Origin of the sequence: Vibrio hangzhouensis (assembly GCF_900107935.1) — a bacterium.
Taxonomy (GTDB): Bacteria; Pseudomonadota; Gammaproteobacteria; order Enterobacterales; family Vibrionaceae; genus Vibrio; species Vibrio hangzhouensis.
The window spans coordinates 1-42601 of sequence record NZ_FNVG01000034.1 but is presented as its reverse complement, the minus strand read 5'-3'; the positions used below and the strand labels follow the sequence as shown (position 1 = coordinate 42601).

The following is a 42601-nucleotide window of genomic DNA, read 5'->3' as shown; positions in this document are numbered from 1 at the left end:
TTCGATGGCGGTTTTGTCTGCCGGCTTTCCGACCAGACCACTTTTGGCCGATGCAATACCCGCAGAGGCGATGGTTTTGTTCGGCAGCATTTTCGCCAGCATGTATTCACCGATTGGAGAGCGGCAGATGTTACCCACGCAGACGACTAAGATTTTGTTAAACATGTTTAAAAGCGGTCCTTGGTGAAAAATGGTTCTATGGTTCTATGGTTCTATGGTTCTATGGAAAAGCGGTCCTGTGGTTCTGTGGTTCTGTGGTTCTGTGGTTCTGTGGTTCTGTGGTTCTGTGGTTCTGTGGTTCACAAAAACAAATAAAACACTATTAATCAACAAGTTAATGCCAAGTGTAATTCATCACACCCCATAGGGCCACAGGGCCATAGGACCGGTCTTTCCCAAACCATAGGGCCACAGGACCATAGTACCGCTCTTCCCGAGGACCGCTCTTCCCGAGAACCGCTCTTTCCCAAGCCATAGTACCGCTCTTCAACCCTTAATCACCCCAACCTCGATACGAGTTACCTGCATCACCGATGTTTTTAAGACCCGTCAACGTTGGCAGTAGCTGCGTCATCAGGCGGTTCCAGCGTGCGAGTGGGGTGGCGGTGACGTAGACGACATCATACGGTTCGAGTTCGAATTCGGTGCCCAGGAACAGGGCGGTGGCATCTTGCATATTGAGTTGGTAGATACTGGCGATCTTGTCGCTGTCATTGCCCTGGGTCGGGCGAATGACGAAGATACCGGTGGCTGCTGCTGCGACTTCATTAATGCCGCCAACAGAGCTGAGCGCTTCTGTCAGGCTCATGCCGTTGCGTTCCATTTTAAGAGTTTGTGGCTCACCGACTTCACCCATTACAAAGATCTTCTGCGCATCGTTGCGTGGTACGTGGATGATGTCGCCCGGTTGCATCAGGCGGTTTTGTTTCAGATCGCCTTTTTGCATCAGCGCGTAGAGCGAAATGCGCTCTTCTTCACCATTGCGTGTCAGGGTGACGTTACGCCAGTCCGCGTCCGCCTTGAGTCCGCCCGCCTGGTTCACCGCATCGAGCACTGTCATCGGGATATTGGTGACGGGCCTTTGTCCCGGTGCGGCGACCTCGCCAGTCACGTAGACCTTTTTTGAACGAAAAGCGGCCACGTTGACATCCACTTGCGGGCTCTCGATGTATTTTTCCAGACGCGTGGTCATTTCGATACGAATTTCACGCACGGTTTTGCCTTCGACTTCAACCAGACCAATGTAGGGATAAAAGATAGTGCCATCGGCATTGACCCAGTTACCCGCTTCTGCCGAGCTACGGTACGAACCGGCTGGAATGGTCAGCTCCGGGTGATCCCAGATGGTGACATTAAGAATGTCGCCCGGTCCAACCCGATACTGGTATCTGGCAATGTCTACGTCGAGGGAAGGGTTAGCCTGCGCTGTAGGCTCAGGGGTTTTAAACGAGGCAACGCGTTCAGGAGTTAAAGGAAAGACATCGACTAAACTGGATAGATCCGTTGTTTCACCTTCAGCCTGGACGACATTTTTGTCGCTGGTTGAGATATGACCGCCAGGGAGCGTACATCCCGCTAGCAAAAGTGGCAACAGCGCGGTAACGGATAGTTTTTTAAAGTGGTTCATGAATTCCTTGGTCCTGCATTCTGAGACGTCGCCTCAGTCGGTTTTCCTCGGTGTATTTTTCTGAGAAAGACTATGGGGGTCAAGCTTTTACAGGCAATCAATCTATATTATGAGTGGTAAATCATATCTTCTGGGCATGCTACCGCCCATCGATGAATTACGCCTAATCGCACTGCGTTTGCTTTGTATGATGTATTCATGTTTCAAGGGATATTCCATTGAGACAATGACCATGCCGGGGCAGCAAAATACATCCTTCAGAATATCTTTATTGAAGATATGAAATGTAAGCCGTTGGAAGGTGCGCGAGTATTATTATGATTGCGCTAGCCTAGCCAGTAATGTTGCATATAAAAACAGGCAAATCGCCAAACAATCGCCCACCCATGATATGCAACACAGGGGATTGCACAATTATCCATACTGGTCTCAAAGACACAACAACTAACAGCATGTTTTATAGGCAATCTGATTAAAAACATTGCTCAACAAGCAAAGAGCAAGGCCTACCTGAATCGCCGCAACGATTTCCGGTAAAGTTTGCCCCTGCTCTTATTGCTTATTGCTTATTGCTTATAAGCTCAGTTCATTGTGATTTCGGGCAATGTCACCAATAAATGGTTAGTTACCGCTACCACCACCGGAACCGCCAGTGCCACCTGAGCCACCTGTACCGCCAGTGCCGCCGGTACCAGGAGGTGTCGGTTCAGTTGGGTCTTCTGGTTCAGGCACAACTTCACCTTCAGACACGCCACCACCGACCGCGTTCTTATGGTCGTCACTCGGTACGAACTCATCTGGAGCCTTAGACACAATATCGCCAAGTCCGCCATCTTGCCCTGCAGCTGAGACTATCGTATCCGCCAGTTCCACTTTGACCGGTTTGTTGGATTCCACCATCTCAGTAAACGCAGGATCCGCTTCCAGAATATTCGCCATGTTATTGGTCAAATTAAGAATCTTGTCGAAGGAGTCGACTTCGTTCTTAACATCGTCACTGGTTTGAAGCGATTGCACGACATCGGATGCCGTGGCGGTAACCGCAATCGCACGCTTGAATGTATCCGGATCATCTGTTTTTAGCTTAGCGATTTCGGCTTCCGGGTTCGTCATGAATGCATCGACATCCTGAACGTTTTCCAGCCCAAGTGCAGTCAATACCTCAGAGGCCGCTGCTGTCGAATATGTCTCTGCACCATTTTCTTCCAGGTACTCGACGATCAACGTCGTCAACGGCGATGCCGCAGCAGACTGACCACTGACAAACATGCCTTTAGGCGTTTTGTACGACACCTTAGACATATCTTTGCTGTTAGTAGTATCGATAATGGTTCTGTCGTCTCCGGTGAAGTCCCCAAATTCGAAACTGCAGTTTTCTGGGTAATCTCTCGGGTAAGCATCTTCAAAAAATGCGTAACCACTGTGCAACGTACGAGAGCCAGTGTAAGTCTGGCCATCATCACAAATCGCTTTACTGTCCATACCCCAAACCGGTCCATCGTAAGCCTGAATAGCAAAGTTTGTCGTTACACCGTTTTCGTTATTACTGTTACATCCGGCCATCAGCCCCATAGCAACAGCGATTGCTAACCAACGTTTATCCATTGTTAATCCTCATCCGTAATATCTGTTTACTGGCTCGGAAAAGCCGAATTTAGAAGTAGTAGTTGACGCCAATATTGTAGGTATGGAAATCTGGTGACCCACCCACATCGTTGTAATATTTGTATTCAAGTTGCGCGCCCCAGTCACCGGCAAACTTATACTCGCCACCGACTCCAGCGGTCGCTGCGGTATCTTTAACGCTGCAACACACGCCACCACCGGATGCTTTCCAGTCATAGTAGTAGGCGCCAACGCGGGCAAATACGTCGAATTTTTCATTGATGGCATAGGTCGCTTTCACGGCCGCATCCAGACCCGTTGCCGTGAACTTACCCGCTACGTCTTTGAGCTCCACTTTGCCCAGGTCGGTGTAACCCAGCTCTAGTGACAACCAAGGGAATAAACGGTAACCCCCATACACAGACCAGGTGGTGCTGTTCTTTTCAATGTCGGTGACATCAGTGACGCCGGCATCCATATTAACCACACTGCTGCCGCCCAACTTCGCCCCCACATACCAGGGGGTTGTTGGTTGCGATGAGCTCTCATCATGTTGGTCTGCCAACACAGGCATCGATAAGCCCGCCGAGGCGATTAATAACGTTGTTAATGTTGTCTTTTTTCTTAGCATTTTTTGCTCCCTAAGCCATCGATTTCCGTTAATTCAGCGCTAAGATCCTACTGGCCGACATTAACTTCATTACTCGAGCTTACAAACTGCAGCTCTATTTGTTTTACTTTTGCATTGCGTACGTCATATAAGCGTCTTTCAGACGCACGACATTGGCGTCGATATAACTCGCCGACAATCTGTCTCTGTTGTAGTAACCGCGATCTAGGTTGTGTTGAAGATCGCTCGTTGCCGCCAAAGAGCCATTCAGATCATTAGATGAATTGTTGACCATGGTTCGATAGCCATAGGTCCACTGCTCAATCCCTCTGATTTGGATTGGGGCAGGCGCCATGTCTTTTCTTGGTGTCAATGGGATCGAGAAACTCAACCCGGCAAAACTTTTGTCCGTGTGCTGGTAGTAGATATTGACGCTGGTATCACCAAACCAGTGCTTACTGGTCACGGTAAAGCCTTTGTCTCCCGCCCAGTACTGACCGGCATTGGCTTCCAGTGCCCAGTCATATTGGCTCAGGTAGTAACGATAACTGCCCAGTACCGGAGTAATGTTGTCGTCGTATTGGTCGCGCTTATCACGATAATAAGAGGCTTCAAAGCCAAATTTATGAGTGCCCTGTTCAGTCTGCCAACGGAACTCAGACGTGCCGCCCTGATAGTTGGTGCCCACTTGTCCAATACTGATTTGCGCCATGACACCGGCAGGCAAGGTCACGCCCTGATGCAACAGGATGCGATCGACGGTCGACGTATGACGACTGTTGCCGAAACGTTCGCCATCGGCGTAGTCATCGGAGTGCGAAATGGGCAGCATATGTCTCACGTCCACCATGGCGCCGGTCCAGACAGGCACTTGCACATTAGTGGCCAGTGCCAGTGAGTAATCAAACACACCATATTCCGAGCCGATGGTGGAATAGAGGCTCGGTGAGAAAATGACACGCGGTTTAAATAAGTGTGAGTTCTGTTTATTCGAGTTCCAGTTCACGTCATCCAATGCTTTGTAGAGCTGATTGGTGGTAATGGTAAGATTGGTGCTCGCCGGTATTTGGGTCAAATTATCCTTATCGAACAACTGCTTAAGATCTTGCTGAGTGCCCGACACTTTGACGACCGGTAAGTTATTGTTCAGTAATACAAAGGCAAAACGTTGCTGACTCATTTCCTCATTGATCAGGCCCAAAACCACACCCAGAGAATCGATTTCATTGACGTTAAACAGGTTGTTCTCGAGTCGAACCACCAGCTCATCCTGACGCGTTCCGACACTGACGTTCTCGAAACCATACTGGGTAAGACGCTGGGTAAGCCTTGTCAGCGAATGCGTAGAACTGGTTTTCTCTGCCTCTACATTGACAGCCACAGCTTTGACAGGCTCAGCTTCGCTACTCACCTGTGCCACTGTGCTCGCTTTGCGCAGGTTCAATGTCGGCTCTTGCTGATCCACCCCTTCCTGGTGCGATTGCGGTCTGCTGTAGCGCGGCGCTGCATTAGGTCCACTCAATGGTAACGTCAGCCCTAGGCCAACCCATTGGTTGTCGCGATTAAGGGTGTTTGAATCCGAATACGCTTGGTAGGTGAGATGAGCGCTCATCCCATAAGGGAGCCACTCTTGAGGGGTAAACAGTTTGGCACCCGCATTCATGCCCGTGCCGTCATAGTCGCCCACTAGCTGCAACCAGGAGAATGGCTGATACTCGATACCGCCAAACACGCCAGACAGATAATCCGGCCCCATTTGGTGTCTGGAGTCGGTTGGGTTGTAGCCGTACCCCATGGAGAACCTAAAGTCCGACACCTGCTTGGAAACCACAGCGTACGCACTTTCGTGGTGGTTCGCCTGGCCACCAAAGTCACTCAGTCCGAAGGCAAGCTGAAACCAATCCTGCGGGATAAGCCAGGCAGCGTCTATTTTTGCCGAATACGATAAATCACTGCCGGTTTTCCAGGCCTCACCGTTTATCTCTTTGTGAGTGTTTTGCACCACAAATTCCACATGAGGCAGGATGCCAACGCCAAGCAGGAAGGTATCATGCGCGCCCCGGCTGTAACCGGTTGTCAGGTCGACATTGTCTTCCAGGTGGTAGTTGAGCGAGATCTGCCCAAACCCTAAGGTTTGTGCATGAGGTGTTCTCAGCAGGCCTGAACCGCCCGTCTGAGCCATTGAATGTCGAAACTCTGTATTGTTAGCCCAGAAAGAACCGCTGGTATCTGACAATACCGATGGTGAAACTAGAACAGGGAGCGCCGCAAAAATCATTAGAGTGGAGCGTGTACGACTCATCTTAAACTCGGGCTCCGTTTGCACAACTGCGATTCATATGCTCTACGCATCCTTGCATGGTGATGTATTGCTGTAAAATTAGTTGATATGCATGGTAATGTATTGAGAATGTAAATTCTTGAAATAATGTCGCAAAAATAGTCAGTTTTGTGATCGCCATCAACAACTGTAATCTACCGTCAACTTTATATAACTATCAACAACATACGAAACACGAATAATTCGTAACAAATGAGGTGTGTTTTCCCAAGCTCACTTCCACCGTTATTGTTCAATACGGATAATCCTCCCGAACTTCAGGGACTTCTGGAACAGATCCTAGGCACCCTTTTGCAAATCTTATATAATCACTCATTATCTCGTTAATTAAGTGGAAGAACTCTATGATCATCGTAACTGGCGGCGCTGGCATGATTGGCAGCAATATTATTAAGGCGCTCAACGAAGCAGGTTTGAATGATATTTTGGTGGTCGATAACCTCAAGAATGGACGCAAGTTCAAGAACCTGGTTGACCTGGATATCACTGACTATATGGATCGCGATGACTTCCTGACCCAGATCATGGCGGGCGACGACTTCGGCCCGATCGAGGCGGTGTTCCACGAAGGGGCGTGTTCTGCCACTACCGAGTGGGACGGTAAGTATGTGATGCTGAATAACTACGAGTATTCAAAAGAAGTGCTTCACTACTGTTTGGATCGCGAGATCCCGTTCTTGTACGCCTCATCTGCAGCCACTTATGGCGAAACCACCGTATTTAAGGAAGAGCGTCAGTATGAAGGCGCGCTTAACGTGTACGGTTACTCTAAACAGCAATTCGATAACTACGTTCGCCGCCTGTGGGCAGATGCAGAAGCGCATGGCGAGAAATTGTCTCAGGTGACCGGTTTCCGTTACTTCAATGTGTATGGCCCTCGCGAGCAACACAAAGGCAGCATGGCGTCTGTGGCGTTCCACCTCAATAACCAGATGAACGCCGGTGAGAATCCGAAGTTATTCGCGGGTAGCGAGCACTTTATTCGCGACTTCGTATACGTTGGCGATGTCGCTAAGGTGAACCTGTGGTTTATGGAAAATGGCGTATCGGGCATTTTCAACTGTGGTACGGGCAATGCAGAGAGCTTCGAAGCGGTTGCTAATGCGGTGATCAAGCATCACGGTAAAGGTGAAATTGAAAACATCCCATTCCCTGACCATTTGAAAGGTGCCTATCAGGAATTTACTCAGGCTGATTTGACCAACCTTCGCGCGGCTGGTTGCGATGTTGAGTTTAAGACTGTGGCTGAAGGTGTGGCTGAATATTTGGCGATTGTGAATAAGTAGTATTTGGGTTCCTGGGTCCTAGGTTCTGGACCCTGGGTTCCAGATAACAGGATCTGTTTATGAATATCCTTATGGCCCTGTCCCAGCTCGAAGTGACCGGGGCTGAGGTTTACGCTACGACTGTAGGTAACGAACTAACGGCTCGGGGTCATAATGTATTTTATGTCTCGGATACGCTGACCAAGCCCCATAAGGGGCCTTTCTTTTCATTGCGGTTTAATAAACGCAGTGTGCCTCGCCGTTTCTGGCATGTGGGCTACCTTATCTACCTGATTAAAAAGCACAACATTCAGTTAGTGCATGCCCATTCACGCGCCTCCAGCTGGAGTTGTCATGTGGCCTGTAAGCTGACAGGTACGCCGATGGTGACGACGGTACATGGTCGCCAGCCTGTGCACGCTTCGCGCAAGAAGTTTCACGCTATGGGTGACAAGGCCTTGCCGGTGTGTGAAGCGATTCGCGATCAACTGCATAGTGACTTAGACGTACCATTAGAACAGATGGAAGTCAGTCGCAACGGTATTGAGACAGACCAGTTTCAGTGGGTGGCAGCACCGGACAATAGCAAACCGGTCATTACCATCGTCGGCCGTTTGACCGGCCCCAAAGGTGACCTCTGTTATCGTCTGCTGGACGAGTGCCTGGACTCAGACAAATACGATATTCGTGTCGTCACCGGCTCCAAATTCGAGTCTCGGTTTGAAAAGTTCACCTCTACGGTCAACTTCGTCGGTTATACCAATGACGTGCCGAAAATGCTCAGTGAAGCGGACTTGGTGATTGGCGCGGGTCGCGTCGCCATGGAATCTCTGCTGTGCGGCAGACCGACGCTGGCCATTGGTGAAGCCAAGTGCATCGGTATTGTCGACGACAGCAATGTCTCAGAAGCGATGGCCAGCAACTTTGGCGATATCGGCCCCAAAGATCTCGACATTGATTTTTCTGGTATCGCTTCCATGGTTGAATCTGGCCTTAATTCGGCTCACTGCAATGAGTCCACCAGTCAGACCATTCGTGACCACTACGCGTTAGCAAATATCGTCGATCAGGTAGAATGCATCTATCAGGACGTGTATATCGATACGCTGCGACGCGAGATGCCGGTGATCATGTATCACCGCTTTATTAAGGATGACAGCGGCAAAGGGGTACATGGCACCTATCTTCATATCGATATGTTCGATAAGCACATGGCGCTACTCAAGAAGATGGGCTTTGAGACACTGACGTTTGAAGATCTGCAGGATGGACGGCTGATCCGCCGCCTTGATGCGGGTAAGCGCTACATCATGATCACGGTCGACGACGGCTATGTGGACAATCTTGAGTTGATGCTCCCGGTGCTTGAGAAGTACGGCTTTAAAGCGGTAGTGTATGTGGTGACCGGTGAAAGCTTTAACCGCTGGGATGTGGAGAATCCAGACAACCCAGAGAAGTCGGTGCCATTGATGAATGCCGACCAGGTTAGGTTACTATCGCAATCCGAGCTGATTGAGATTGGCGGGCATACCCTGAGCCACCCTAAACTCAACACCTTATCGGATGCACAGCAGCGCCATGAAATCATCGAGAACAAAGCGGCGTTAGAGGCGACCATAGGCAAACCCCTCACCTCGTTCGCTTACCCGTTTGGCGAGCATAATCAGGCCTCAAAAGATATCGCTAAAGAGGTGGGTTATCAGTATGCGGTTGCCACCAACTCGGGACCACTGCAATTTCATAAAGACCCCTACCAGATCCGCCGTATTGCAATTTTCCCGAAAACCGATGTGTTTGGGTTGTGGCGCAAGGTGCGCGGTAATTATTTGTTTAGAAAGGCAAAGAAATAATGAAAGTAGCAAATGTATTCTATGTGACCTCACCGTTGCAGTATCTATGTGCATTTGAAGCAAGAAAAGCATTTGACGCGTCTTGTAATATTCTAATTCTGGAAGTGGGTGATACCGTAAGAGGTTTGGAACAACTGCAACAACTGATCTCCCGGGATACCTGGGACTGTACCTTTGAGTTGAAGACCGGAAACAGAACCTTTACCACCCCCGCCTTTATTAGAAACTTAAAGCGTTATCTTTCCAGCAACGGGTTATCTATTGATCACTTTTGCTTTGGTGAGTTTGCTAGCTGGCGTGTGAATCTGGTTCGCAAGAACCTTTCGTTCCGCCGTACCGTCTATTTTGATGACGGCACCCTTAGCATCAATGAAGTTGAGAAGTACATTAAGCCCGCCGTACCCTACTCTCGCAAACGTTGGTTTCATGATTTGTTGCTTCGCCTGCAGGGCGTTCAACCTGTGGGTGTGTTACCCGTGCCTGATAACCTGCTGGTTTACTCTATGTTCGATTTTTCTGACGAACTTTTTGACAGTCAGATTAACCAATTTGCCGACCTGCTCAGTCGCTTTGACTCTTTCAATGCGTATGATGCGCAGGGACCAGTGGCATTTATTGGTCAGGGTGCTATTGGGCATAAAAACCAAAAAGCGCTGGACGCCCACTTAAAAGAAATCATGCTTTTTACTGAGAACAAAGCTCAGAAAGTGGTTTATTTTCCGCATCGTAATGAGAGTGAAGCGGTGACAAAAGCCGTAAAGGCCATTGAGTCGGTCGAGTACCACACTCCTGACCGTCCGATGGAGCTTGAGATACTGACCAAACGCCTGACCTTTTCCAGAGTGGTTGGCCCTTACTCTACGGCCCTGTTCACCTTAAAGAAACTTTTCCCAGAATTACCTGTCACTCTCTTAGATGATGGGCGACAGAGTCAGGTCATTTTGGAGATCAGAAATCAGTTAAATAAAGAGCAAATCTTAGACTCCATTATTACCAAAGATGGTCATTTTGAGTCTTTGAATTAAGCTCACACCCCCAAACCTGCGCCGCCTTCTGGCGGCTAGCAAAGCACATGACTGTCGCAATGTGCGTGTTATACTAGTAGCAAAGCAACTGGCAATGTCACAAGACCATACGTTGCAAGCAAAGGATACTTTTTCATGTTAAATAACAAAACCGTGCTGATTACTGGTGGCACAGGCTCATTCGGAAAACAATTCATCAAGACGATTCTTGAACGTTATGAAGATGTAAAGAAGATCATTATCTTCTCAAGAGATGAACTGAAACAGTTCGAGCTTAAGCAGCAATATCCTCATAAGGACTTTCCTCAGCTGCGCTTCTTTATCGGTGACGTTCGTGATCGAAACCGCATGATTCAGGCGTGTGAAGGCGTGGATGTAATTATTCACGCTGCGGCAATCAAGCAGGTAGATACCGCCGAATACAACCCTACAGAATGTATTCGAACCAACGTTGACGGCGCGGAAAACGTGATTCAGGCAGCCCTGCAATGCGGCGTGCATGATGTTGTGGCACTCTCCACTGACAAGGCATGTGCTCCGATTAACCTATATGGCGCGACTAAGCTTGCCTCTGACAAATTGTTCACTGCAGCCAATAACATTAAGGGCTCTAAAGACATCCGTTTCAGCGTGGTACGCTACGGCAACGTCATGGGCTCAAGAGGCTCTGTTATCCCATTCTTCCTGAAGAAGAAAGAAGAAGGCCTGTTACCTATCACTCATGAAGAGATGACTCGATTCAACATCTCTTTGCAAGACGGCGTGAACATGGTGATGTACGCGTTGGAACACCACCTTGGCGGCGAAATTTTTGTGCCGAAGATCCCTTCTTACAAGATCATGGATATTGCCAAAGCGGTCGCACCTGAGTGCAAAACGAAGGTTGTCGGTATTCGTCCTGGAGAAAAGCTCCATGAAGAAATGATCACCGATACCGACTCTCTCAACACCATTGACCTGGGCAAGTACTACGCCATTCTGCCTTCTGTGTCATTTACATATACAGAGGAAGAGTACTTGAATCACCACAAAGCTGAGAAAGTACCGTTTGGTTTCAAATACAACTCAGGCACCAATACCGAGTGGGAAACCATTGAAGGGTTGCGTGAACTGATCAAAGAGCATGTTGATCCAAACTTTACAGTGTGAGCAATAACGTGATTCCATACGGCAAACAAGAGATTACGCAGCAAGATATCGACGCGGTTGTTGATGTTCTTAACTCTGACTTTTTGACGCAAGGGCCAAAAGTACCTGAGTTTGAGTCAATGCTTACTGCTCATACTGGCGCAGCACACGCATTAGCAGTCAACAGCGCGACATCCGCTCTGCACATCGCCTGTCTGGCTTTAGGCTTAAGTGAAGGTGACTGGTTATGGACCTCTCCTGTCACCTTTGTTGCATCAGCAAACTGTGGCCTGTACTGTGGCGCTAAGGTCGACTTCGTCGATATCAACCCTAGAACCTACAACATGTGTCCCGAGAAGCTAGAGCAGAAGCTGATTCAGGCAAAAGCTGAAGGCAAGCTGCCAAAAGTGGTGGTTCCGGTGCACCTGTGTGGTCAACCTTGTGACATGAAAGCCATTGATAAACTCGCAAAAGAGTATGGTTTCAAAGTGATTGAAGACGCTTCTCATGCGATTGGTGGCAAGTATCACGGTAAGCCTATTGGAAACTGTGAGTACTCGGATATCACGGTGTTTAGCTTTCACCCGGTAAAAATCGTGACAACGGCTGAAGGTGGTGCGGCACTGACCAACAGCCAGACACTCGCGAATAAAATGGCACTGTTGCGCAGCCACGGTATCACACGAGATCCGGCAATGATGCAGGGAGAATCGCATGGTGCATGGTACTACCAACAGATCGATTTGGGTTTTAACTATCGAATGACTGAGTTGCAAGCCGCATTAGGTGTCACCCAAATGCAGCGTTTGACGCAATTTGTCGCGGCTCGTCACAACTTGGCCTCTCGATACAATGAGCTATTAGAGTCATTACCTGTTGTGCGCCCGTATCAGTTAGAGGATACCTACTCTGGTCTGCACCTGTATGTTATCCGTTTGAAGCTTGATGAGATCACTCTGACTCACCAACAAGTATTCAATGCATTACGTGAGCAAGGTATTGGGGTCAACTTGCATTATATTCCGGTACATACTCAGCCATATTATCAACAAATGGGCTTTTCCATCGGTGATTTCCCTGAATCTGAGCGCTACTATCAAGAAGCTATTTCGTTACCAATGTTTCATACAATGACCGAAGCTCAACAAGATACTGTTGTTGCCGTCTTGACTGAGATTTTAGCGAGCTAGCACATGAAAATTGCCATTATCCCAGCGAGAGGCGGAAGCAAAAGAATACCGCGCAAAAACATTAAGTTATTTCACGGTAAGCCCATGATAGCCTACTCAATTGAAGCAGCGTTGAATTCAGGCTGCTTTGATAAAGTCATTGTGTCGACAGATGATCAGGAAATCGCTGAAGTTGCTAAGCAATATGGTGCGGAGGTTCCTTTTATTCGTCCAGATGACATATCTGATGATCATGCGACTACAATCGACGTCATCCATCATGCTGTTCAATGGTATGAACATCAGCAGGTCGAGATTGACTACGTCTGTTGTTTATATGCAACAGCACCATTTGTTACCGCTGAAGACTTAAAACTGGGGTATCAAAAACTGGTATCCGATAAGAAAGTTGAGTTCGTATTCAGCGCGACATCTTTTCCTTTCCCGATTCAACGAGCGATCAAACTCTCGACATCTGGTGCAGTAACTATGTTTGCACCTGAAAATGAGTTGGTACGCTCTCAAGATTTGGAGGAAGCATATCACGATGCAGGGCAATTCTACTGGGGGAAAAAATCGGCTTTTCTTGAAAGGAAATCCTTCTTCTCACCTCACTCTAGAGTCGTTTTACTTCCAAGGCAAAGAGTGCAAGACATTGATACCGATGAAGACTGGCACTTTGCCGAAACGTTATATTCATTGATAGATAAATCGTGATGAAAAAAGTCGTTTTCAGGACTGACGCTTCGATTTGGATAGGTAGCGGACACGTTATGAGGTGCTTGGTACTTGCTACTTCTCTGAGGGAGCATAATTATCAGGTCAGTTTCGCTTGCTTACCGCAAAAAGGCGACATGATAAGCTACATTCAAAGCCGTGGATTTGATGTTATTAAGCTCACACCACCCAAGGTTCCTGTTGTCCCAAGCAGTGACAAAGACTACATTGCTTGGCTGCAACGCACACCAGAAGAGGATGCGAACGATTTCTTGCGTTCTGTGCCAGATGCCCAATGGGTAATTAGCGATCACTACGCTATCGACGAGGTTTGGCAAACAATCGTTCGTTCTCGACAGAAAAGCCTACTAATGAGTATTGACGACTTAGTTAGAGTCCATTCTGCCGACCTGATCATAGATCAAACCCTAGGAAGGAAAGCGTCAGACTATCAGTCTAAAGGCACGGTATTAGCCGGCAGCAATTATGCACTTCTAGACAAAAAATTCTCACAGCTACACTCTTCCGGTGAAAATAGAGTGAAGCCTGATAAGTCACCAAAAGTCTTGATATCTATGGGTGGAATTGACGCGCCGAATGCTTCACTCAAAGTTCTAGAAGCCTTAAGCGGCGAGGTAAATGCCAGTTTCACCGTGCTGTTGAGTAACCGCTCTCCAAATTATCAGCGCCTGCGAGATTGGTGTCAGGGTCGCGATAAGGTAACTCACATTGATTTTTCCGAAAATATGGCAGCTCTGATGTTAGAGCATGATATTGCTATTGGGGCGCCCGGTAGTACTAGTTGGGAGAGAGCTTGTTTAGGTCTGCCAAGTATTGTCATTCCTCTGGCAGACAACCAGAAAGAGATATGTGCTCAATTGGTAAATCAAGGTGTCGCATTACAAGTCAATTTAGAGAATATTGAATCTGACCTCCTCAACACATACGAACAACTTCTTACTGAGTGGACCTCGTTACACCAAGCAAGCCTCCAGATTTGCGACGGTAAAGGTGTTTATAGAGTGACCGAAAAAATACTTGAGTTAGATTATGAAAATAGCCATTGTCTGTAGCAGCAATACACACCCAGTTTTCCCTTATTTGGAGGCATGGGTAGAGAATAATGCTGCCAATCACCAAATTGAGCTGGTAACCAGCATCAGCGAACTTAGCGGGCCTGGGGATATTCTATTCTTGGTATCCTGCTCTGAAATTGTGCACAAACAGACGAGGGAACTATTTCGCTATACGCTTGTTCTTCACGCGAGTGACTTACCTCAAGGTCGAGGCTGGAGCCCTCATGTATGGGAAATAGTCAATGGCGGCAATGAGATAACCCTTTCTCTTTTAAACGCCGAAGACGGAGTCGATACTGGTGACATTTGGCAGAAAATAAGCATTCCGTTGTCTGGTCATGAATTGTTTGATGAGATTAATCACAAGCTTTTTTCAGCAGAAATTGAGCTTATTTCATGGGCATGCGAGCACATAGACCAAAGTAATGCCACGGCTCAGTCAGTGAATGTCGAATCCAGCTACTATAGAAAAAGAACGCCAGAAGATAGTCAACTAGACGCCGACGCTTCTATTCGCTCTCAATTCAACTTGCTTAGAGTATGTGACCCAGAGCGCTTTCCGGCATACGTTATAATCAATGGCATCAAATACTACGTCCGATTGGAGAAAGATAATGAGCAATGAGTATATTCAGATTGAAGGACGTAAGATTGGTCCTGATTTCGAGCCATATATAATCGCTGAGCTGTCAGCAAACCACAATGGCGATATCAATAACGCATTCAAGATTATTGAAGAAGCTAAGAAGGCTGGCGCGGATGCAATTAAGCTACAGACATATCGCCCAGACACAATAACTATTGATTGTGACAAAGAAGACTTCCAAATTCACGGTGGCTTATGGGATGGCCGTTCTCTCTATGAGCTCTACGAATGGGCGCATACGCCATGGGAATGGCATCAAGCTCTGTTTGAGAAAGCGAAGGAAGTCGGCATCACGATATTTAGCTCTCCGTTTGATTTCACCGCCGTGGACTTACTGGAGGATCTGGGCGCACCTGCTTATAAAATCGCCTCTTTCGAACTTGTTGATCATGCATTGATAGCTCGCGTAGCCAGAACTGGTAAGCCGATGATCATGTCCACAGGAATGGCAAACGAAGAAGAGATACATGAAGCCATTGCCGTGGCAAAAAACAATGGGTGCAGTGAGCTGGTAGTTCTTCATTGCGTGAGCGGATACCCTGCCCCAGCCGAGCAGTATAACTTAAGAACCATTGCGGATATGCAAGAACGCTTCGGTGTTCTCTCAGGTCTTTCCGATCATACGATTGATAATGCAACCGCTGTGGCTTCTATTGCTTTAGGTGCATGCCTGATAGAGAAGCACGCGACTTTAGACCGAAACGGTGGTGGTCCAGATGATAGTTTCTCTCTTGAGCCTTCAGAATTGAAAGCGCTTTGCAAGGATACTAAAACCGCCTGGGCTGCACTTGGTAAAGTGAACTACGAACGCACAGAAGCAGAGAAAGGGAATGTTAAGTTTCGTCGCTCCCTCTATGTCGTGAAGGATATTGAAGCAGGAGAACCGTTGACCTCGGATAATATTCGTTCAATACGACCAGGATATGGGCTGGCACCAAAACACTTAGAAGAAGTGTTAGGTAGAACGGTGAATGTCAACATTGAGAGGGGAACTCCACTATCACTCGACCTGTTAAATAAAGCATGAAAATTCTAATCATCGGCCCCTCCTGGGTTGGCGATATGGTGATGTCTCAGAGCCTGTATATTCGCCTCAGAGAGCTGTACCCAAATGCCAGCATTGATGTGCTGGCTCCTGCTTGGTGTAAGCCCATTTTGGAGCGGATGCCACAGGTCAATCGAGCAATAGAAATGCCTATCGGTCATGGTTCTTTTGACCTCAAAGGGCGTTGGAAACTGGGTCGCCAATTGAAGGGGGAACGCTATACCCATGCGTTTGTTTTACCTAATTCTGCCAAATCTGCACTGATTCCCGTTTTCGCTGGTATCCCGAAGCGCATTGGCTGGAAAGGAGAAATGCGCTATGGCCTGCTCAATGACTTACGCCCAGATAAGCGGGTGTTTCAATACTACGTAGAACGCTTTGTTGCGCTCGCGTCGACGAAAGAGACCATGCTACAAGAGGTTAAGCTATCGTCTTGCCCCCGCCCGGCATTTACTATCGACGCGTCCATTCAAAAACAGGCACTCGATAAGTTCAGCCTGTCGACGTCTCGAAAGGTCTACGGCATGTGTCCCGGTGCGGAATTTGGACCGGCTAAACGCTGGCCAGATGCACACTATGCTGAGGTTGCTCAATCTCTGATTGAAGAGGGTCATCAGGTCTGGTTGTTCGGTTCGCAAAAAGACAAAGAAGTGACCGAGAGCATACGTCTAGCGCTGACGCCCGAAGCGATGCAACATTGCCACAATTTGGCAGGAAGCACCTCGTTAACCGAGGCTGTTGATTTATTAGCGGCATGCGATACGGTGATCAGCAATGACTCTGGGCTGATGCATGTATCTGCAGCGGTAGGCTGTAAAATAGTGGCGATTTATGGCTCAAGTTCACCGGACTATACGCCACCACTCGGCGACAATGTTAAAATCATCCATACTGACATTGAATGTCGTCCATGCTTTAAGCGTGAATGCCCTCTTGGGCACTTAAAATGTCTGGTAGACTTACCTTCAAAATGGATTCTGGACGCAATCCAACAACTCAACTCAAAAGAGAATTTGCAATGAAATACTACTGGTGTGAGCGTGGTGGCTATGTCTCGAACAAAGCCCAGCAATATCTACACAACGATTTTTCACCAGAGAAAGTCAAAAATATCACCGTCATTCGTCAAGCGGCGCTAGGTGATTTGGTGATCGTGCGTCCATTTCTGACCGAAGCCAGACGATTTTTCCCGAACGCTAAAATTACCTTGGTCGGAGTATCGAACTACCAGTATGGCATGCCGTCTGATCTGGCTGACGAAACCATTTATGTTTCCGGCCGAGAGAAAAAGGCTGAGATGACACTGAAAAAGAAGTATCAGGAATTCTCTCAACTTCCCGAGCAAGATATTATTTTTGACTTAGCGGGTACCGCGCGCTCTTACTGGATGATGGCATTAAGCAAGGCAAAACTAAAATTTGGCTTTCCTTACAAACCATTCTTGAATGGTACTCTCTACAACATCTCGGTGTTTCGTTCGGACTACCAGCCTGAGGTAGAGTGCATGCTGGATATGTTGAAAATGCTGGGTCACGCCCCACAGAGGCCTCTGGATTTTGCCTATCCAAGCAATTTGGATGTCGTGCAATCTACAGAGGATAAGCCGCAAATACTTTATTTCAACGGCGCTTCTACTAAGTCGAAAATATTGTCTGAACAACAAATGAAACAGCTACTCGAGAGCGCGGTGAAGGAACTTCCTGACTATGACCATGTCTATCTGGAAGGCAAAAACGATTTTGAAAAAGGCGATTTTGTCCGTCACCTGGAAGCAAATGACAACTTCAAAATCCAGCCCTGTTTGCCTTTGGATGAGCTCGTCAGTTACGTTTCAAAAGCGAAATTGGTGGTAGCACCGGATACAGGAGTGAGGAACGTAGCGGTCTCAACGCATACCCCAACCGTTGGTATTTTTTACTCGACTGTACCATTTCGCTACACTCCTCTCGACGGACGCCATCATATTGTTATGAACGCCAATGGTGATATCCCATCGAATCAACAGATTATCGACGCAGTTAAACACGCACTATAGGTTACTTATGTCAAACTCCGCGCCCATTATTTCTATAGTATGTCCTTGTTATAACGAACAGGCCGTACTGACTATTTTCATGGAACGAATTTCATCGGTCCTGCAAGAAACCGGGTACAGCTACGAAGTCATTTTAATTAATGATGGCAGCAAAGACGACACCCTGAGTGTGATGGACTCTTTAAGAGAACAGGATCATCACGTTCGGACCGTAAACCTGTCTCGTAATTTTGGTAAAGAGGCTGCACTGACCGCAGGACTGGATTTGGCTCGCGGAGAAGTCATCATTCCAATCGATGCCGACTTGCAAGATCCTCCTGAACTGATTCATGATTTTCTACGCGAATGGAATAAAGGCTTTGACGTTGTGGTGGCTAAACGAGTCGATCGCAGCACCGATTCATGGGCGAAAAAACTCTCTGCCGAGCTGTTTTATAAGTTTCATAACGCAGTAGCACACGTGGAGATCCCAGAAAATGTTGGCGATTTTCGCTTGATCAACCGACGAGTACTCAAGGCAATTCAGTTGCTACCCGAAAACCAGCGCTTCATGAAAGGGATCTTTTCCTGGGTGGGTTTCAAAACCTCGGTTGTCGAATACAAACGAGAATCGCGCGAAGCCGGAGAGACCAGTTTTAATGGCTGGAAGCTGTGGAACTTTGCGTTAGACGGCATCACCAGTTTTAGCACTGCGCCGCTGCGTATTTGGCTCTATATTGGCAGTGTCATTTCGGCGTTTGCCTTTTTGTATCTGAGCATCACGGTCATTAAAACGCTGATCTTTGGCATCGACTCTCCTGGTTATGCCTCTTTGATTACCGTCATCCTATTTTTAGGTGGTGTGCAGTTAATAGGCATTGGCGTGCTCGGTGAATATGTGGGCCGACTCTACATGGAGTCAAAGCGTCGCCCTAGCTATATTGTTGAGAGTGACAAGTACCAAGACGCCCCCGAAGAGAAGCAAAATGACTGATCTCCTTAACCGATTACTACAATATCGGATAGTAAGATTCATTTTGACAGGTGGCATGGCAACGGCAATTCACATTGCTGTTGCTTTTCTGTTTCTGCGCTTTATTCAAGACAATGTGCTCTACGCCAATGTGTGTGGTTTTACTATTGCGTTCTTTTTTTCTTACTTTGCCCAGACGCTTATTGTATTTAAGCACAAGGTCAACTGGGGGAATGCCGTTCGGTTTTTCGCTGTTCAATTTGCCTCACTGATGGCAGCACAAGGCATTAGTGAGCTATTCAGTGATGTTAACAGTTATATTCGAGTATTGATTGTGGTGGTGATATTGCCCGTCATTACCTATCTCGTTCATAAAGTTTGGACCTTTTCGGAGCCAAACGATGCTGCCATTAACAAATAATCTCTAGAGTGAACTCATGTTATCAAAAGCATTCCTAGAAAAGCATTTTTCAGCCCTTTATTTTACGGGCTTTTTGGTTGGTTTGGTCTTTGCGTTCGTTTACGCCAGCAATCAGATCATTGCGGGCGATCAGACACAAATGCTGCACAAAGGTTACTTGGCGGCTTACTCCGGCATCTGGACTAACTTTGGTAATGCCGCCAGTGCTGTCGGTAGCGTACCAGGCTCACTAACGACCTGGTTGGTGGCCGGGCCTTTACTGATCTGGGACTCACCCTGGGCCCCAGTGGTTTTGTTATTTGCGCTGCGCATTTTATCACTGTTTCTTTTAGACTCGGTGATTAAGCAAGTTTTCAATAATCCAATGCGTTTGGCGCTGTTAGCACTGTACTGGTTAAATCCATGGCTGCTGTATGACAGTCTGCTCTACAACCCATCTTATTTATGCTTTTTTGCTGCTTTGCATCTTTGGAGTGCATTTAAAATGCGCGAAGGTGGCAATACGTTCCTGTATACCTTCCTGCACATCCTGTCTATCGGCTTGGCAATGCAGCTTCATTACTCATGGCCTGTGCTGGCTGTCCTTTCTCTTTATCTGCTTTATCGAGGCATGGGAAAAGTCTCGTGGCTGGGAGTTATGGCCGCTTTGTTGGCGCTTGGACTGTCGTTGATTCCGTATCTACTCGAGTACATGGTTAATGAGCAGCTCAGCCGTGAAAGCGATCGCTACATTGGCTACGGGCTTGTTCACGTCTACCCTGTACTCAAAGCACTGCTATATTGGTTCCGCTACGCCTCTCTGCTGTTTTCCAACAAGGTGATTGCTTACAGTGAGTTTGACTGGCTTACCAGTATCGAGTGGCTGAGAATGACCGCGTTATACAGCTGGAAAGGCCTGATTTTCATTGTTGGTGGACTCAGTGTGCTGGTTTCAGTAAAAGCAAGCTGGGATTGGTGGCAACAAATCAAAAGCAAAATCAAACGCTCAACATCCACAGAAGTCCTTTCTGACAAGACGTTATGGCTTAAACTGTATGCTTTTGGTGCTGTAATTGGGGTGCTGGTCAGTGCGGCCTTGTCTCCGATTACGTTTTCTTATTGGCATTTGATTCTGGTCTACCCAATTGCGCTTATTCCAATGTTATTCGCGGTGCAGAAGTGGGGCAGCGAGAAGCCCCAGTTAATGAGTAAGATCGCACCATTGTTCTGCGTTTATATCATTATGATCAACTTACTTGCCTCTCACGACAGCATTAAGTACTCGTACAAGGTGAACTACGCCGACCAAGTGGAAGCGTTCCTGCAATTAACGCCTGAAAAATACAACTTACAAGAACATAGGTAGAGCAATGCTGCGCCAAATCTATACATTATTGCTCATCGTCGTCAGCCCTTTTTTTCTATATGGTTTGTTCAAAAAGAAAAAGGGTAAGCCGAGTATTGGTGAGCGCTGGAAAGAACATTTTGGTTTTACGCCTGCTCTCTCAAACGCTCGCTCTCAGCCTATATGGATTCATGCTGTCTCTGTCGGTGAAGTCATTGCAGTATCTCCGCTGATAAAAAAACTAAAAAAAGCTCACCCCAACATGGTTATTGTATTGACCACAACAACACCGACAGGCGCACAGCAAGCCAGTAAGTTAGGGGACATAATCGAGCATCGTTATATGCCACTCGATTTTGGCTTTGCTGTGAAAGGATTCCTAAAGGCGATTCATCCAAGTCAGCTTCTGATTGTAGAAACTGAGCTTTGGCCAAACACTCTGCATTGGGTAGCAAAAAACGGCATCCCGATTACCATACTTAACGCCCGGCTTTCTGAGCGTTCTTGTCAACGCTATGCTAAGGTGCAGCCCGTTTTCGACCTGCTGTCTCACCGTATTTCGACCATTCTTTGTCAACACCAGGATGACGCTGAGCGATTTATTCGCCTCGGTGTCAAGCCAGAAAAAGTTAGTGTCACGGGCTCGCTTAAGTTTGATATTTCCGTAAATGAACAAGATATTGAAGCGGGTAAAAAGCTGCGACAACAGATGGCAGATCGCCCGGTCTGGATCGCTTCAAGCACCCATGAAGGAGAAGACGAGCAATTGCTCGCCGTCCACAGAAAAATCCTGGAACTGTTGCCTGAGGCGCTGATGATTCTGGTACCCAGACACCCAGAGCGTTTTCAAAGCGTGCTTGATGCCATCAAGAAGCACGGTTTCACGGTAACCAGACGAACCGAGAATCAGCCTGTCACCCCAGAGACTGAGGTCTTTTTGGGCGATACCATGGGCGAAATGATGACTCTGCTGTCCGCATCAGACGTTTGCTTTATGGGAGGTAGTCTACTGGGCAATAAAGTAGGTGGACACAATCTTTTGGAGCCTGCTGCGCTTGGTCTCCCAATGGTAACTGGACCGAGTTATTTTAATTTCAAAGACATTACTGAGCAGTTACATCAGCTTGGGGCATGCGATATCATACCCGACACGGTAACCGCCTCGACCGTCATTCTGGCGCTACTGAACGATCCACAACACAGAGACCAAATTGGGGAAACGGCAAAAAGCTTTGTTCAGGCTAACAAAGGGGCCATCGAACGGACGTTAACGGCTTTGAACCTATAAGCCTAATCGCCGCGAGCACGGTTAACCATTGCGGACTGACATATTCATCAAGTGAGAGACAACACTGTGACAAAGTCTTACGACATCTTAGCGCGAAGCAACATTTTCTTTCTGATCGGGTTGGCCTTATCGATACCGGCTTCTAAAGCCGGAATGAATCTTTTTTTATACCCTTACGTGCTAACGGCGTTTGCTCTCTATTTTAAAAGTGATATTCAGTTGCGCCAGTCGCAAACTATCATCCTGAAATCGTCTGTTGCTGTTTTTGTCTTGGGTCTTATATTCTCCATGTTTTCAAAAGGCGTTGCGGCAGACCCTCTAGTCTACATTCAAAAGTATATCTACCTACTGTTACCCATTTGTTTGATCTTCACTGCTACAAAGAACGCCAAAGCAATCTGGTGGTCTCTCGCGGCGTTCATTATTAGCATTGTCGCCTGTATCTTTATCGACCTGTATTTGTTTGCCTTTGTTTACGACTTTTTCAGCGAGCAGACCGTTCGACTTTGGGGACGTATCGGTTATAGCCGCTGGCCAATTGTACTTACCACGGGTATAACGGCGGCTGTCATTTATGTTTTTTACTCTAAAAATATAACGAAAACCATTTACGCTTTATCCTTTATTACTCTGTCAGTAGTGGCGGCTATTTTGTCAGGTAGCAAAGGTGGGATTGTTGCCATTGGTATCCTATTTCTTGGCTTCTCTACCATTATCATTAAGAGTAATTGGAAGTACATTGCTGTCGTATTTCTAATTACGATAGCGGTGTTTCAGACGGACACATTCCAAACCACCATTGTTGAACGAGGCTTTTCTCCTGAGTCCATTAAAGGAGAGTCGATTCAGGCTCGAGTGACTATGATAAAAACGGCTTGGAGTCTATCCAAACTCAATGCATCAAATGATCTGCAATACCTGTTATTTGGTGGAGGGCTGGATAAACCGCAACAAGCGTTTGAGCAGGCTTTAAGCTCACTGCCTGTCGAAGAGCGTGAGACTCTCACCTATGGTGGGCGCTACTGGGGACATACTGATCTTCATAACAGTTATTTGGACCAGCTGTTCAAGAGTGGGCTTCTGTTTTCGCTAATTTATACTAGTCTGATGGTTATGCTCGTCGTGTTTGGCTATCAAGCCGCTAAAGCCTGCAACCACCATTTTAAGCACTGCAGTTTTATGTTTGTCACCACGATATTGGCTTACATTCTATTTAATAGTTTTTATAGTAACTTTGCGGACTACGCTGTCTATTCACAGATTTACTTCCTGTCTTTGATACTCTGCCTTCCGGTAGTACTTGGCAAGGTTAACAAGCCATTAGAATAGACCTCATTCACCGTGGCTTAGCTTCCTATCAAAGCTAAGCCGCTGCCGAAAGCAGTATTGCAATGTCTTGTTCAGCCACACGAATACCCGCTCTGACCACCTCTTTGTCAAACGAGCGCTTGAGTCTATCCAAGTTCGCTTGCTTCCAGTCGTCACCTTCTTGTTGGTGGCACTTATCAAAGTCGATGATCCACACCTTATCCTGGTCATCAATTAGAATATTGTGGATATTCAGATCGGTATGATTCACCTGTGCATTATGCATCTTACGGATCTCTTGGCCGATTTTTTGGTACATTTCTGCTGGTAATGATTCTTCTTGCAAAATAGCCACTAAATCACGGGCGTTAGCGATCTTTTCACTGAAAAGGTCTGCGCGATAGTAAAGCCCTGTTTTTACCGCTCGAGCCGCGATCGGTCTTGGTACATTAACCCCGGCTTCAATCAGCGTGTTCAAAAGAGCAAACTCCTGATAGCTTCGGGTCTTTTCCCAGTCTGAAAACCAGTATTGGTCTTTGACGAGCTTGCCAAATAGACCGCCGCGACGATAATGACGCAGAGCCGCATCTACCGTTTGGGTTTTTACAAACCAGGTTGTACCGCGACCTTGAGCACTACCAATAACTCGATCTTGTTGCTGCCAGAACTCGGGGTCAAATACTTTCTCTACCTGTTCATTAAGCAGCTTTTCATCATACCAATAGGTTGTATTGTTGTTTTTAACCGTTTTCAATCTCACGCCCTACTTCGAGGAGCTAGGACCAAGGGCCTAGAACCATTTTTTCATCCTTCTGATTTTACATTCATTCCGCCCCCCTGCATAATCTTTACATCTGTTCCTAGTCATGTGTTTTTATGCCACTTTTCAATACTGCTCCTCAATCCATCTGCATATTACGGCTCTCTGCCATCGGCGATGTCTGTAACACGATTGCCGCTGTACAGGCGATTCAGGCACACTGGCCGACAACCCGTATCACCTGGATCACTGGTAAACTGGAAGCAAAATTACTTGAAAGCATAGATGGCATCGAGATTATTGTTTTTGATAAGAAAGCGGGCTGGCAAGGCTATAAAAACCTCTGGCAGCAATTGAAAGGACGCCATTTTGATGCTCTGCTGCATATGCAATACGCATTTCGTGCCAGCATTGCCACTCTGGGAATTAAAGCAAAACATAAACTCGGCTTTGATGGCGAGCGCGCTCAGGACTTTCAGGGACTGTTTACCAATATAAAAGTGCCCTCGCCGGCTAAAATGCACGTGCTTGATGGATTGATGGCGTTTACCGAGACGCTGGGCGTTCCTACTACCACGCCAAAATGGAAACTTGCCTATACTGCGGAAGACCGCGAGTGGGCTAATCAATGGCTAGCTAACCAATGGATAGAAGGGCGCACGCTTGTTATCGTGCCTGCTGCGAGTAAAGGCTATAAAAACTGGCATGCTCAAGGGTATGCCGACGTTATCGACCATGCTGCAAAAGCAGGCTGGAACATCATTTTAGCGGGGAGCCCGGCTCAAATTGAAGTTGAATTGGGCCAGCAAATCGAAGAACTTAGCCCACACTCGCTGACCAACATCATTGGACAAAGCAGTTTGCTGCAAATGCTGGCACTGCTTGATCGCGCCGATTTGGTGATTGCACCGGACACGGGTCCGACTCATATGGCAAACGCGATGGGCACCCCAGTCATTGGCCTGTATGCTCACCATAACCCGAAGCGCACCGGGCCCTATAATTACCAGGACTATGTGGTGTCTGTTTATGAAGAGTCGATTTTGGCGGAAACGGGGAAACCGAGTAATGAGCTGAGTTGGCGGGCTCGGGTTAAGGATAAAAAGGCGATGCTGCGAATTACGCCAGATGCTGTGATTGACATGTTCGATCGGGTTGTCGAGGCGGAGGGGCTGGATTAGTCTAGTACCGGCATTTCTTGAATAAGGGGATCGCATGAAGCACGCTGTGGCGTTTAATGCGCTTTGAGTACAGCGCCGTTATTGAAGGAGTCACTCGCTGTAGGAGATCCTCACTTTCGTGAGGATGACGAGAAAAGTGAGAACGTCTTTAGTATATGAGGACGTCGGAAAAAGTAAGAATGACGAGAATTTACGAATTACATTGTCTCCCGATAATAAGCGGGGATACCAACCAAGGACCATCACAGTGACCAAACCAACACTTGCTGTCGCACTGATTGTAAAAAATGAAACCAAGCACCTGCGTGCGTGTCTCGAGACCGTTCAAGGTTGGGTCGATGAAATCGTCATTATGGACTCTGGTAGTACCGATGACACTCCCCAAATCGCAGCAGAGTTTGGTGCCAAGTTTCACGTTAATACCGAGTGGCCGGGGTTTGGCCCTCAAAGACGATTGGCACAAAGCCACGTCACCTCAGACTTTGTGTTCTGGCTTGATGCCGATGAGCGAGTAACGCCGGAGCTCAAAGCAAGCATTCTGGAGGCCACGGAAAAAAACCGAGCGGATACTATCTACCAGTTTGCTCGTTTAAGTTGGGTATTTGGCCGCTTTATCAAGCATTGTGGCTGGTACCCTGACAAGGTTCTGCGCCTATATCCGACTAAACTGACTCAATATGACGAGTCTCTGGTTCATGAAAAAGTGCAAACGAACAGCGCTATGCAGATTGAGACACTAAAAGGTGATCTTATCCATTATACCTATGACGACATCCATCATTATTTGGTGAAATCGGCGGGGTATGCCAAAGCGTGGGCCGAGCAACGGGAGAAACGCGGTAAGCGCTCCAGCATCTCTCAGGGAATTCTCCATGCCGTCGCCTGCTTCGTGAAGATGTACATTGTCAAAGCCGGTTTTCTCGATGGTAAACAGGGCTTTCTGCTGTCTCTATTGTCGGCGCACTCCACCTTTGTCAAATACGCCGACCTTTGGGTCAGGACAAGTACTGAGTCGCCCAAGGAGTAAGTTCTGCCAACACGTCATTGATATCAATGCGGGTCATATTATCCTGGCTCGCTTTATCCTCAGCTTGCGGTGGGCAAAAGGCAAGGTGACGCCCTTCTGAGTTCAGAGGTCTCCAGCGCAGCGGCGTTGCCGAGCGCTTAGCGGGAAAGAAGCCAACCGTTGGTACATCTAATGCGGCAGCAATGTGCAACGGCCCGGTGGAGCCTGCAATGAATAAGCTGGCGCAAGCCAGAGAGCAAGAGAAATCCACCAGCCCGTCGTTTTTATCATAAACCACACTGGAGACGTGCTTGCTGGCAAGTAGCGCCTGAAGCTCTCTGGCTTTTTCCTCTTCCCCCGGCCCTGCAGTGAGCACCACTTCGGCGTTCGCCTCGAGCCCTGCAATAAGATCAGTATATTGTTCAAGAGAAAGATTGTTCGCCGAGCCACCGCTGCCAGCATGAACGTAAACCCAAGGCTGCGCTTTATTGAGACCGAGCTGCAATGCTAACTTCTCTTTCTGCTTAGCGAGCGCATCCAGAGAAAAAGAGAAATATGGTGTGCGCGGCTCGACAATCTCTATCGACTGGTCGTTTAAGAAGGCTCGAATAAGATCAAGGTTGTACTCATACTCTGGCTTGGCGCTTTGTGAGCGTTTTTGTTTGATGCGTTTGTTATAGAAAACCTGTGCAAATTTGGTGGCTGGCGCTAAGCGATAGGGGATGTTGGCCTTCCAAACCAAGAGTGCATTGTAGGTGGTCGAAAACAAATTGATCGACGCGTCGAACTTCGCGCCTTTCAGCGTATTAATCAACGTTTTCTGAGTATGTTTGCCGGCATCTTTACCACAGTCGACAATCACTTCGTCAATCCACGGACAAGCTCTGGCCAACGCCACCGTATAGCTTGGTACAAGTGCAGTGATTCGGCACTCAGGCATCGAGGCTTTGAGCATAGCAAAGCTGGGCCATGCCAACATGAAATCGCCAATTTTGTCGTTTCGAACCACCAGTATGTTTTTCATTTATGCTTCTCTTTTTTGTGTTCACTTAGCCACTTGGGGATAATAACAACTCATGGGATTAATGATAACTCTTGCGTGCCTGTTTGTTCGTGTCTATAAAGTGTTACACTGAGTAAAATTTTAAACCAGAGCAAATACAGTGACTCAAAAGCGACTATCTCGTGTGATCTACCCTGGGACCTTTGACCCGATTACCAATGGACACCTCGATCTCATTGAACGAGCGTCTACGATGTTTGACGAAGTGATCATTGCCATTGCGGCCAGTCCTAGCAAGAACACTATGTTTACGTTAGATGAGCGCGTTGAATTTGCCAAAGCCGTCACTCAGCATCTGGATAACGTCACCGCAAAAGGGTTTTCAGGCCTTTTGGTTAATTTTGCCAAAGAAGAACAAGCCAATGTCTTGATTCGAGGACTGAGAACCACCGTCGACTTTGAATATGAATTTGGCCTGACCAATATGTATCGCCGTTTGCTGCCAGGCCTGGAGAGTGTTTTTCTTACGCCAGCGGAAGAGCATGCGTTTATCTCCTCGACACTGGTGAGAGAAGTCGCGATTCATGGCGGTGATGTCAGCCAGTTTGTTCCGCCCCTGATCGAACAGGCGCTGCAAAAGAAAAAAGTGGTTTGACCCCGCCGATTTCCTTAAAAATCACAAACCTTAACAATAGATTGAATGCCAGTTTATTGACCTACACTTGAATAATGTGTGAGACTTCGTGAGTTTTTCTTGGGCAGAATGATATAGCCATCACTCTGCTCAAGCCTATGGCGAATATCTTGCCAAACATTTGGCGACTAGTTGGAGCTAACAAAAATGATTAACAAAGAGCGAACGCTTTGGACCTTGCTGATTGGTGCGTTGCTCATCCGCCTTCTTTCTCTTGGACTTTATCCATTGATGGATACGACCGAGTCCCGTTATGGAGAAATGGCGCGAATGATGGTGGAGACAGGCAACTGGCTGACGCCGCTGTTTGACTACGGTATACCATTTTGGGGTAAGCCGCCGCTATTTACCTGGATGAGTGCGGCCAGCGTTGAGCTGTTCGGCCTGTCCGAGTTTACTTTGCGCTTCCCTCACTGGATAGCCGGCGTATTGGTTGTTTGCGCTTCTGCCTGGTTTGCCAAGAAGAATGGCTACAACCCGCTTGTTGCCGCTTTAGTGCTGTCGACCACACTGGTGTTCTCCATTTCAGCTGGTGCTGTCATGACAGATATGGCTCTTACTGTTGGTCTCACATTAGCCATGATAGGTTTCTACCAATGCTGGCGAGGTGAAACGCTGTGGGGCTATGTTGGGTTTGCCGGCCTGGCTATTGGTCTACTCGCAAAAGGCCCGGTCGCCATTGTGTTGTTTGGTCTCGCGGTGTTCCCATGGATGGTCATTCAGCATGGTATCATCGGCGCGTTTGTCGAACTATGGCGTCGTTTCCCGCTGATTAAAGGCACCCTATTGATGCTTGCTATTGCCCTGCCCTGGTACATCATGGCCGAGCGTGCGACACCCGGCTTTATTGATTACTTTATTGTCGGTGAGCACTACAAGCGCTTCGTTGAACCTGGTTGGACTGGTGACCTGTATGGTTCTGGTCATCAAGAGCCAAAAGGTAAGATCTGGTTCTTCTGGTTGCTGGCGGTCTTGCCCTGGTCTTTGATTCTGCCTGTGCTAATGCTAGTACGTGTAAAGTTTGGTCTGGAGCAAGCGAAACAAAACCATGGCTTCACAAGCTTTGCCATTTGGTGGGCACTGTCGCCACTAATTTTGTTCACGGCTTCGAGCAATATCTTACCGACTTACGTTCTTCCGGGTACACCGGCGATAGGCATCTTGTTAGCCCTATTCTGGAAGAAAAAAGACACCATCTGGCTTGCTATAGCTTCACTTATTGTGCCGGTAGCACTGATTGCGGCAACCTACCTATTAGCAACGGGCAAGGTATCTGACAACAGTGATAAGTCAATATTTGAAACCATCGATCCTAATGTTCGCACCTTTTACATGTACCCCCGCTCCTACTCAGGGCAATACTACAGCAATGGACAGGCGAAGGTGTTTGAGTCAGATGAGCAGCTAAAAGGCGTTGATGAGTTTTACATCATTTCATTCAAAGACCGACATCACGAGTTTGCGTTATTCAGAGACAAGTACGACTGTAGCGAGAACGCGGTGGCAGAAAGCAATGACCGTATGGCCATACTCTGCAAAAAGACTCCGGGACAGTAATTAAAAAAGGGTCAGTATGTCGCCATACTGACCCCTTTTTTTCGTTGACGTTTTATCTTGTTGACGTCTTAGATGCCGTACTGTGCACGATACGCTTTCACCGCCTCTAGGTGCTCCGCATTGTCACCCTTCTCTTCCAGGAAGGTGATAAGGTCAGTCAGGCTCACAATTGAAATCACGGCACAGCCAAAGTCACGTTCAACTTCCTGAATCGCTGACAACTCACCTTTGCCTTTTTCCTGACGGTCGATAGCCACGAGTACACCTGCAAGATCGGCACCGTTTTCCTGAATGATTTCCATCGACTCTCGAATCGCCGTACCCGCCGTGATCACATCATCCACCAGCATAATACGACCGACCAGTGGACTACCTACAAGGCTGCCACCCTCACCGTGGTCTTTGGCTTCTTTACGGTTGAAGCAATATGGGGTGTCAACATCATAATGGTCAGCCAAAGCTACCGCTGTTGTCGTTGCGATTGGGATACCCTTGTACGCCGGGCCAAAAAGTACATCGTACTCGATACCAGAGTCAGCCAGTGCCGCTGCGTAAAAGCGACCAAGGCGCGCTAGGTCACGACCAGTATTGAAAAGCCCAGCGTTAAAGAAATAAGGGCTTTTACGACCAGATTTTAGGGTAAATTCGCCAAATTTTAGAACTTCTTTCTCTAGTGCAAATTCGATAAATTCACGCTGGTATGCTTTCATTTTATGTCTCTCTTTACTTTCATTCGTCATCCCCTTGAAAAAGGGGATGACGGTTATCTTAATATAAATAAAGGTAATTCAACGCGCGCTCTGCGCACAAAAAAATAGCCCCCTTACGGGAGCTATCGATTAATCTTCTAAAGCCAGCTTCTGCGCTGCCACGATCTCGGTAATGCCTTTCTTCGCTGACGCCAGCAGAGCCATCAGTTCATCGTGAGTAAACGGTTCGCCTTCAGCAGTGCCCTGAACTTCGATCATGCGGCCATCTTCCGTCATCACTACATTCATATCCGTGTCGGCTGCGGAATCTTCTGTATACTCAAGGTCACACAACACGTCTTCGCCAAGCAGACCCACAGACACGGCCGCTACATGGCCTTTCATCGGGTTCGCTTTCAGTGTGCCTTTTGCTACCAGGTGAGCAAATGCATCTGCCATAGCCACACTGGCACCGGAAATCGACGCAGTGCGCGTTCCACCATCAGCCTGAATCACGTCACAGTCTACTGTCACCATGACTTCACCCATGGCCTCCAGATCCACCACCGCACGCAGACTACGGGCAATCAGGCGCTGAATCTCCATCGTACGACCGCCTTGCTTACCACTTGCAGCTTCACGACGCATTCTAGAGTGGGTTGAACGAGGCAACATGCCGTATTCCGCCGTCACCCAACCTTTACCCTGACCTTTTAGCCAGCGCGGTACGTTTTCTTCTACGGTTGCGTTACACAACACTTTGGTATTGCCGAACTCGACTAACACAGAACCTTCTGCATAAGCGGTATAGTTGCGAGTAATTTTTATTGGGCGCACTTGGTCTGCTGCGCGATCATTTGGACGCATGGACATTACCTTTGTTGGGGAAGCGGATTGGATTGGGCGGAGATTATAGCGGAGATGAGGGAAAGGGTCTAGGTTCTGTGGTTCTGTGGTTCTGTGGTTCTGTGGTTCTGTGGTTCTGTGGTTCTGTGGTTCTGTGGTTCTGTGGTTCACAAAAACAAATAAAACATTATTAGTCAAAAATTTAGTGCAAAGTATAATTCGTCACTCCCCATAGGGCCACAGGGCCATAGTTCCGCTCTTTAACCGGTCTTATTTCGGATACTGCTCAAACACCTTGTGTACCTAATCCTGAACAAATGCGTCTCTTTGTTCTGTGGTTCACAAAAACAAATAAAACATTATTAGTCAACAATTTAGTTCAAATTGTAATTCGTCACTCCCCATAGGGCCACAGGGCCATAGTTCCGCTCTTTAACCGCTCTTATTTCGGATATTGCTCAAACACCTTGTGTACCTAATCCTGAACAAATGCGTCTCTTTGTTCTATGGTTCACAAAAACAAATAAAACACTATTAATCAACAATTTAATTCAAATTGTAATTCATCACTCCCCACAGGACCACAGGGCCATAGTTCCGCTCTTTAACCGCTCTTTCTCCTAGAACCGCTCTTTACCCTAGAGCCATTCTTTTTTTAAATGTGCTAACATGAACACAGTTTGCAAACTTTATCTAATCCAAGGAAATTCATTCATGATCTACAGCATGACCGCGTACGCGCGCAAAGAAGTCAAAGGTGACTGGGGCAGCGCAGTATGGGAAATTCGCTCAGTGAACCAACGTTACCTCGAAACTTACTTCCGTCTTCCTGAGCAGTTCCGTGGTCTGGAGCCTGTACTTCGTGATCGTTTCCGCAAGCGTCTGGCGCGCGGCAAAGTCGAGTGCCATCTGCGTTTTGAAGCCAACCCTGCGGCGAAAGGCGAGCTCAACATCAATGAGACACTGGCAAAGCAAGTCATTGGCGCAGCCAATCAAGTCATGTCACTTACCGGTGAAGAGAGTCGCATCAACCCATTTCAGGTGATGCAGTGGCCAGGTGTGATGGAAACCCCGGAACAAGACATGGACACCATCAACAAAGCACTATTAGAAGGCTTTGAAGAAACATTGGGTGAGTTTATTGAAGCTCGTGGTCGCGAGGGTGAAAACATGAAAGCGCTGATCGTAGCGCGTCTCGAGACCATCACTCAAGAAGTAGTCAAGGTTCGCGCTCGTATGCCAGAAATCCTGGAATGGCAACGTGAACGCCTACTGGGCAAGTTTGAAGATGCCAAAATTGAACTGGATGCCTCCCGTGTCGAGCAGGAGCTTATCCTACTGGCGCAAAAATCCGATGTAGCTGAAGAACTGGACCGCTTAGATTCTCACGTTAAAGAAACAACCAGCATCTTGAAGAAAGGCGGCTCTGTAGGTCGCCGACTGGATTTCATGATGCAGGAGTTTAACCGTGAGTCGAACACGCTAGCTTCTAAGTCTATTAGCACTGACATCACCGCTTCAGGGGTTGAGCTCAAGGTGTTGATTGAACAGATGCGTGAGCAGATTCAGAATATTGAGTAATAAGCAAAAGTAACCAACAGAGCTCTTATTCTACCGAGACTATAAAGCTCATACTCTGTTGGTCGTTATTTAGCTTTGTAGTACCAGTATGCAATGTTACTTGGTTTACAACCGCATGAGGCGTAAAACTTGATTGCTGGTAAGTTGCTGAGTTGCGTATCTACCGAGAAATGAAGACAACCTTTATTATGGAAGTAGGCTTTGGCCTGCTCCATAAGCATTTTCGCTATACCCTTTTTTTGATGCTTTGGGTGCACAGCTAACAAACCAATTATTCCATGTTCTCCTGAAGTGCGCACGGTCACGAATCCTCTCACCTCATTTTGTTGTGAAGTATCGGTGATACACGCCTCATCGAATGTCCCTTCTATCGCCTTCGAAATCCACTCTGCATAGAAATCTGCATTTTGTTGATGACTAAACCATGGTTGTCGATATCTCGAATAATCTTGGTAGACCACGGACGCTAACGCTTTAAGCTCTTCAGCTTGAGCTTCAGAAGCGTACGATAAAGGATCTGTTCTGCTGTTGTTGCATTCCCCTGAATAAGTAATGGCTCCTTCAACCAATTCAAAACCCAACTTACTTAAGAGCTCAATGGCATTAAACACATTTGAGTCAACTTTACACTGAATCAACGAGCCAGCTTCACAGTTGTCGATAACTTGCTCGGCTTCCTTCAATGTAGTTCCTTGCAACTCTAAAGGGTCTAATTCCTTAATTTTCTTATTAAAAAAATCAGAATCCCAACTCTTATCACTTATCAATTGTTTCTTCCTTCTACCGTCAAAAGCGTGGTTTTTATTCTGTGAACTAAAACTTAGCTAAAAGAGTAACTCGATTTGCTTACCTACGACAAATTAGTACGGTTTAACCTTAGAATGATAGAGCACTTCACACAAAGTCATCAGCATCGGCTTGGACAAGTAGCAACGAAAATTAGTTGCAAAACGAATTTCCTGACAATAACACAAACAGCATGATAAAATTATAGCAACGTGAACCAGCTACTTTTTAAAAGTTAAACATGATCCCTTTCAACAAACCCGCCGTCACTGGTAATGAAGTTAAGTACATTCAGCAAGCTATAGAGAGCAACGTTCTTTGTGGCGATGGTCCTTTCACCAAACGATGCGAACAATGGTTTGTTGATAAGTTATTGACTAAAAAGGCATTGCTTACCCCCTCTTGCACTCACGCTTTGGAGCTAGCCGCTCTGTTGATTGATATTAGGCCAGGTGATGAAGTTATAATGCCGAGCTATACATTTGTAAGTACGGCTAATGCATTTGTCCTCCATGGAGCCAAAATCGTGTTTGTTGATATCCGCCCAGATACTATGAACATTGACGAAACACTTATTGAGGACGCGATTACAGAAAAGACCAAAGCAATTGTGCCAGTGCACTACGCGGGGGTAGCTTGTGAGATGGATACTATTATGTCCATCGCTTCCAAACACAATCTGTACGTAATCGAAGATGCTGCGCAAGGTATGATGTCGACGTATAGAGGAAAGTTCCTTGGCACAATAGGTCACATCGGCACATTTAGCTTTCACGAAACTAAAAACTACACTTCTGGCGGTGAAGGTGGTGTCTTACTTTTAAATGAAGAGAAATTTATCGAGCAAGCAGAAGTTCACCGTGAAAAAGGAACAAACAGAAGTAAGTTCTTTCGAGGCATGGTCGACAAATATTCGTGGGTTGAGAAAGGCAGCAGCATGTTACCTAGTGAGATCCAAGCCGCTTACCTCTGGTCTCAACTTGAGAATGCAAGCAAGATAAATAAAAAGCGACTATCAGACTGGGCTTCATACGACAATTATTTCAACTCTCTGAAAACAAAGCTTCCTATAGAAACGCCAAAGTGCCCAGAAGAATGTGTCCACAACGGGCATATGTATTACTTGAAGTTCGAAAGCCTCGACATACGCACAAAATTCATACAGAAGATGAAACTTGCAGGTGTCTTGACTCCTTTTCATTATGTCCCGCTTCATAGTGCACCTGCAGGAAAAAGATTTGGACGTTTTAATGGCAAAGATACTTATACAACAAGTCATAGTGAGTGCCTTGTTCGATTGCCGATGTTCTATTCACTTACCGACCAAGAACACTCAACGATCTGTGGAACCGCTTCAAAGATTATCAAGGAAATACTGTGCGATTAGAAAACAAGCATATTTTTGTTATTTCTAGTGCAGATAAGTTCTGCTTCCTGAACCTAGATGCTCTCATCCATAAATGTGGAATACTGCCCAGCAACTTAGCCGTTATCGTCTTTCCAATACAAGGACAACCACTTTCAGAACTGCTAAAAATTGACAACGTAGACTATTACGAGTTCGACGATGTTACTCTCGAGGAGATAAAGTTAGCTCAAACCATTACCTTTATGTCCTTGAATCGATTTAACTCTCCTTACGCGAGAAAGATCATCGAGTTCGATGAAGGAATGGCGAGAAAAAGCTACATTTTTATTACTGATGATGAAGTCGATCGTTGGAATCAATGTCACTCTAAGTTTGGGAAACTTGTTCCCTATAAAAAGCTGCATATTGTTGAGGACGATATAGTCTGTTTGAATCGAATAAACAATTTCATTGCTGACCGAAGTACTTTTGAATCGACCCTGCAAAGGACTCTAAACCGAAAGAAAGTAAATTTTATTAACGCTAGTGTTATTTTTGACACTCTACCTTACAATGCATCCAAGTCCCTAGAAAGCGCATTCAATTGCTCAGACCAACATTATGAGCGAGAAGCAAAAGTCTTACTCGGAACTAAGCAACACGCTCTTAGCTATTCTGAACTTAGAGAAGTTGTTAATGGATTTGTAAAGGCAGAAAATGCCGAACGATATAAATTCCTAATTTTGTGGAATAAAAAGCGTCGAAAAGAACGAGTTATGTTTGACCTCTACATCACATATTTACGTCATATTAAGAGACAAACTATTGATGTTTCTTACGTTACCGCTCTTTCTCCCATTGCCTACACGTCTCTGATATTATCATGTTCACATATGGTTTTACAAAGACGGGGAGGAGCAAGTACCGCTCGCCTATTCTTAAAAAGAGGTCGCGGTATGGTATATACGCTAGAGAACTCTGAAAATGACTTTGGATTTCGCAAAGCACTTGGTATCAAAACTAAGTCCTTTACCTCCTTTTCAGATATAGGAAAACTAGTAAGCAACCTAAACGATGACGCTGATATTGAGCACAACATTAAAATATGTGAGTCAGTAGAACAACGCGATGTTTCGAATCTCCAAAAACTGTATTCCAACTAACTGCTCTGAAACCAGCGTGAACTCTACTATTTAGACTCACGATAACTGCCCTCAATATCTAGAAAGCAGGCTCTTCCCTGCTTTCTTAACCCAGATCTGTCTCCCTACTCTTTCTCCTGAAGTTCTTCTGGGCAAAAGATAAAAGGGCCCTATTAATGGAAAGCTAAACTTTTCAAGCAGTAAAAGATGTACAGCGGGCTTGGATGCCCGCCGATAAAGTATCTACAGCAACACCAAATACGTCATAAACAACCCAGACAACACAAAAATTACTGGGTGTACCTGTTTACCCTTGCCAGCCACGACCATGCTGAACGCGTAGCTAATAAAGCCCATTGCCATACCATTGGCTGGCGAAAAGCTCAGCACGGTAAACATGATGGTAAAGAACGCGGCAATGCGGGATTCTTTCTGCTCCCATTTGATCTCACCTAAACGGCCAATCATGTAGATACCGACCACGACCATTGCCGGAGCCACCATGGCGGCTGAGAATAGTGAAAACAGTGGGTACAGGAACAGTGACAGCAGGAAAAGACCCGCAACCACCACGGCAGCCAGTCCGGTTTTTGCACCCTGTGATGACGCGATACCAGACTCAGAAAACGCCGTGACTGACGTGGTACCAAGCAAGGAGCCCATGACCGTACCGCCCGCATCTGCCACCAACGCCGAACGCGCATTCGGTACCTTACCGTCTTTGTCGATGATGCCCGCATCACGACCGACGCCCACAATGGTGCTCAGGCCATCAAAGAAATCGACAATTAGGAAAATGATCATAATAAACAGCAGATCAAACAGCTTTTCCGTGGTTAGCCCGGAGAAGTCAAAGATAGCGCCAAAGCTACCTGCCATACTCGGCGGCATGGCGACCAGTTGCTCCGGGATCGGGGCATTTGAGGTACCTAAGAAGGTGTCGGCAAGGATCGTTAGTACGATGGCAGACACAAAAGAGATGAAGGTCGCCAGTTTGATGTCACGGACCATACAGCCCAGTGCGATAAAGATACTGATGTAGGCGATGATCACTTTCGGGTCAGAGATGTCGCCCATGCTGACCAGGATGATCGGATTAGAGACGATGATTCCAGCGTTCTTCAATCCTAGAAACGCGATAAACAGCCCCAGAGAGACCGTAATGGCCAGCTTGAGATCTTCCGGTATCGACTCAATCATCGCGCGACGGATTTTGGTCATCGACAAGATCAGATAAATGATGCCGGAGAAAAAGATACCCAGCAGCGCTTCATGCCAAACCAAGGCAACAGAGCCACTCAGCAACATACCTTTGAAAAATCCGTTCATGCTCATGCCTGGTGCCAGCATCACCGGGTAGTTACCGAAAATCCCCATCACCAAGGTGGCAAAAGCGGCTGCCAATGCCGTCGCCGTGAAGACAGCACCACGATCCATACCAGGGATATCCCCCAGGATTGCCGGATTCACCGCCAGAATGTAACTCATCGCAAGGAAAGTAATGAAACCGGCGTACACTTCGGTGCCGATGGTGGATTGTCGTTCTGTCACCTTAAAGGTGGATTCGATAAAAGAGGAACCTGCCTGGCGCTGACCAGCTAATTCTGCACTCACAGTAAGACCTATAGTGTTTAAAAATGGAGGACGCAAACGTATGCGCGATAAAAATATTGGCGCGAATTCTAATCAGACCGCGCCAGAAATCAATGCTTTTCTCTATTGTTTTTATCTGTTAAAAAACAAAACGTTGAAAATCAAGCAAACGTTTGCTCAAAATCAAACAAATAAGCCGTAATTGCACCCGCGTTCGTCCCTCGGCATCCAACCTTTAGTCAGTAGAAAGCGAGGCGTGTTCATCACTTGTCGACCCGCCCTCAAACATGATACTCTTCGCCTCCATTTTTCTGGCCGAATTTTCAGCAATTCGGCGAGTGTTACGTATAATCTAGAAACTATCAGCCCAAGATGGTTTCCCCTTCAACCCAATAATGTGGACACTGACAAATGATTGGTAAAGGCACACTTTATATCGTATCGGCGCCGAGCGGTGCTGGTAAATCTAGCTTAATTGCAGCGATGTTGGAGAAGAACCCAACCTATGCAATGAAGGTTTCAGTCTCCCACACGACGCGCAGCATGCGTCCGGGTGAAGAAGATGGTGTGCACTATCACTTTGTCGAAAAATCAGAGTTTGAGTCTTTGATTGAGCAAGGGGCGTTCCTGGAATACGCAGAGGTGTTTGGTAATTACTACGGCACTTCTCGCCTGTGGATTGAAGAAACGCTAGAAAAAGGCATTGATGTGTTCCTGGATATTGACTGGCAGGGTGCGCGCCAGATCCGTGAACAAATGCCTGAAGCGAAAAGCGTCTTTATCCTGCCACCTTCGAACAGTGAGCTAGAACGCCGCTTGAATGTTCGTGGTCAGGACAGCGACGAAGTGATCGCTAAACGCATGAGCGAAGCAAAATCAGAAATGTCACACTACGACGAGTACGACTATGTGATCGTCAACGATGACTTTGATGGCGCACTTGTTGATTTTAAAGCTATTTTGCGTGCTGAGCGTTTGAAGCAAGATAAGCAAGCCGTGAAGTACAAAGGCATGCTGGACGCGTTGCTGGCGGAGTAATTGACTCTCTAGCAAAACGTCAAAATCAAAAAACAAATCGTCATCCTCAGCAGAGTGAGGATCTTTTGTCCGCAAGTGTTGCGCTCAAATTACATGAGTCACTTGCCGCACGAGATCCCCTTTTTCAAGGGGATGACGAGTGTGCTACTTCGAATGTAGCGCACACTAAAAAACCAAAATAAACCGTCATCCTCACGAAAGTGAGGATCTTTGTCAGCGAGTCTTGCGCTCAAATTGTGTGAGTTATTTGCGGTGAGAGATCTCCTTTTTCAAGGGATGACGAATGTGTCGCTTCGACTGTGGCACACAATTAAAACCTAAGTAACAGTAGCTAATCGGATCATTTGTGATCTAGAATCTAAACGTAATAGCCTGTATACTTTCTCGTCATCAAAAATTTAGTTAACTATTGGAGTTCTTATGGCACGCGTAACTGTTCAAGACGCTGTTGAAAAAGTTGGCAACCGCTTCGACCTAGTTCTTATTTCGGCTCGCCGCGCACGTCAGATGCAAATCGGTGGTAAAGATGCACTAGTGCCAGAAGAAAATGATAAGCCAACGGTTATCGCTCTGCGCGAAATCGAAGAAGGCTTGATCACGAAAGAAGTACTAGACGCACGTGAGCGTCAAGAGCAGCAAGAGCAAGAAGCTGCTGAACTAGCGGCAGTAAGCAGCATCGCTCACAACCGTTAATTCGACCATTTAATCAGAGTTCCATCGACTTTCGGGCCTATAATTTGTACCTATTCGATAGCCTTAAAGACGTTGCCCAAGAATACCTAACAGAGCCTCAAATTGAGGCTCTGCGTCAATCTTATGTGGTAGCAAGAGATGCCCATGAAGGGCAGACCCGCTCTAGCGGTGAACCATACATTATTCACCCTGTTGCGGTAGCGCGAATCCTGGCAGAAATGCGTCTGGATATTGAAACGCTGCAAGCAGCACTGTTGCATGATGTCATTGAAGATACGGAAGTCACTAAAGAAGAGCTAGAAGAACAATTTGGTACGGCAGTGGCGGAACTCGTCGATGGCGTATCGAAACTCGATAAGCTGAAATTCCGCGATCGCAAAGAAGCCCAGGCAGAGAACTTCCGTAAGATGGTTCTGGCCATGGTGCAGGACATTCGCGTGATTCTGATTAAGCTGAGTGACCGTACCCACAACATGCGCACGCTCGGGGCACTTCGCCCGGACAAAAAGCGTCGTATTGCTCGTGAAACCCTGGAAATCTATGCCCCTCTGGCGCATCGTCTGGGTATTCACAACATCAAAACCGAGCTGGAAGAGCTGGGTTTTGAAGCCCTGTATCCCAATCGTTATCGCGTTCTTAAAGAAGTGGTCAAATCGGCTCGCGGTAATCGTAAAGAGATGATCCAACGTATCCATAGCGAAATTGAGGGACGACTTGAAGACGTCGGCCTGAATGTTCGTGTGCTGGGGCGTGAAAAGAACCTGTTCTCCATCTACAACAAGATGAAAACCAAAGAACAGCGTTTCCATACCATTATGGATATTTACGCCTTCCGCGTGATTGTGGATACGGCTGACACCTGTTATCGCGTGCTAGGTCAGGTTCACAGCCTGTTTAAACCGCGTCCGGGCCGCATGAAAGACTACATTGCAGTGCCAAAAGCGAACGGCTACCAGTCCCTTCACACCTCGATGGTTGGCCCGCACGGCGTCCCTGTCGAAGTGCAGATCCGTACTGAAGATATGGATCAAATGGCGGACAAGGGTGTCGCTGCGCACTGGGCCTACAAAGGCAATGGGGACCGTACTGGCACAACAGCGCAAATTAAAGCGCAACGCTGGATGCAAAGCCTGCTGGAACTGCAGCAAAGCGCGGGCAACTCGTTTGAATTTATTGAAAACGTAAAATCGGATCTGTTCCCAGACGAGATTTACGTGTTCACACCAAAAGGTCGCATTGTTGAGCTGCCGCTCGGCGCCACAGCGGTAGACTTTGCTTACGCCGTGCATACCGATGTGGGTAACACCTGCGTTGGCGCGCGCGTTGACCGCAACCCTTATCCACTGAGCAAGGCACTGAAAAACGGCCAAACAGTGGAGATCATCAGTGCCCCAGGTGCCAGACCTAATGCCGCATGGCTAAACTACGTGGTGACGTCTCGTGCCCGCACCAAGATCCGTCAGGTACTGAAAACCATGCGCCGTGAAGAGTCTGTGGTACTGGGTCGTCGTCTGCTCAATCATGCTCTGGGTCGCCACTCTATCGATTCTATCTACCCAGAGAACGTCAACGAAGTACTGGCGGATCTCAAACTGAAAAGCGTCGATGATCTGCTGGCGGCCATTGGTTTAGGTGAGTTGATGAGCATAGTGATTGCCCGTCGTCTGCTAGGTGATACCGATGAACTGACGCAAACCAGTTCTGTACCTTCATCCGGTAAGCGCCTGCCAATTCGCGGCGCCGAAGGCATTCTATTGACCTTTGCCAACTGCTGTCATCCGATCCCGGACGACCATATCATTGCCCACGTCTCTCCGGGACGCGGCCTGGTGGTTCACCGTGAAACCTGTCCGAACGTACGCGGTCATCAGAAAGAGCCGGATAAGTACATGGCGGTGGAATGGAGTGACGATTACGATCAGGAATTCACTGCCGAGTTGAAAGTGGATCTGCAGAATCATCAGGGTGCACTGGCAGAACTGACCAATGTCATCGCCAAAACGGGCTCGAACATCCACGGTATCTCGACTGAAGAACGTGATGGTCGCCTGTATACCGTGACGGTTCTGCTGACGACCAAAGATCGTGTCCATTTAGCGGGCATTATGAAGCGCATTCGCGTGATGCCACATGCCCTGCGCGTCCAACGTCGTAAAAACTAGAGCTAACGCTTGATTTAACACGGGTTCGATAGATATCGAGCCCGTTTTATTTGGAACATCCTCATGAATTTAGAACGCTACAATCGTATTCAGCAAGTGCTTAAGGCACGCCAACCCGACCTTACTTTGCTACTGGAACAAGTTCACAAGCCAAATAATGTCTCTGCCGTCATTCGCACCGCCGATGCGGCAGGGGTACATAAGGTTCATGCAGTCTGGCCTGATGAAAAAATGCGTACTCTGAGCCACACCTCAGCCGGGGCTCGTAACTGGGTTGAAGTTGAGACCCACGATACAGTGGCTGATGCGGTTGCTGTTCTTAAGTCACAAGGTATGCAAGTACTTGCTACCAACCTGTCTGATAATGCCGTTGATTTCCGCGAAATTGACTACACCAAACCGACCGCCATTATTCTCGGCGGTGAAAAGCACGGCATCACTCAGGATGCGCTGACACAAGCCGATCAGGACATCATCATCCCTATGGTTGGCATGGTGCAGTCCCTCAATGTGTCCGTTGCCAGTGCTTTAATCCTGTTCGAAGCACAGCGACAGCGCCAACTAGCGGGTATGTACGATCGCGATTCCAGTGCGCTTCCTGAAGACACTATCCACCGCATCCTGTTTGAACGCGGCCACCCGGTACTGGCCAAAGTCGCTCAGAAGAAAAAACTACCCTACCCACCCCTTGATGAGCATGGGCAAATTGTGGCTGATGAGGAGTGGTGGAAGGAGATGCAGAAGAAGTAGGGTTTTAGGTACTGGGGACTGGGTTCTAGGGACTATGGTTCTATGGTTCTATGGTTCTATGGTTCTATGGTTCTATGGTTCTATGGTTCTATGGTTCTGTGGTTCTATGGTTCTGTGGTTCTGTGGTTCACAGAAACAAATAAAGCATTATTAATCAATAATTTAATGCAAAGTATAATTCATCAAACCCCATAGGGCCACAGGGCCATAGTACCGCTCTTTAACCGCTCTTATTTCGGATACTGCTCAAACATCTTTTGTACCTGGTCCTGAACAAATGCGTCTCTGGTTCTGTGGTTCTGTGGTTCTGTGGTTCTGTGGTTCTGTGGTTCTGTGGTTC

38 protein-coding genes are annotated in these 42601 nt (G+C 47.2%); 27 read left to right on the top strand and 11 right to left on the bottom strand.

The genetic code is table 11. The features are described from left to right. From C4S60_RS21405 to C4S60_RS21380, 5 genes are all read right to left on the bottom strand, one after another. On the bottom strand, positions 1 to 165 hold a 165-nt coding region (locus C4S60_RS21405; protein WP_483028330.1), incomplete at its 3' end, for a low molecular weight phosphatase family protein. Positions 166 to 493: 328 nt separating this feature from the next. Continuing rightward, positions 494 to 1627, bottom strand: a complete 1134-nt coding sequence (locus C4S60_RS21395; RefSeq protein ID WP_103882333.1) for a polysaccharide export protein — start codon at positions 1625 to 1627, stop codon at positions 494 to 496. Positions 1628 to 2248: 621 nt separating this feature from the next. Next, positions 2249 to 3232: a hypothetical protein gene (locus tag C4S60_RS21390; protein WP_103882332.1), complete on the bottom strand. Its 984-nt coding sequence runs from the start codon at positions 3230 to 3232 to the stop codon at positions 2249 to 2251. Positions 3233 to 3281: 49 nt separating this feature from the next. After that, entirely contained in the window at positions 3282 to 3863 is a 582-nt protein-coding gene (locus C4S60_RS21385) for an outer membrane beta-barrel protein (protein ID WP_103882331.1), read from the bottom strand. 103 nt (positions 3864 to 3966) lie between these two features. Further along, complete coding sequence (locus tag C4S60_RS21380) at positions 3967 to 6144, bottom strand: YjbH domain-containing protein (protein ID WP_103882330.1); 2178 nt, start codon at positions 6142 to 6144, stop codon at positions 3967 to 3969. Between the two features lie 383 nt (positions 6145 to 6527). Here C4S60_RS21380 and rfaD point away from each other — a divergent pair, with 383 nt between their 5' ends. The 16 genes from rfaD (at position 6528) to C4S60_RS21300 (ending at position 23453) form a co-directional block, all read left to right on the top strand. Beyond that, positions 6528 to 7469: an ADP-glyceromanno-heptose 6-epimerase gene (gene rfaD / locus C4S60_RS21375; protein ID WP_103882329.1), complete on the top strand. Its 942-nt coding sequence runs from the start codon at positions 6528 to 6530 to the stop codon at positions 7467 to 7469. 59 nt (positions 7470 to 7528) lie between these two features. Then, complete coding sequence (locus C4S60_RS21370; RefSeq protein WP_103882328.1) at positions 7529 to 9298, top strand: bifunctional glycosyltransferase family 4 protein/polysaccharide deacetylase; 1770 nt, start codon at positions 7529 to 7531, stop codon at positions 9296 to 9298. Further along, positions 9298 to 10323, top strand: a complete 1026-nt coding sequence (locus tag C4S60_RS21365) for a hypothetical protein (protein ID WP_103882327.1) — start codon at positions 9298 to 9300, stop codon at positions 10321 to 10323. The genes C4S60_RS21370 and C4S60_RS21365 overlap by 1 nt, the downstream gene beginning before the upstream one ends. Before the next feature lie 135 nt (positions 10324 to 10458). After that, positions 10459 to 11472: a UDP-N-acetylglucosamine 4,6-dehydratase (inverting) gene (pseB, locus tag C4S60_RS21360; protein ID WP_103882326.1), complete on the top strand. Its 1014-nt coding sequence runs from the start codon at positions 10459 to 10461 to the stop codon at positions 11470 to 11472. After that, positions 11469 to 12641 carry a UDP-4-amino-4,6-dideoxy-N-acetyl-beta-L-altrosamine transaminase gene (gene pseC, locus C4S60_RS21355; RefSeq protein ID WP_103882325.1) on the top strand — a complete coding sequence of 391 codons (1173 nt, stop codon included), beginning with the start codon at positions 11469 to 11471 and terminating at the stop codon, positions 12639 to 12641. The genes pseB and pseC overlap by 4 nt, the downstream gene beginning before the upstream one ends. Before the next feature lie 3 nt (positions 12642 to 12644). After that, a complete protein-coding gene (gene pseF, locus C4S60_RS21350) occupies positions 12645 to 13337 on the top strand; it encodes a pseudaminic acid cytidylyltransferase (protein WP_103882324.1) in 693 nt (230 codons plus the stop codon). Then, entirely contained in the window at positions 13337 to 14410 is a 1074-nt protein-coding gene (gene pseG, locus C4S60_RS21345) for a UDP-2,4-diacetamido-2,4,6-trideoxy-beta-L-altropyranose hydrolase (protein ID WP_103882323.1), read from the top strand. The genes pseF and pseG overlap by 1 nt, the downstream gene beginning before the upstream one ends. Then, the gene (locus tag C4S60_RS21340; protein WP_103882322.1) at positions 14388 to 15038 is read left to right on the top strand and encodes a formyltransferase family protein; all 651 of its coding nucleotides are present in this window, start codon (positions 14388 to 14390) and stop codon (positions 15036 to 15038) included. The genes pseG and C4S60_RS21340 overlap by 23 nt, the downstream gene beginning before the upstream one ends. Beyond that, the gene (gene pseI / locus C4S60_RS21335) at positions 15028 to 16086 is read left to right on the top strand and encodes a pseudaminic acid synthase (protein ID WP_103882321.1); all 1059 of its coding nucleotides are present in this window, start codon (positions 15028 to 15030) and stop codon (positions 16084 to 16086) included. Before C4S60_RS21340 ends, pseI begins: the two co-directional genes overlap by 11 nt. Further along, positions 16083 to 17126 (top strand): lipopolysaccharide heptosyltransferase II, encoded by a 1044-nt coding sequence (gene waaF, locus C4S60_RS21330; protein WP_103882320.1) that lies wholly within the window; start codon positions 16083 to 16085, stop codon positions 17124 to 17126. Before pseI ends, waaF begins: the two co-directional genes overlap by 4 nt. After that, complete coding sequence (locus C4S60_RS21325) at positions 17123 to 18139, top strand: glycosyltransferase family 9 protein (protein WP_103882319.1); 1017 nt, start codon at positions 17123 to 17125, stop codon at positions 18137 to 18139. Before waaF ends, C4S60_RS21325 begins: the two co-directional genes overlap by 4 nt. Positions 18140 to 18146: 7 nt before the next feature. Next, entirely contained in the window at positions 18147 to 19112 is a 966-nt protein-coding gene (locus C4S60_RS21320; protein ID WP_103882318.1) for a glycosyltransferase family 2 protein, read from the top strand. Next, a complete protein-coding gene (locus tag C4S60_RS21315) occupies positions 19105 to 19512 on the top strand; it encodes a GtrA family protein (protein ID WP_103882317.1) in 408 nt (135 codons plus the stop codon). The genes C4S60_RS21320 and C4S60_RS21315 overlap by 8 nt, the downstream gene beginning before the upstream one ends. A 16-nt stretch (positions 19513 to 19528) precedes the next feature. Continuing rightward, positions 19529 to 20857, top strand: a complete 1329-nt coding sequence (locus C4S60_RS21310; RefSeq protein ID WP_103882316.1) for a 3-deoxy-D-manno-octulosonic acid transferase — start codon at positions 19529 to 19531, stop codon at positions 20855 to 20857. A 4-nt stretch (positions 20858 to 20861) separates the two neighbouring features. Further along, positions 20862 to 22124, top strand: a complete 1263-nt coding sequence (gene waaA, locus C4S60_RS21305) for a lipid IV(A) 3-deoxy-D-manno-octulosonic acid transferase (protein ID WP_103882315.1) — start codon at positions 20862 to 20864, stop codon at positions 22122 to 22124. A gap of 66 nt (positions 22125 to 22190) precedes the next feature. Next, complete coding sequence (locus tag C4S60_RS21300; protein WP_103882314.1) at positions 22191 to 23453, top strand: O-antigen ligase family protein; 1263 nt, start codon at positions 22191 to 22193, stop codon at positions 23451 to 23453. A 34-nt stretch (positions 23454 to 23487) separates the two neighbouring features. Here C4S60_RS21300 and C4S60_RS21295 read toward each other — a convergent pair whose 3' ends face one another. Beyond that, entirely contained in the window at positions 23488 to 24186 is a 699-nt protein-coding gene (locus C4S60_RS21295; RefSeq protein WP_103882313.1) for a 3-deoxy-D-manno-octulosonic acid kinase, read from the bottom strand. A 122-nt stretch (positions 24187 to 24308) separates the two neighbouring features. Between C4S60_RS21295 and C4S60_RS21290 the strand changes: the two genes are divergently transcribed. Both C4S60_RS21290 and C4S60_RS21285 read left to right on the top strand, forming a co-directional pair. After that, positions 24309 to 25373 carry a glycosyltransferase family 9 protein gene (locus tag C4S60_RS21290; protein WP_103882312.1) on the top strand — a complete coding sequence of 355 codons (1065 nt, stop codon included), beginning with the start codon at positions 24309 to 24311 and terminating at the stop codon, positions 25371 to 25373. Between the two features lie 241 nt (positions 25374 to 25614). Beyond that, positions 25615 to 26400, top strand: a complete 786-nt coding sequence (locus C4S60_RS21285) for a glycosyltransferase family 2 protein (protein ID WP_244183168.1) — start codon at positions 25615 to 25617, stop codon at positions 26398 to 26400. Here C4S60_RS21285 and C4S60_RS21280 read toward each other — a convergent pair. Continuing rightward, positions 26369 to 27403 carry a glycosyltransferase family 9 protein gene (locus tag C4S60_RS21280; RefSeq protein ID WP_103882310.1) on the bottom strand — a complete coding sequence of 345 codons (1035 nt, stop codon included), beginning with the start codon at positions 27401 to 27403 and terminating at the stop codon, positions 26369 to 26371. The genes C4S60_RS21285 and C4S60_RS21280 overlap by 32 nt on opposite strands. A 139-nt stretch (positions 27404 to 27542) precedes the next feature. On the opposite strand from C4S60_RS21280, the gene coaD reads away from it, so the two are divergent. Continuing rightward, positions 27543 to 28037, top strand: coding sequence for a pantetheine-phosphate adenylyltransferase (gene coaD / locus C4S60_RS21275; protein WP_103882309.1), 495 nt, complete (start codon positions 27543 to 27545; stop codon positions 28035 to 28037). 189 nt (positions 28038 to 28226) lie between these two features. Continuing rightward, on the top strand, positions 28227 to 29633 hold the full coding sequence (locus C4S60_RS21270; RefSeq protein ID WP_244183167.1) for an ArnT family glycosyltransferase: 1407 nt from the start codon (positions 28227 to 28229) through the stop codon (positions 29631 to 29633). A 68-nt stretch (positions 29634 to 29701) separates the two neighbouring features. Here C4S60_RS21270 and pyrE read toward each other — a convergent pair whose 3' ends face one another. Together pyrE and rph are read right to left on the bottom strand one after the other, a co-directional pair. Then, positions 29702 to 30343, bottom strand: a complete 642-nt coding sequence (pyrE, locus tag C4S60_RS21265) for an orotate phosphoribosyltransferase (RefSeq protein WP_103882307.1) — start codon at positions 30341 to 30343, stop codon at positions 29702 to 29704. Between the two features lie 129 nt (positions 30344 to 30472). Then, the gene (rph, locus tag C4S60_RS21260) at positions 30473 to 31189 is read right to left on the bottom strand and encodes a ribonuclease PH (protein WP_103882335.1); all 717 of its coding nucleotides are present in this window, start codon (positions 31187 to 31189) and stop codon (positions 30473 to 30475) included. Positions 31190 to 31882: 693 nt separating this feature from the next. Here rph and C4S60_RS21255 point away from each other — a divergent pair. Further along, positions 31883 to 32749, top strand: coding sequence for a YicC/YloC family endoribonuclease (locus C4S60_RS21255; RefSeq protein WP_103882306.1), 867 nt, complete (start codon positions 31883 to 31885; stop codon positions 32747 to 32749). 65 nt (positions 32750 to 32814) lie between these two features. On the opposite strand, the gene C4S60_RS21250 is transcribed toward C4S60_RS21255, so the two are convergent. Further along, the gene (locus C4S60_RS21250; protein WP_103882305.1) at positions 32815 to 33516 is read right to left on the bottom strand and encodes a GNAT family N-acetyltransferase; all 702 of its coding nucleotides are present in this window, start codon (positions 33514 to 33516) and stop codon (positions 32815 to 32817) included. 260 nt (positions 33517 to 33776) lie between these two features. Between C4S60_RS21250 and rffA the strand changes: the two genes are divergently transcribed. Both rffA and C4S60_RS21240 read left to right on the top strand, forming a co-directional pair. After that, positions 33777 to 34922: a dTDP-4-amino-4,6-dideoxygalactose transaminase gene (gene rffA, locus C4S60_RS21245; RefSeq protein WP_103882304.1), complete on the top strand. Its 1146-nt coding sequence runs from the start codon at positions 33777 to 33779 to the stop codon at positions 34920 to 34922. Next, positions 34913 to 36046, top strand: a complete 1134-nt coding sequence (locus tag C4S60_RS21240; RefSeq protein ID WP_103882303.1) for a hypothetical protein — start codon at positions 34913 to 34915, stop codon at positions 36044 to 36046. The genes rffA and C4S60_RS21240 overlap by 10 nt, the downstream gene beginning before the upstream one ends. Positions 36047 to 36268: 222 nt before the next feature. Here C4S60_RS21240 and C4S60_RS21235 read toward each other — a convergent pair whose 3' ends face one another. Continuing rightward, a complete protein-coding gene (locus C4S60_RS21235; RefSeq protein ID WP_103882302.1) occupies positions 36269 to 37639 on the bottom strand; it encodes an NCS2 family permease in 1371 nt (456 codons plus the stop codon). Positions 37640 to 38032: 393 nt separating this feature from the next. On the opposite strand from C4S60_RS21235, the gene gmk reads away from it, so the two are divergent. The 4 genes from gmk to trmH all read left to right on the top strand — a co-directional run bounded on the left by gmk (position 38033) and on the right by trmH (position 42261). Then, complete coding sequence (gene gmk, locus C4S60_RS21230; RefSeq protein WP_103882334.1) at positions 38033 to 38656, top strand: guanylate kinase; 624 nt, start codon at positions 38033 to 38035, stop codon at positions 38654 to 38656. Positions 38657 to 39076: 420 nt separating this feature from the next. Next, on the top strand, positions 39077 to 39349 hold the full coding sequence (rpoZ, locus tag C4S60_RS21225; protein ID WP_006071268.1) for a DNA-directed RNA polymerase subunit omega: 273 nt from the start codon (positions 39077 to 39079) through the stop codon (positions 39347 to 39349). A 44-nt stretch (positions 39350 to 39393) separates the two neighbouring features. Further along, positions 39394 to 41511 (top strand): bifunctional GTP diphosphokinase/guanosine-3',5'-bis pyrophosphate 3'-pyrophosphohydrolase, encoded by a 2118-nt coding sequence (gene spoT / locus C4S60_RS21220; RefSeq protein WP_103882301.1) that lies wholly within the window; start codon positions 39394 to 39396, stop codon positions 41509 to 41511. A gap of 63 nt (positions 41512 to 41574) precedes the next feature. Continuing rightward, positions 41575 to 42261 (top strand): tRNA (guanosine(18)-2'-O)-methyltransferase TrmH, encoded by a 687-nt coding sequence (gene trmH / locus C4S60_RS21215; protein WP_103882300.1) that lies wholly within the window; start codon positions 41575 to 41577, stop codon positions 42259 to 42261. Positions 42262 to 42601 lie beyond the last annotated feature (340 nt).

Excerpts from the sequence above, each read along its gene's own strand:
- C4S60_RS21395 (WP_103882333.1), bottom strand. The coding sequence starts at position 1,627 with ATGAACCACTTTAAAAAACTATCCGTTACCGCGCTGTTGCCACTTTTG.
- C4S60_RS21390 (WP_103882332.1), bottom strand. The coding sequence starts at position 3,232 with ATGGATAAACGTTGGTTAGCAATCGCTGTTGCTATGGGGCTGATGGCC.
- C4S60_RS21385 (WP_103882331.1), bottom strand. The coding sequence starts at position 3,863 with ATGCTAAGAAAAAAGACAACATTAACAACGTTATTAATCGCCTCGGCG.
- C4S60_RS21380 (WP_103882330.1), bottom strand. The coding sequence starts at position 6,144 with ATGAGTCGTACACGCTCCACTCTAATGATTTTTGCGGCGCTCCCTGTT.
- rfaD (WP_103882329.1), top strand. The coding sequence starts at position 6,528 with ATGATCATCGTAACTGGCGGCGCTGGCATGATTGGCAGCAATATTATT.
- C4S60_RS21370 (WP_103882328.1), top strand. The coding sequence starts at position 7,529 with ATGAATATCCTTATGGCCCTGTCCCAGCTCGAAGTGACCGGGGCTGAG.
- C4S60_RS21365 (WP_103882327.1), top strand. The coding sequence starts at position 9,298 with ATGAAAGTAGCAAATGTATTCTATGTGACCTCACCGTTGCAGTATCTA.
- pseB (WP_103882326.1), top strand. The coding sequence starts at position 10,459 with ATGTTAAATAACAAAACCGTGCTGATTACTGGTGGCACAGGCTCATTC.
- pseF (WP_103882324.1), top strand. The coding sequence starts at position 12,645 with ATGAAAATTGCCATTATCCCAGCGAGAGGCGGAAGCAAAAGAATACCG.
- pseG (WP_103882323.1), top strand. The coding sequence starts at position 13,337 with ATGAAAAAAGTCGTTTTCAGGACTGACGCTTCGATTTGGATAGGTAGC.
- C4S60_RS21340 (WP_103882322.1), top strand. The coding sequence starts at position 14,388 with ATGAAAATAGCCATTGTCTGTAGCAGCAATACACACCCAGTTTTCCCT.
- pseI (WP_103882321.1), top strand. The coding sequence starts at position 15,028 with ATGAGCAATGAGTATATTCAGATTGAAGGACGTAAGATTGGTCCTGAT.
- waaF (WP_103882320.1), top strand. The coding sequence starts at position 16,083 with ATGAAAATTCTAATCATCGGCCCCTCCTGGGTTGGCGATATGGTGATG.
- C4S60_RS21325 (WP_103882319.1), top strand. The coding sequence starts at position 17,123 with ATGAAATACTACTGGTGTGAGCGTGGTGGCTATGTCTCGAACAAAGCC.
- C4S60_RS21320 (WP_103882318.1), top strand. The coding sequence starts at position 18,147 with ATGTCAAACTCCGCGCCCATTATTTCTATAGTATGTCCTTGTTATAAC.
- C4S60_RS21315 (WP_103882317.1), top strand. The coding sequence starts at position 19,105 with ATGACTGATCTCCTTAACCGATTACTACAATATCGGATAGTAAGATTC.
- C4S60_RS21310 (WP_103882316.1), top strand. The coding sequence starts at position 19,529 with ATGTTATCAAAAGCATTCCTAGAAAAGCATTTTTCAGCCCTTTATTTT.
- waaA (WP_103882315.1), top strand. The coding sequence starts at position 20,862 with ATGCTGCGCCAAATCTATACATTATTGCTCATCGTCGTCAGCCCTTTT.
- C4S60_RS21290 (WP_103882312.1), top strand. The coding sequence starts at position 24,309 with ATGCCACTTTTCAATACTGCTCCTCAATCCATCTGCATATTACGGCTC.
- C4S60_RS21280 (WP_103882310.1), bottom strand. The coding sequence starts at position 27,403 with ATGAAAAACATACTGGTGGTTCGAAACGACAAAATTGGCGATTTCATG.
- pyrE (WP_103882307.1), bottom strand. The coding sequence starts at position 30,343 with ATGAAAGCATACCAGCGTGAATTTATCGAATTTGCACTAGAGAAAGAA.
- rph (WP_103882335.1), bottom strand. The coding sequence starts at position 31,189 with ATGCGTCCAAATGATCGCGCAGCAGACCAAGTGCGCCCAATAAAAATT.
- C4S60_RS21255 (WP_103882306.1), top strand. The coding sequence starts at position 31,883 with ATGATCTACAGCATGACCGCGTACGCGCGCAAAGAAGTCAAAGGTGAC.
- rffA (WP_103882304.1), top strand. The coding sequence starts at position 33,777 with ATGATCCCTTTCAACAAACCCGCCGTCACTGGTAATGAAGTTAAGTAC.
- rpoZ (WP_006071268.1), top strand. The coding sequence starts at position 39,077 with ATGGCACGCGTAACTGTTCAAGACGCTGTTGAAAAAGTTGGCAACCGC.
- trmH (WP_103882300.1), top strand. The coding sequence starts at position 41,575 with ATGAATTTAGAACGCTACAATCGTATTCAGCAAGTGCTTAAGGCACGC.